Source organism: Stenotrophomonas sp. YJH_SMC_106-19 (assembly GCF_059368375.1).
On the sequence record NZ_JCAFRQ010000005.1, the window covers coordinates 1 to 56377 of the forward strand.

Annotated in this window: 49 protein-coding genes and 3 pseudogenes (1 of these 52 cut by a window edge); 17 read left to right on the forward strand and 35 right to left on the reverse strand. The window is 67.2% G+C overall.

The window, feature by feature from the left end; all coding sequences use genetic code 11:
• A pseudogene (locus AC5P5M_RS14245) lies at positions 1-238 on the forward strand (hypothetical protein); the annotation flags it as partial.
• Between the two features lie 473 nt (positions 239-711).
• Entirely contained in the window at positions 712-1113 is a 402-nt protein-coding gene (locus AC5P5M_RS14250; protein ID WP_495206051.1) for a hypothetical protein, read from the forward strand.
• A 118-nt stretch (positions 1114-1231) separates the two neighbouring features.
• Here the strand turns inward: AC5P5M_RS14250 and AC5P5M_RS14255 are convergent.
• From AC5P5M_RS14255 to AC5P5M_RS14275, 5 genes and pseudogenes are all read right to left on the reverse strand, one after another.
• Positions 1232-1447: pseudogene (locus AC5P5M_RS14255) on the reverse strand (transposase); the annotation flags it as partial.
• Between the two features lie 37 nt (positions 1448-1484).
• Positions 1485-1574 (reverse strand): annotated as a pseudogene (locus AC5P5M_RS14260) (transposase); the annotation flags it as partial.
• 573 nt (positions 1575-2147) lie between these two features.
• Positions 2148-2858 (reverse strand): 2OG-Fe(II) oxygenase, encoded by a 711-nt coding sequence (locus AC5P5M_RS14265; protein WP_074902476.1) that lies wholly within the window; start codon positions 2856-2858, stop codon positions 2148-2150.
• 107 nt (positions 2859-2965) lie between these two features.
• Positions 2966-3982, reverse strand: a complete 1017-nt coding sequence (locus AC5P5M_RS14270) for a class 1 fructose-bisphosphatase (RefSeq protein ID WP_053516088.1) — start codon at positions 3980-3982, stop codon at positions 2966-2968.
• 209 nt (positions 3983-4191) lie between these two features.
• Positions 4192-5394, reverse strand: a complete 1203-nt coding sequence (locus tag AC5P5M_RS14275) for an amino acid aminotransferase (protein WP_053516086.1) — start codon at positions 5392-5394, stop codon at positions 4192-4194.
• Between the two features lie 171 nt (positions 5395-5565).
• Between AC5P5M_RS14275 and AC5P5M_RS14280 the strand changes: the two genes are divergently transcribed.
• Positions 5566-7680, forward strand: coding sequence for a TonB-dependent receptor family protein (locus AC5P5M_RS14280; RefSeq protein WP_495206052.1), 2115 nt, complete (start codon positions 5566-5568; stop codon positions 7678-7680).
• Positions 7681-7705: 25 nt separating this feature from the next.
• On the opposite strand, the gene AC5P5M_RS14285 is transcribed toward AC5P5M_RS14280, so the two are convergent.
• Positions 7706-8050 carry a hypothetical protein gene (locus tag AC5P5M_RS14285; protein ID WP_065182172.1) on the reverse strand — a complete coding sequence of 115 codons (345 nt, stop codon included), beginning with the start codon at positions 8048-8050 and terminating at the stop codon, positions 7706-7708.
• A gap of 145 nt (positions 8051-8195) precedes the next feature.
• Here AC5P5M_RS14285 and AC5P5M_RS14290 point away from each other — a divergent pair, with 145 nt between their 5' ends.
• The 3 genes from AC5P5M_RS14290 to ligD all read left to right on the forward strand — a co-directional run bounded on the left by AC5P5M_RS14290 (position 8196) and on the right by ligD (position 12076).
• On the forward strand, positions 8196-8594 hold the full coding sequence (locus AC5P5M_RS14290; protein ID WP_053516083.1) for a hypothetical protein: 399 nt from the start codon (positions 8196-8198) through the stop codon (positions 8592-8594).
• 104 nt (positions 8595-8698) lie between these two features.
• A complete protein-coding gene (gene ku / locus AC5P5M_RS14295; protein ID WP_053516081.1) occupies positions 8699-9619 on the forward strand; it encodes a non-homologous end joining protein Ku in 921 nt (306 codons plus the stop codon).
• Positions 9620-9622: 3 nt separating this feature from the next.
• Positions 9623-12076: a DNA ligase D gene (ligD, locus tag AC5P5M_RS14300; protein ID WP_495206053.1), complete on the forward strand. Its 2454-nt coding sequence runs from the start codon at positions 9623-9625 to the stop codon at positions 12074-12076.
• A 36-nt stretch (positions 12077-12112) separates the two neighbouring features.
• On the opposite strand, the gene AC5P5M_RS14305 is transcribed toward ligD, so the two are convergent.
• From AC5P5M_RS14305 to ttcA, 5 genes are all read right to left on the reverse strand, one after another.
• Positions 12113-14914, reverse strand: a complete 2802-nt coding sequence (locus tag AC5P5M_RS14305) for a TonB-dependent receptor (RefSeq protein WP_495206054.1) — start codon at positions 14912-14914, stop codon at positions 12113-12115.
• A gap of 120 nt (positions 14915-15034) precedes the next feature.
• Positions 15035-15430, reverse strand: coding sequence for a hypothetical protein (locus tag AC5P5M_RS14310; protein ID WP_495206055.1), 396 nt, complete (start codon positions 15428-15430; stop codon positions 15035-15037).
• 36 nt (positions 15431-15466) lie between these two features.
• Entirely contained in the window at positions 15467-16246 is a 780-nt protein-coding gene (locus tag AC5P5M_RS14315) for a M48 family metallopeptidase (RefSeq protein ID WP_053516073.1), read from the reverse strand.
• 59 nt (positions 16247-16305) lie between these two features.
• Positions 16306-17211, reverse strand: a complete 906-nt coding sequence (locus tag AC5P5M_RS14320) for a recombination-associated protein RdgC (RefSeq protein WP_065174082.1) — start codon at positions 17209-17211, stop codon at positions 16306-16308.
• Positions 17212-17247: 36 nt separating this feature from the next.
• Positions 17248-18168, reverse strand: a complete 921-nt coding sequence (ttcA, locus tag AC5P5M_RS14325; protein WP_181452149.1) for a tRNA 2-thiocytidine(32) synthetase TtcA — start codon at positions 18166-18168, stop codon at positions 17248-17250.
• Between the two features lie 91 nt (positions 18169-18259).
• Between ttcA and AC5P5M_RS14330 the strand changes: the two genes are divergently transcribed.
• Positions 18260-18463, forward strand: coding sequence for a YdcH family protein (locus tag AC5P5M_RS14330; RefSeq protein ID WP_053516066.1), 204 nt, complete (start codon positions 18260-18262; stop codon positions 18461-18463).
• Between the two features lie 122 nt (positions 18464-18585).
• Here the strand turns inward: AC5P5M_RS14330 and plsB are convergent, their stop codons facing one another.
• The 5 genes from plsB to AC5P5M_RS14355 form a co-directional block, all read right to left on the reverse strand.
• Positions 18586-21222 carry a glycerol-3-phosphate 1-O-acyltransferase PlsB gene (plsB, locus tag AC5P5M_RS14335; RefSeq protein WP_495206056.1) on the reverse strand — a complete coding sequence of 879 codons (2637 nt, stop codon included), beginning with the start codon at positions 21220-21222 and terminating at the stop codon, positions 18586-18588.
• Positions 21222-22175 carry a hypothetical protein gene (locus AC5P5M_RS14340; RefSeq protein ID WP_495206057.1) on the reverse strand — a complete coding sequence of 318 codons (954 nt, stop codon included), beginning with the start codon at positions 22173-22175 and terminating at the stop codon, positions 21222-21224. The genes plsB and AC5P5M_RS14340 overlap by 1 nt, the downstream gene beginning before the upstream one ends.
• A gap of 314 nt (positions 22176-22489) precedes the next feature.
• Positions 22490-23311 (reverse strand): serine protease, encoded by an 822-nt coding sequence (locus AC5P5M_RS14345; RefSeq protein ID WP_065182122.1) that lies wholly within the window; start codon positions 23309-23311, stop codon positions 22490-22492.
• 219 nt (positions 23312-23530) lie between these two features.
• Positions 23531-24256 carry an orotidine-5'-phosphate decarboxylase gene (gene pyrF / locus AC5P5M_RS14350; RefSeq protein ID WP_053516059.1) on the reverse strand — a complete coding sequence of 242 codons (726 nt, stop codon included), beginning with the start codon at positions 24254-24256 and terminating at the stop codon, positions 23531-23533.
• The gene (locus AC5P5M_RS14355) at positions 24253-25170 is read right to left on the reverse strand and encodes a 5'-nucleotidase, lipoprotein e(P4) family (protein WP_053516102.1); all 918 of its coding nucleotides are present in this window, start codon (positions 25168-25170) and stop codon (positions 24253-24255) included. The genes pyrF and AC5P5M_RS14355 overlap by 4 nt, the downstream gene beginning before the upstream one ends.
• Positions 25171-25269: 99 nt before the next feature.
• On the opposite strand from AC5P5M_RS14355, the gene AC5P5M_RS14360 reads away from it, so the two are divergent.
• Positions 25270-25920 carry a YceH family protein gene (locus AC5P5M_RS14360; RefSeq protein ID WP_495206058.1) on the forward strand — a complete coding sequence of 217 codons (651 nt, stop codon included), beginning with the start codon at positions 25270-25272 and terminating at the stop codon, positions 25918-25920.
• Positions 25921-25968: 48 nt separating this feature from the next.
• On the opposite strand, the gene AC5P5M_RS14365 is transcribed toward AC5P5M_RS14360, so the two are convergent.
• Positions 25969-26496 (reverse strand): GNAT family N-acetyltransferase, encoded by a 528-nt coding sequence (locus AC5P5M_RS14365; protein ID WP_053516055.1) that lies wholly within the window; start codon positions 26494-26496, stop codon positions 25969-25971.
• 86 nt (positions 26497-26582) lie between these two features.
• The gene (locus AC5P5M_RS14370) at positions 26583-28559 is read right to left on the reverse strand and encodes a UvrD-helicase domain-containing protein (protein ID WP_053516100.1); all 1977 of its coding nucleotides are present in this window, start codon (positions 28557-28559) and stop codon (positions 26583-26585) included.
• A gap of 118 nt (positions 28560-28677) precedes the next feature.
• Here AC5P5M_RS14370 and AC5P5M_RS14375 point away from each other — a divergent pair, with 118 nt between their 5' ends.
• Both AC5P5M_RS14375 and AC5P5M_RS14380 read left to right on the forward strand, forming a co-directional pair.
• Positions 28678-29436: an SEL1-like repeat protein gene (locus tag AC5P5M_RS14375; protein ID WP_053516053.1), complete on the forward strand. Its 759-nt coding sequence runs from the start codon at positions 28678-28680 to the stop codon at positions 29434-29436.
• Positions 29437-29475: 39 nt separating this feature from the next.
• Entirely contained in the window at positions 29476-30096 is a 621-nt protein-coding gene (locus AC5P5M_RS14380; protein ID WP_495206059.1) for a thymidine kinase, read from the forward strand.
• A 221-nt stretch (positions 30097-30317) separates the two neighbouring features.
• Here the strand turns inward: AC5P5M_RS14380 and AC5P5M_RS14385 are convergent, their stop codons facing one another.
• The 4 genes from AC5P5M_RS14385 to AC5P5M_RS14400 form a co-directional block, all read right to left on the reverse strand.
• On the reverse strand, positions 30318-31922 hold the full coding sequence (locus tag AC5P5M_RS14385; protein WP_053516049.1) for an OpgD/OpgG family glucan biosynthesis protein: 1605 nt from the start codon (positions 31920-31922) through the stop codon (positions 30318-30320).
• 105 nt (positions 31923-32027) lie between these two features.
• Positions 32028-32840 carry a bifunctional DNA-formamidopyrimidine glycosylase/DNA-(apurinic or apyrimidinic site) lyase gene (gene mutM / locus AC5P5M_RS14390; RefSeq protein WP_053516047.1) on the reverse strand — a complete coding sequence of 271 codons (813 nt, stop codon included), beginning with the start codon at positions 32838-32840 and terminating at the stop codon, positions 32028-32030.
• A gap of 19 nt (positions 32841-32859) precedes the next feature.
• On the reverse strand, positions 32860-33189 hold the full coding sequence (locus AC5P5M_RS14395) for an EF-hand domain-containing protein (RefSeq protein ID WP_128987651.1): 330 nt from the start codon (positions 33187-33189) through the stop codon (positions 32860-32862).
• Positions 33186-34388: a DesA family fatty acid desaturase gene (locus tag AC5P5M_RS14400; protein WP_053516042.1), complete on the reverse strand. Its 1203-nt coding sequence runs from the start codon at positions 34386-34388 to the stop codon at positions 33186-33188. Before AC5P5M_RS14400 ends, AC5P5M_RS14395 begins: the two co-directional genes overlap by 4 nt.
• 130 nt (positions 34389-34518) lie before the next feature.
• Here AC5P5M_RS14400 and AC5P5M_RS14405 point away from each other — a divergent pair, with 130 nt between their 5' ends.
• Complete coding sequence (locus AC5P5M_RS14405) at positions 34519-35361, forward strand: ABC transporter ATP-binding protein (protein ID WP_322523088.1); 843 nt, start codon at positions 34519-34521, stop codon at positions 35359-35361.
• 88 nt (positions 35362-35449) lie between these two features.
• Here AC5P5M_RS14405 and AC5P5M_RS14410 read toward each other — a convergent pair whose 3' ends face one another.
• Complete coding sequence (locus AC5P5M_RS14410) at positions 35450-36649, reverse strand: DUF4785 domain-containing protein (protein ID WP_495206060.1); 1200 nt, start codon at positions 36647-36649, stop codon at positions 35450-35452.
• 17 nt (positions 36650-36666) lie between these two features.
• On the reverse strand, positions 36667-37545 hold the full coding sequence (locus tag AC5P5M_RS14415) for a hypothetical protein (RefSeq protein ID WP_065182116.1): 879 nt from the start codon (positions 37543-37545) through the stop codon (positions 36667-36669).
• A gap of 259 nt (positions 37546-37804) precedes the next feature.
• Between AC5P5M_RS14415 and AC5P5M_RS14420 the strand changes: the two genes are divergently transcribed.
• On the forward strand, positions 37805-38644 hold the full coding sequence (locus AC5P5M_RS14420) for an acid phosphatase (RefSeq protein WP_065182115.1): 840 nt from the start codon (positions 37805-37807) through the stop codon (positions 38642-38644).
• A 106-nt stretch (positions 38645-38750) separates the two neighbouring features.
• Here AC5P5M_RS14420 and AC5P5M_RS14425 read toward each other — a convergent pair whose 3' ends face one another.
• Positions 38751-41018 carry a TonB-dependent receptor gene (locus tag AC5P5M_RS14425; protein ID WP_495206061.1) on the reverse strand — a complete coding sequence of 756 codons (2268 nt, stop codon included), beginning with the start codon at positions 41016-41018 and terminating at the stop codon, positions 38751-38753.
• Positions 41019-41178: 160 nt separating this feature from the next.
• Between AC5P5M_RS14425 and AC5P5M_RS14430 the strand changes: the two genes are divergently transcribed.
• Both AC5P5M_RS14430 and AC5P5M_RS14435 read left to right on the forward strand, forming a co-directional pair.
• Complete coding sequence (locus AC5P5M_RS14430) at positions 41179-42201, forward strand: TIGR00266 family protein (RefSeq protein WP_495206062.1); 1023 nt, start codon at positions 41179-41181, stop codon at positions 42199-42201.
• 182 nt (positions 42202-42383) lie between these two features.
• A complete protein-coding gene (locus AC5P5M_RS14435; protein WP_065174096.1) occupies positions 42384-43376 on the forward strand; it encodes a patatin-like phospholipase family protein in 993 nt (330 codons plus the stop codon).
• Positions 43377-43400: 24 nt separating this feature from the next.
• Here AC5P5M_RS14435 and AC5P5M_RS14440 read toward each other — a convergent pair whose 3' ends face one another.
• The gene (locus AC5P5M_RS14440; protein ID WP_053516027.1) at positions 43401-43886 is read right to left on the reverse strand and encodes an Lrp/AsnC family transcriptional regulator; all 486 of its coding nucleotides are present in this window, start codon (positions 43884-43886) and stop codon (positions 43401-43403) included.
• A gap of 125 nt (positions 43887-44011) precedes the next feature.
• Here AC5P5M_RS14440 and phhA point away from each other — a divergent pair, with 125 nt between their 5' ends.
• The gene (gene phhA / locus AC5P5M_RS14445) at positions 44012-44905 is read left to right on the forward strand and encodes a phenylalanine 4-monooxygenase (protein ID WP_053516024.1); all 894 of its coding nucleotides are present in this window, start codon (positions 44012-44014) and stop codon (positions 44903-44905) included.
• A gap of 47 nt (positions 44906-44952) precedes the next feature.
• On the opposite strand, the gene AC5P5M_RS14450 is transcribed toward phhA, so the two are convergent.
• The 9 genes from AC5P5M_RS14450 to AC5P5M_RS14490 form a co-directional block, all read right to left on the reverse strand.
• Positions 44953-46053 (reverse strand): GDSL-type esterase/lipase family protein, encoded by a 1101-nt coding sequence (locus AC5P5M_RS14450; protein WP_495206063.1) that lies wholly within the window; start codon positions 46051-46053, stop codon positions 44953-44955.
• A gap of 93 nt (positions 46054-46146) precedes the next feature.
• Positions 46147-46902 (reverse strand): 2-dehydro-3-deoxy-D-gluconate 5-dehydrogenase KduD, encoded by a 756-nt coding sequence (gene kduD, locus AC5P5M_RS14455; RefSeq protein ID WP_346480065.1) that lies wholly within the window; start codon positions 46900-46902, stop codon positions 46147-46149.
• A gap of 80 nt (positions 46903-46982) precedes the next feature.
• Entirely contained in the window at positions 46983-47831 is an 849-nt protein-coding gene (gene kduI / locus AC5P5M_RS14460) for a 5-dehydro-4-deoxy-D-glucuronate isomerase (RefSeq protein ID WP_053516019.1), read from the reverse strand.
• Between the two features lie 184 nt (positions 47832-48015).
• Complete coding sequence (locus AC5P5M_RS14465; RefSeq protein ID WP_053516017.1) at positions 48016-49074, reverse strand: LacI family DNA-binding transcriptional regulator; 1059 nt, start codon at positions 49072-49074, stop codon at positions 48016-48018.
• Positions 49075-49114: 40 nt separating this feature from the next.
• The gene (locus AC5P5M_RS14470; protein WP_445393954.1) at positions 49115-50704 is read right to left on the reverse strand and encodes a family 43 glycosylhydrolase; all 1590 of its coding nucleotides are present in this window, start codon (positions 50702-50704) and stop codon (positions 49115-49117) included.
• A 16-nt stretch (positions 50705-50720) separates the two neighbouring features.
• Positions 50721-52004, reverse strand: a complete 1284-nt coding sequence (locus AC5P5M_RS14475; RefSeq protein ID WP_053516013.1) for a TRAP transporter large permease — start codon at positions 52002-52004, stop codon at positions 50721-50723.
• 3 nt (positions 52005-52007) lie between these two features.
• Positions 52008-52547 carry a TRAP transporter small permease gene (locus AC5P5M_RS14480; RefSeq protein WP_053516012.1) on the reverse strand — a complete coding sequence of 180 codons (540 nt, stop codon included), beginning with the start codon at positions 52545-52547 and terminating at the stop codon, positions 52008-52010.
• A 10-nt stretch (positions 52548-52557) separates the two neighbouring features.
• Positions 52558-53562 carry a TRAP transporter substrate-binding protein gene (locus AC5P5M_RS14485; RefSeq protein ID WP_065182105.1) on the reverse strand — a complete coding sequence of 335 codons (1005 nt, stop codon included), beginning with the start codon at positions 53560-53562 and terminating at the stop codon, positions 52558-52560.
• A gap of 40 nt (positions 53563-53602) precedes the next feature.
• On the reverse strand, positions 53603-54427 hold the full coding sequence (locus AC5P5M_RS14490; RefSeq protein WP_180876176.1) for a 2-keto-4-pentenoate hydratase: 825 nt from the start codon (positions 54425-54427) through the stop codon (positions 53603-53605).
• 155 nt (positions 54428-54582) lie between these two features.
• Between AC5P5M_RS14490 and AC5P5M_RS14495 the strand changes: the two genes are divergently transcribed.
• A complete protein-coding gene (locus AC5P5M_RS14495) occupies positions 54583-55566 on the forward strand; it encodes an alpha/beta hydrolase (RefSeq protein ID WP_206733951.1) in 984 nt (327 codons plus the stop codon).
• A protein-coding gene (locus tag AC5P5M_RS14500; protein ID WP_495206064.1) for a carboxylesterase/lipase family protein crosses the window boundary here: on the forward strand, positions 55563-56377 show its 5' portion. 823 nt of this gene lie beyond the right edge of the window; the window shows 815 of its 1638 coding nt (coding positions 1-815); its start codon is at positions 55563-55565; its stop codon lies beyond the right edge, outside the window. The genes AC5P5M_RS14495 and AC5P5M_RS14500 overlap by 4 nt, the downstream gene beginning before the upstream one ends.

Here is a 56377-nt window from a genome sequence, read left to right on the forward strand (position 1 = left end):
AGAGAACAAGTGGCAAGTGAAAATGGACAGACAGCAGACCGACTACCGCCTGATGGTGTTCTGCGATGGCCGCTTGGCACGCTCGGTGGAGCTGACCGTCAGGGGGCGGATCGTCAAGCTGTATGGCGGGATCTACTGGGAATCGAACAGGAACAGCGACATGTATTGCTCGACGGCTCTCCAGTTGGCGGGGGGATCAATACGTATGCCTATGTCGAGGGGAACCCGGTCAGCATGATCGATCCACTTGGCTTGATCGGGTACCTGTGTCAAAAGGGAAACAATGTTGGTATCTCGATTCCAATCAACTTCCAGGGTGCAAACTCCGCACAGATATCGCAGGCAACGAGGGCGATCGAAAGCGCCTGGAGTGGCAAGATCGGGGCCTACAACGTAAAGACAACAGTGAAGTCCATTCCGGTTTGGCACACCGCCACGACTAACGGAATCGCCATCCGATCCGGAACACGCGAGTCGTATGTGCAGATGCCTTGGGCCAACGAGGGAGTCTGGTATATGCCCGGCCAGTGGGGCGACGCGACATTGGCTCACGAGTCAGGTCACTTGTTGGGTTTGGCTGACTATGGGACCGGAATCATGGGCAGAGATCTCAGTGTCCCGTGTCCGAGCAGAACATACAGGATCTCCTCGACCCTTCAAATGAGGCCATAATCCGTGTCTGTCAATGTAGTAACTAGAATTTCATTCTCCATGGTTCTGCTGGCGATGCTCGGCTGTCAGGCGACCGAAGGTAACACCACACTCAGCCATCGATATGGGATATGCGCCAACCTCCCAGTTGGTGTTGAGTTTCGAAAGGTCGCACCCGGACCTGACTTTGATCTTGGGGTTCTGGAGTCTGAGGGGCATTACGCGGAAGTCTTCATCGGACGTCACCCAAAGTTCTCTCATCGCGTCATCAAGAGGGGCGTAACCGCTACAGATGGATTCGAGCTTTTGGGCCAGGAGTCCGGCGATGGCGTGAAAAGAATGCTGTACGCATATAATCGCGGTGACCTTGAAGGTCCGAGTTACGTCATGTTCATGGCCGTCGATATCCGGCCGATGAAGAAAATTCTGAATGCAAAGAATTTTCTCGTGAGTTGCAGATAAACAGAATTTCGCAGGCCTTGCCGCTACTGTACTCTTTGCCCGAGTTTCAAACCTTTCAGTTCGATCGAGAAAAAGATAACGGCCGAATGCAGAAAATACGGCACCGAAATCGGCGGTCTCAACTTGTAAGTGCGACACGTGATCTGAATGTCTGCAGTTCGGTATTAATGGCCTCTGCAGGTGTCTTCCAGCCCAGCGTCTGACGCGGTCGGGTATTCATCAACCACGCTACATGGTTGAGATACTCCTGGCTGGCCATGGAGAGATCCGCGCCCTTGGGCAGAGACTGGCGCAGCAAGCCATTGATGTTCTCGTTGCTTCCACGCTGCCATGGCGGCTGCAGTTGCGAGCAAGTACCCGTTACAGCTAGCTTCTCGGCACACCTCGCTAACCGCCATGCTCAGCTCGACCTGCTTGAGCGCGTACGCAATCTGCTCCTCGGTGAAACGGGACTTCTTCATCGCCTGATTCCTCGTGATCCACGGGGCCCATGCGGGGCGAAGTCTCTACTTTACGGTGGCCCTGTTTTCTGGGGGTGGGTCAAACTTCAACTCAGTCACAGGTCTGACTAAAGGAATCCGGAACATGCTACGAGGAAATGCTAAGTTGTCGGACGCGAACGAAGTCGCAAAAGGGATAAAAGATAACGTAACGGACCCTGCATCGCCCTGCGATTGTGGAGAGTAAAAATTATGAAAACACTTTTCTGGCTTGGCATGGCATTTCTATTGATGCTTCCGGTGAACTTCCTCGTGGTGACTATTGGCAGAATTCTGTCAGGCGAGGCCTGGGGAGAGAAGGACATGGTAGGTCTTGGCATGGCGATATTCGGAGTAGCGGCGGCCGTCATTCTGTATAGACGGCGCTCGCTCGGAAGCTCTCGACGACAAGGCAATCGTTGACGCTGATGTCAGTCGTCCGCTGTGTCGCCTTTTCCTTACGCCGCGTACCGGATGTATTGCTCGACGGCTCTCCAGCAGGCGCTGGCAGGGCCACCGACCTGCGAGAACCTATCCGGCGATGTCCGTGATGCCTCAACCACCCCCAAACAACTTCTGCGCACTCTGGAACAGGATCCAGCTCGTCGCGATGAACTTGTCGCCGCCCTGCGGCCGATTGCCGCGATGGGTGTGGGTGAAGGCGGTCGGGGCGATCAGCAGGCTGCCGGTACGCGGTGCGATCTTGCGGCCCTGGAACAGGAACTCGGTTTCGCCTTCGTCGAATCCATCGTTGAGGTACAGCGTCCACAGTACATGCCGGTGCAGCGTTTCGGCCTGCGCATCCTTCGGGTACAGCTCGCAGTGCCAGTACGGGTAACCGCCCTCGCCTGCGGCATACCACTGCAGGTTGATCGCGCCCGGGCGCAGGCAGGTGCGCGCCAGGTCGGCCAGCTGCTGCTCCGGCATGTCGGGGAAGTCCTCGGCCGACAAGCGTCGCGGCTGACCGTCGCTGTCCTGGATCTGCAACATCAACGGTGCGATCAGCGCCTGTGGATAACGGCGTAGATAAGTCAGCAGGCCCTTGAACACGGCCTGCTGCAGCTGTACGTCGACGTCCTGCCAGCCCTCCAGGCCACTGATGCGCAGGTCCTTGCTGTGCTTGAGTTCCGGGAACACGCCGCTGCCGACGGCACCTGGCATCAGGCCGCGGGTGGCACGCAGGCGCTCGACGATGGCAGCACAGACCTCCGTGGGCACCGCGTTGTGGATGACTTCGATGAAATCGACCGGGCCCTGCTCGTGCATGCGTGCATTCCTTCGGCGGCAAGGGCTTGATGGTGCCGTTTGCCGCCGTCGGTGTCACCCCACGGTCATGTCATCGAACTGCCATGAGCGTGGCCGCAGTGCGCCGCTCAGGCCTGTGCGGCGTCGTGCTGGTGGTGGTAGCGCACCGCCTCGGCCACTTCCTCGCGCGAGCCGAGAAACACCGGCACGCGCTGGTGCAGCTGGTCGGGCTGGATGTCGAGGATACGCTCGCGGCCGGTCCAGGCGGCACCGCCGGCCTGCTCGACCAGCAGGCCCATCGGGTTGGCTTCGTACATCAGGCGCAGCTTGCCGGCCTTGGACGGATCCTTCCGGTCCCACGGATAGATGAAGATGCCACCGCGCGTCAGGATGCGATGCACATCGGCCACCATGCTGGCGATCCAGCGCATGTTGAAGTTCTTGCCACGCGCACCTTCCTTGCCGGCCAGCAGATCGCCGACATAGGCCTGCATCGGTGCTTCCCAGTGGCGCTGGTTGGACATGTTGATGGCGAATTCCTGGGTGGCCGCCGGAATCTGCATGTTCTCGGTGGTCAGCACGAACTCGCCCTTCTCGCGATCCAGGGTGAAGGCATGCGTTCCGTGGCCCACGGTGAGCACCAGCTGGGTGCTCGGCCCGTAGATGCAGTAGCCGGCCGCGATCTGCTTGCTGCCCGGCTGCAGGAACGCGTCATCGCCCGGCAGTTCGACGTTGGTCGGGCAGCGCAGCACCGAGAAGATGGTGCCGACGGAGACGTTGACGTCGATGTTGGAGCTGCCATCGAGGGGATCGAACAGCAGCAGGAAATCGCCGCGCGGGTAGATGTCCGGCACCGGCTGGCTGTGGTCCATTTCCTCCGAGGCGCAGGCGGCGAGGTGGCCACCCCAGGCGTTGGCTTCGAGCAGGATCTCGTTGCTGATGACATCCAGCTTCTTCTGCGCCTCGCCCTGCACGTTGCCGGTACCGGCGTCGCCGAGCACGCCGCCGAGGGCGCCCTTGCTGACGGCGATGGAGATGCTGGTGCAGGCGCGGGCGACGACCGCGATCAGCTGACGCAGGTCGGCATTGATGCGGCCGGCGTGCTGTTCCTGGATCAGGAAGCGGGTCAACGAGGTACGGGACATGGGCGGACAGGTCTCGGCAGCGGGAAAACGCCTATTGTCGCCCGTCTGGCCGCTGCGTGCGTGAGCGCGGGAAGGCGTAATCGTTTCCAGATGCGCTCGTAGCGCCTTCCTTTTGTCGAGGCTCGTGGGAAGGGGAGGCGATGCAGGACACGCTGCAAAAACAAAGGCGCCTTCCGGCGCCTTTGTCTTCAAGCCACTGGAGCGTGGGTTCAGCCCTTGGCCACGGTGGCCACGGCCTTGGCGACATACTCCAGGTTGTTCTGGTTCAGCGCAGCCACGCAGATGCGGCCAGTGCCGACGGCGTAGATGCCGAACTCGTCGCGCAGGCGCTCGACCTGCTCGCGGCTCAGGCCGGAGTAGGAGAACATGCCCGCCTGCTCGTTGATGAAACCGAACTGCGGGGCGCCGGCGGCCGCCAGCTTCTCGACCAGGCCCTGACGCAGCGCGTGGATGCGTTCGCGCATCTCGGTCAGCTCCTGCTCCCACATCGCACGCAGTTCCGGGTTGGTCAGTACACCGGCCACCAGCGCTGCACCGTGGGTGGAGGGGCTGGAGTAGATGGTGCGGATCACGCGCTTGACCTGCGACTGCACGGCCTTGGCGTCGGCGGCGGTCGGCGCCACCATCGACAGTGCACCCACGCGCTCGCCGTACAGCGAGAACGACTTGGAGTACGAGTTGGCGACGATGAAGCTGTCGATGCCGGCTTCGGCGATGATGCGCACGGCGGCGCCATCCTGCTCGATGCCCTTGTCGAAGCCCTGGTAGGCCATGTCGATGAAGGGGAACAGCTGGCGGTCCTTGAGCAGCTGCGCGACCTGCGTCCACTGCGTGACCGTGAGGTCGGCACCGGTCGGGTTGTGGCAGCAGGCGTGCAGCAGCACCACGCTGCCCGGCTGCAGCTTCTGCAGGTCGGCCAGCATGCCGTCGAAGTCGACACCGTGGGTCGCGGGATCGAAATAGGTGTAATCCACTACCTCGAAGCCGGCGGCACTGAACACCGCGCGGTGGTTTTCCCAGCTCGGGTTGCTCAGCGCGACGGTGGCGTGCGGCAGCAGCTTCTTGAGCACGTCGGCGCCGACGCGCAGCGCACCGCTGCCACCGACGGTCTGTGCGGTGGTGACGCGACCTGCGGCCAGCAGCGGCGAATCCTTGCCGAACACCAGCTCACGCGTCGCCTGCGTGTACGCCGGAAGGCCGTCGATCGGCAGGTAGCCGCGCGGTTTGGCTTCGGCGGCGAGCTGCTGCTCGATCTGCTTGACGGCGCGCAGCAGCGGAATGCGGCCGCTCTCGTCGTAGTAGATGCCCACACCCAGGTTGACCTTGGTCGGGCGGCTGTCGGCGTTGTATGCCTCGGTCAGGCCCAGGATCGGGTCGCCTGGGACCAGTTCCACGTTTGCAAAGAAGGACACGGCGGTACTCGTTCGGTAGACGGAAAGGGGGAGGAATTGCGCCACGCGGCTTGCGGCATTTCGGCCGAAAACGGCCCATCGTAACAAAGCCTGCCGGGGCTGGCCGCCACCATCGTCATCCGCGGCCCCGTACCATGGCGTGCGTTGCCGACCGATCCATCAAGCTGAATCATGAATCCTCCCGCACGCCGCAATCGCCTGCCCCTGTCTGCCCTGCTGCTGTCGCCGCTGGTCGCGATGGCGGAGCCGTCCACGACCGCCCTGCCCCCGGTGCAGGTGCAGGCAGCCCGTGTGCAGGGGATCGATCCGTTCGCCCTGGCCGCCAGCCAGGACACGGTCTGGATCGATGCTGACCGCGCCGGCACCGGGGCGCAGCTGTCCGAAGCATTGGGCGGGGTGCCGGGCCTGCTGGCCCGCGACCGGCAGAACTTCGCGCAGGACACCCAGCTGTCGATCCGGGGCTTTGGCGCCCGCTCGACGTTCGGCGTACGCGGGGTACGCGTGCTGATCGACGGTGTGCCGGCAACCATGCCCGATGGGCAGGGCCAGCTGTCGCACGCCAGCCTGCTGGGTGCCGAACGCGTGGAGGTGCTGCGTGGACCGTTCTCGGCGCTGTACGGCAATTCCTCCGGTGGCGTGCTGCAGGTGTGGAGCGCGCAGGGCCGGGCGGGCGACCCGTGGCGGCTGCGGCTCAGCGCGGGCGCGGACACGACCCTGAGCGTGGGTGCGCAGCTGCGCGGCGCGGGTCAGGTGCTGGACTACAACATCGCGGCCAACCACTTCTGTACCGATGGCTGGCGCGACCACAGCCGTGCCCGGCGCGAATCGCTCAACGCCCGCGTCGGCGGCGAACTGGCAGGCGGGCGGCTGGAGCTGCTGCTCAACGCGCTGGATGCGCCCGATGCGCAGGATCCGCTGGGTCTGACCCGCGCGCAGGTCGCGGCCGACCCGCGCCAGGCCACCGCCGTCGCTCATCAGTACAACACCCGCAAATCAGTGCGCCAGCAGCAGGCCGGCCTGCGCTGGAGCCGCGAGGCCGGCGCGCAGCGGTGGCAGCTGATGGGCTATGCCGGCCAGCGCTCGGTCACCCAGTATCTGGCGATCCCGCCGACGGCCCAGGCCAACCCGTTGCATGCCGGCGGTGTGATCGACCTGGACAGTGGTTATGGCGGCCTGGACGCGCGCTGGAGCTGGCAGGGCGAGGTGGCCGGCCGACCGCTGGACCTGGTCGCCGGGCTCAGTGCGGACCGCCAGCGCCAGCAGCGCACCGGCTACGAGAACTTCGTCGGCAGCACGCTGGGCGTGCGCGGGCGCCTGCGCCGCGACCAGATCGACATCGTGCAGAACGTAGACCAGTTCGCCCAGGCCTGGTGGCAGTGGAGCCCGCGCTGGTCGCTGCTGGCCGGCGTGCGGCACAGTGCCGTGCGCTTCGAATCGGACGACCGCTACATCACCGACCGCAACCCGGACGACAGCGGCCACCGCCGCTACCGGGCCACCACACCCGTGGCCGGGATCAGCTTTGAAGCCCACCCGCAGTGGCGCCTGCATGCCGCCGTGGGCCGTGGCTTCGAGACACCGACCTTCAATGAACTGGGCTATCGCGCCGACGGCCAGGCCGGGCTGGCGCTGGATCTGGCGGCGGCGCGCAGCCGCACGCTGGAGATCGGCAGCAAATGGCATGCACAGGATGGAATGCAGCTGGATGCAAGCCTGTTCCGTGCAGATACCGACGACGAGCTGGCCGTCGCCAGCAATATCGGTGGCCGCAGCACCTACCGCAACATCGGCCGTACGCGGCGCCAGGGCATCGAACTGCAGTACCGGCAGCCGCTGGCCGAGCAGCTGGAACTGCAGCTGGCCTGGACCTGGCTGCAGGCACAGGTGCGGTCGCCCTATCTGACCTGTGCCGGCAGCGGCTGCCGTGTGCCCGATACCCGCGTGGATGCCGGTAGCCGCCTGCCGGGTGTTCCACGCCAGCAGGCCTTCGCCCGCCTGCAGTGGACGCCTGCGGACTGGCAGTGGGCGGTGGAGGCCACCGCGAGCAGCGATACCGTGGTGAATGACCTCGCCGACGAACGCGCGCCGGGTTACGCCCTGCTGCATCTGGAAGGGGGCCGCCAGTGGCGGCTGCCCGGAGGCGAGCTGCGTGCCTTCGCCCGGCTGGAGAACGTGCTTGACCAGGCCTACATCGGCTCGGTCATCGTCAACGATGGCAATGGCCGCTACTACGAGCCCGGCCCGGGCCGCCGTGCCAGTGTCGGCCTGCAGTGGTCATGGCGCTGACCTGACCGGCGGCGCCTGCGGGACGTCAGTCGGGCGCCTTGGCCGGCACGAACGGTGAGGTCGGGTCGCTGGCCGGGAACGTTTCCTCCAGCGCCTCGTCCTGGTTGTCGCTGGCGTGCTGCTTGCGTTCGCGTCGCTTGAGCGGGCTCTCCTGCCCTCCCCGATGGCGGTCGCCGCCGTCCTTGCGGTCCAGCGCGGCCTGTTCAGCCTCGCGCTTCACCGGCAGATGCTCGCCGGACTGTGCGGCGTCGAAGAAGGGCGCGCCCGTGCCACGGAAGTCGGCATCATCGTTGTCGTGCTTGCCGCGCTGCTCGCCGGGAATTGGCGCACGGTTCTCGCGGAGCGGGTCTCGGGAGGTCTCTCGGCTCATGATCAGGTACCTGCGCATGGGGAGGACCACTACACCGCCACCGAGGTAAAGGCACCGCGAACCCTGCGTCATGAACATCTCTGTCACGGCTGGATAACGCTGCCGCCGGTATTCCTGCCCACCCGACCCGCTGCAGGAGCCGGTCATGCCCCGCCTGGAACGCCCCGCCCCGTCCGTGTTCAACGCCCTGCTCGATCCGCTCGGCCAGCGCACCGCGCAGCGCCGGACGCGTCGCCACGAAGATCCGCAGGCCGTGGCCCAGGATTACCTCCAGTACATGCTCAGCGATTACGAGGAACGCCGTGGTCACGGTCATCGCAACTGGCGTGACCTGTGCCCGGTGTATGCCTTCGCACTGACCACACATGCGGCGGACTGGCCGCGTGGGGATGCGGCCGATACCTGCGAGGAGCTGGCCGAGCATTGGGAACAGATGCGAGGGCAGTCGCGACTGGGCTGGTCGCAGGCGCGGCCGGTGGTGGAAGACGCATGGCGCGCGCTGGATCATATTCCGGCAGCGGCGGTAAGACCCCTGCTGCAGTGACCTGGCCGGGATGCTGCGCGCCGACCCGGCGTGCACGGCATCGACACGGGTGGTTTACACCCGGCACCGGAAGCTGACGGTCCTGCTCAAGCACAGGTGCGCGCATGGCCCGCCCGATCTGGACCGGAACACTCTCCTTCGGCCTGCTCAACGTGCCGGTGTCGCTGATGTCCGGCGAACGCAAGGTCGATCTGCAGTTCCGCATGCTCGATTCGCGCGACCGCAAACCGATCCGCTTCGAACGGGTCAACGCCGATACCGGTGAGGAAGTTCCGTGGAAGGACATCGTCAAGGCCTACGAGTACGACAAGGGCAGTTACGTCGTGCTGGAGGAAGGCGACATCCGTTCGGCGGCGCCCGAAAGCCATGAGACCGTGGAGGTGGAGACCTTCGTGGACGCGGCGCAGATCGATCCGCGCTACTACGAAAAGCCCTATCTGCTGGTGCCGGGCAAGAAGGCCGAGAAGGGCTATGTACTGCTGCGCGAGACGCTGCGCAGCACCGGCAAGGTCGGCATTGCACGGGTGGTCGTGCGTACCCGCGAGTATCTTTGCGCGGTGATGCCGCACGAGCACGCCCTGGTGCTGATGATCCTCCGCTATCCGCAGGAGCTTGTCGATCCGGAGGACCTCAAGCTGCCCACCGGCACCCTGTCCGAGTACCGCATCACCGGCAAGGAAACGGCGATGGCCGAGCAGCTGATCGAGTCGATGGCTGGCGACTGGGATCCGTCGCAGTATCACGACGAGTTCCGCGAGCGCCTGCAGCAGGTGCTCAACAAACGGATCAAGGCCAAGGGGGGCACCACCCGGGTGGACGAAGAGCCTGCACCGCGCGAGGACGCCACCACCAACGTGGTCGATTTCATGGCCCTGTTGCAGAAGAGCCTGGATGCGAACAAGCGAACCCCCGCGAGCAAGACGACCGCGCGCAAGGCGCCGGCGAAGAAGGCGGCCGGCAAGACAGGCAGGAAGACCGCGAAGAAGGCAGCGAAGAAGGCCGCGCCACGGCGCAAGGCAGGGTGATCCATGTCGCTGCATCAGTACCGGCGCAAGCGTCGGCTCGGCGGCGGCAACGGGCAGACGCCGGAACCGGACGACCAGCCGGCGCCGGGTGATCCGAAGCGGCGGCCGATCTTCGTCATCCAGCTGCACCACGCCAGTTCGCGCCATTTCGATTTCCGCCTCGAAATGGACGGCGTGCTCAAGAGCTGGGCGGTGCCCAAAGGGCCATCGCTGCGCGTTGGCGAGAAGCGGCTGGCGGTGGAAGTGGAAGATCATCCCCTGTCCTATGCCGGCTTCCAGGGCGATATTCCCGAGGGCCACTACGGTGCCGGTCACGTGGAGGTCTTCGACCACGGCACCTGGGCATGCGCGGGTGATCCACTGCAGGCGCTGGCAGCGGGCAAGATCGATTTCGTCCTGCATGGCCAGCGGCTGGCCGGGGGATGGAAACTGGTGCGGACCGCGATGAAGGGACGCCAGGTGCAGTGGCTGCTGATCAAGCGCGAAGACAGCGAGGCCCGCGACGCAGAGGCCGACGACCTGCTGCACGCGCCATTGCGTGAACACCCCGGGAGCGCGAAGAAGATGACGGACAGGAAGACACGCAAGGCGGAGTCGCGCTGGCACGCGCGCGCGCTGAAACTGCAGGGCGCCCGCGACCGCCCGTATCCGCGTGCATTCAAACCACAACTGACCGACCACCGCGATGCCGCGCCCGATGGCGATCGCTGGCTGCACGAGATCAAGTGGGATGGCTATCGCCTGCTGGCCGATCTGCACGACGGTGAAGTGACGCTCCGCTCGCGAAACGGGCTGGACTGGACCGGGGACTTCCCTGAAGTCGTGCGGGCCGTGCAGGCGCTGCCGGTTGGTGACGCGCGCCTGGACGGTGAACTGGTAGTGCTCGACGAGAAGGGGCGCAGCGATTTCGCCGCCCTGCAGCGGGTCATCGATGGCAGCTCGAAGGCGCCGCTACGCTACCTTCTCTTCGACCTGCCCGGTGTGGCGGGAGTGGACATCAGCGCGGCACCGCTGATTGAGCGCAAGACGCTGCTCAAGGCGTTGATCGGCGATACGCTCGGAACGCTGGCGTTCAGCGATCACGTGCTCGGCCATGGGCCGCAGGTCTTCGCTGCCAGTGGTAAGGCCGGGTATGAGGGCATCGTCAGCAAGCAGGTGGACGCGCCCTACGTCAACGTGCGTGCGCGCAGCTGGGTAAAGGTCAAGCATGAGGACACCGATGAGTTCCTGATCGTCGGCCATACCGCGCCGAAGGGCTCGCGCGTGGGGTTTGGATCGTTGCTGCTGGCAACTCCCGACAAGGACGGCCTGCGCTACGTGGGTCGCGTCGGCACCGGCTTCGACGATGACAGCCTGCGCGCGCTGGCGCGGACGCTGAAGCCGTTGGCGGTGGAGGACGCTGCGGTGGCGCTGCCCGCGCACGTCCCGTTCCGCGCCGCCAGCGTGCACTGGGTGAAGCCAGTGAGGGTGGCCGAAGTGGCCTTCCGTGGCTGGGGCAAGGAGGGGCTGCTGCGCCAGGCCAGCTTCAAACGGCTGCGCAGCGACAAGAGCGGCGAGGATCTGGCCATGCCTGCAAAGACCACGAGCAGCAATGACGCGGTTGCCATCAGCCACCCTGAGCGTGTGGTCTTCGCGAAGAAGAAGATCCGCAAGGGCGACGTGGCCGACTACTACCGGCAGATGGCGCGCTGGATCCTGCCCGGGATCGTGGGCAGGCCCCTTTCGCTGCTGCGCTGCCCTGATGGCGCGGGCAAGGCCTGCTTCTTCCAGAAGCACCACGGCCCGGGCCTGGGCGACGCCGTGCATGCGGTCCCCCTGCAGCAGAAGAGCGGTCGCGAGGACTACGTCTACATCGACGATGTACGCGGCCTGCTGCAGCTGGTGCAGATGAACACGCTCGAGCTGCATCCCTGGGGCGCCACGGTTGCCGATCCCGAACATCCAGACCGGCTGGTATTCGATCTGGACCCCGGTGAGGGCGTCGGCTGGAACGAGGTCAAGGCCGGCGCGCGCGACGTGCGCGACCGGTTGCAGGAGATCGGCCTGCGCAGTTTCGTGCGGCTGTCCGGCGGCAAGGGCGTGCATGTGGTGGTCCCCCTGCAGCCCGCCGCCGACTGGGAACAGGCCAAGGCATTCTGCGAGGCCTTCGCGCAGGCGATGGCACAGCAGGCGCCCGAACGCTATGTGGCAACGATGAGCAAGGCCAAGCGCGGCGGTGTGATCTTCATCGATTGGTTGCGCAATACGCGTGGCGCGACCAGCGTCTGCTCCTGGTCGCTGCGCGCCCGCGAAAGTGCGGGCGTGGCGGTGCCGCTGCGCTGGGAAGAGCTTGCGCGGATCAAGGCGGCCGACGCCTTCCCGCTCGACAAGGCGCTGGCGCGGGCCAAGCGCCTGAAGGCCGATCCGTGGCAGGGCATCGATGCGGTGAAGCAGACCCTGCCGCCGCTCGATCTGTAGGGCCGGGGCATTGGCCACGGCCCTGCAGCGGCGGGCTCAGAAGTCCGCGCGGATGCCGAAGGTGATGCGACGGCCGGAGAACTCGTACTGGGTCGGGAAGGCCTTGTCGATGGTGTAGCCGGTGGTCTTCTCGTCGAGCAGATTGATCGCCTCCAGGTTCAGCTTCCAGGTGTCGGTGAGGCGGAACCCGATAGAGGCATCGAGCTGGCCATAGGCATCGCGGTAAACCGGATACATGTTCAGATGGATGTACTCGACGTATTTGTCCTTGTAGTTGTACGAGGCGCGCGCGCTGAAGCGATCGTTCTCGTAGTACAGGGTGAAGTTGTACGCCTTCTCGGCCAAGCCTTCCGGCGGCGTCGGGATATCCAGGTCGGATGCACCGGTCAGCGAATTGTCGAGCTGGGTGTAGTTGGCATTGATGCCCCAGCCTTCCAGCGCCGGGTGCAGCATCGACAGCGGCAGCTGCGCGACCAGCTCCACGCCGGTGACCTTGTACGAGCCATCGGCGTTGACCGGCTGGTAGACCTCGAAGTCGTAGTAGCCGTCCAGCGAACCGTTGGCGTTGAGTTTCTCCACGTTCGGCACGATGCCGGTCAACGACTGCCGCACTACGCCGTCGATCTTCTTGGAGAAGTACGACGCGGCCAGCAGGCCACCGTTCTGCAGGTACTTTTCCAGGCCCACTTCCCACTGCCTGGCGGTGGTCGGCTTCAGTGCCGGGTTGCCGTCCATGAAGCGGAAGCTGCTCCAGCTGACGGTGCGGCGGTAGGCAATGTCGGTCAGCGACGGACGCATCAGCGTTTCCGAGGCAGCACCGCGCAGCACCAGGCCGTCGGCGATCTCGGCGGTCATGTTGAAGCTGGGCAGGATCCTGCTGTAGTCGCCGCTGCTCGAAATCGGCGTCGGCGTGTAGCCGTTGCTGCCATCGGCGTTCTGCACCGGATGGAAGCCTGACGAATCGACGTCGGTGTCGATCGAACGCACGCCGAGGTTGGCGTACACCGGTACCTGTCCGATATCGAAGTAGAGATCGGCCATGGCGTACAGCGCCAGGGTCTTCTCCTTCACCTCGTAGTACTGGCCCGGATCGATCGGGGTTTCATAGCCGGGGTAGCGGAACGTAGCGCGCGCATAGGCGTTGGAAACCTGCTGCCAGTCCAGGTCGCTCGGGCGATACGCACCACCCGGTGCCAGCTGGCTGATCCACACCGGGTTGCTGTCGGCCAGCGTGCGCGTATTGACCCACGCGGCGCTGCCGGCGGCCGGGCCCTGGATCTTGCCGCTGCCGAACGCGCGTTCCTTGGTCTTGTCGGTGTAGCGCGCGCCGAACTGCACGCCGCTCAGTGCCGGGAAGAAGGCCAGGTTCATCTGCCGCCTCAGGTCGAGCTGCGCGGCGTACTTGTCATCCTTCACCTTCTCCAGCTCGGTTTCGTACGCTTCGAACAGGTACTTGTCCGCGGCGTTGTACATGTCGAAACCGCCGGTTGTGCTCGGCACGGTCTCGCCGCCGTTGCGGGTCCAGCGCGTGCGCGACGGCGCGTAGGCCACGTGCTTGAGGTTGGCGTAGTCCGAGTCCTTGCGCGCGCCGGAGTAGCCGACCAGCGCGTCGATGTCCCAGTTGCCCACCTTCCAGTCCAGTGTGCTGCTGAACTGACGGTAGTCGGTATCGGCGTTGCGTTCCTTGCTCAGGATTTCGTGCTGGGTGGCGGTGTAGGACACGTCCTTCAGCACGGTGATGCCGTAGGCCGACAGCGTGTCACGGTCGTAATCGTGGATGGTGTCCAGCGTGCTGCGGCTGGAGGCCGAGTACGCTGCGGCATCGTACTCGTCCTCGTGCGTGTCGTAGCCGCCGAGCATGGCGTCGAAGCTGAGCGAGAACGTGTCGCTGGGCTTGAACTGCAGCGAGGCGGTGGCGCCCCACTGGTCCTGCTCGTTGAGGTAGACGCGGTCGCCGACCTTGTCCTGGAAGACAATCCGGCTGGTTTCATCCTTGTCCATCCGGTTGCTGACGACGATGCCGGCATCGCGCGCCAGCACCGCGGCGGCCTGCGAACCGCGCGTACCCGACGCCTCCAAGAAGCGGCCCATGGGACGGAAGTTGATGCCTGAGTTGGAGTCGGTGCGGTTGCTGCGCTTGGCCTTGGAGAACGACACCAGGCCGCCCCAGTCGCCCCAGGTGTCACTGGCAAGGAAGGAGATCTTCGGATCGATCTTGCCGTTGATCGAGTTGTGCGAAGCTTCGGCCGACGCACTGAACTTCGGCTCGGGGAAGTCGAATGGCTTGGCCGTTTCGATGTAGACCGAGCCGGCGATGCCGCCTTCCTCATCGGCGGCGGTCGGCGACTTCTGCACGGTCACCGTCTGCACGACGTCCGAGGCGAAGATGTCGAACTGCACGTCGCGTCCGCCACTGCCGGAGGCCGTCGCCAGGTTGTTGATCGAGACCAGGGTGAACTCGCTGGGCAGGCCGCGCACGCTGACCCTGCCGCCCAGGCCCTTCTTGCGTTCGATGGTGACGCCCGGCATGCGCTGCAGCGCTTCGGCGAGATTCTGATCGGGAAAATCGGCCACGTCGGTGGCGACGATCGAGTCGGAGAAGCCGATGTTGGCGCGCTTCAGGTCGACGGCGCGCTCCAGGCTCCGTGCATAGCTGCCGGTCACGGTGACCGTGTCCAGCTGCTGCAGCTGTTGGCGGGTATCGCCTTCGATCGCCTCCTCGGCCATCGCTTCGACGGGCAGCACGGCCAGGCCGCCGATCAGCACCGCATGCACGGCGCGGGACAACAGCTTCGCTTGGGAGGCCGCGGCGGCGGCCTCCCGGGTCTGGTAACGCATCGGATGATTCCCCGGTTCCCTGTGGTGTCTTACGCCGCGCCTGTTCCCGGGGTTCCGTGGGTACAGGCCCCTGCGCCGCGTTGCCGACGTTCGGCGGGCACCGAGCCTAGGGGGAGATTGTTAAGCCCGTGTTGCGCTGCGTGAGGGCCGGCGTCCGAACCCCCATCCCAGCAGCAGCTGCACCGGCAGTGATACCAGCAGGCCGATGACGAACCAGCGTGGGAAATCCGCGCCGAGCGTCCACAGGCCGTAGCCTGCGCCCAGCACCAGCAGCGACCAGATCGAGGTGCCGTGCGCGCGCGTCCAGCAGGGCGCGTAGTAGGTGGCGAAGGCGATCGCGGCGATGCCGCCGAGCACGGTGAACGCCAGGTCCCAGCCCAGCTGCGCTTCGCTGCCGGGATGCAGGCCGAGCAGTGCAGGCAGCCAGCCACCGGCACTGGTGACCAGGGCAAGCGCGAGCAGCGCGCCAGCCAGGGCGACGACGGAAAGAAAGACAGTCTTGAGCATGCCGGGCATGGCCGCATTGTACGGCCGGACCGGCAGGGTGATGGCTTACAGCAGCTGCCTCAGCATCGCCTTCAGGCGTCGCCCTTCCTGCTGGAAGTAGTCGCGCTGCTCACGCCAGGCCGGGAACCGTTGCTCGACCTCCTGCCAGAACGCCGGCGAGTGGTTGGGCTGGATGAGGTGGCAGAGCTCATGCACCAGCACATACTCGAATGCCTGCGGACGCCCCAGGACCAGCGCAAGATCCAATGCCATGCTGCCATCGGGAGCCAGCGAACCCCACTGCGAGGACATCACCTTCAAGCGCAGGCGGCTGGGTGCCCGTGGCAGGCCGGGCAGGTAGCGCGGCAGCCAGCGGCCCACGTCGGCGCGGGTCTGCGCCTCGAAGAACTCGCGCAGCAGACGGCGCAGGGTCGCGTCACCGGCACGGGTCGGCCACTGCAGGCAGGCGCCGTGCTCGTCGATGTCCAGGCGTGCGTAGCGGCCTTCCTGCCAGCGCAGCGGCAGCAGCTCCCCGCGCAGGGGCAGCACTCCGTCCACGCCGGGCTGCAGCGGTGCGGGCAGGCCCTGGCCCTGGTACTGGCGCAGCTGCAGTGCCAACCAGTCGCGATGCTGCTCCAGGAAACGTTCGCCCATCACCAAGCTGGCGCGCGGCGGCAGGGTCAGGCGCGCGCCGCGTTCGTCGACGCTGAGCTTGATGCGGCGCGCGCGCGGATCGCGTACGCGCAGCACGTCGATCTCGGCATCCTCCAGGCGCAGGCGAACGGTATCGCGCTGCACGGTGGCGGGCGGTGTGGGCGAGATCAGGCGGCGCAGCAGGCGGCTCATGCAGCCAGCATAGCGCCGCTTCGGGCCGCTGGATGACCGGCGGCCCACGCGGTGCCTGTTCAGTCAGCCTTGCTGAGCTTGAACGCCTCTTCCAGCAGCAGGAACAAGCGGCGGATCTCGGCGCTCTGCAGGGCGAACCGTGCGTCGAACTCGGCGCGCCGGCCCTCCTCGTCGGCATGCTCGAGCTGGTCCAGGGCGCCGTCGAGGAACTTCAGCTTGCGCACGATCAGGTCGTCGCCGATGACGAAGGACAGGTTGTCTTCGAAGATCAGCGCCAGCTTGGTCACCTGCTTGCCGGCGTCCAGGTGCTTGTCGATCTCGTCGCAGCGCAGCTCCTGGTGCTGGCACTTGACCACCGCACCGCCCTCCACCGGATCCTTCATCTCGCACTCCTCGCCCAGGCTGAGCCCGGTCGGCAGCGGTTCGCCGGCGATCCAGCCGGTCAGGATCGAACGCGGCGCGACTTCGGCGTTCAGCGGCATTGCCGGGAAGCTGCCGAGCAGGCCACGGATGTCGGACATGAAGTACTCGCCGGTCTTGCGGCTGGACGTATCCACCGCGACGTAGCCGTGCTGCAGGTCGATGAAGGCGTCGTTGCGCGAGGACTTCACGAAGGCGCGCGGCAGCAGTTCATGCAGCAGGTCGTCCTTCATGCGCTTGCGTTCGCGGCCGCCGGGGCGCCGGCCTTCCTTCTCCTCGATCTCCTCCAGCTTGCGCTCGAGCAGGTCGTTGACCACGGCTGCCGGCAGGATCTTGTCCTCGCCGCCAACCGTCAGCCACAGGTGCTCGGCGATGCGGTGCGAGAGCAGTTCCTTCTCCTCGCGGCCGAACGGTGAAATGAAGCCGCGCGAATTCATCTCCAGCGCGCCGACCGGCTTGAGCACGGCGTGCGGCAGCAGCGTATCGATTTCAGAAAAATCAGTGGCGGTCGGGAAACGGAAGAACGTCAGGTTGCGAAAGAACATGGATTTCCGGATGGCAAAGAGAAAGGGCGACCGACCTTATGCGGTGGGCGTCTCGGGATCTGCGTCGGCGTCGACCGGGGTACCGGCCAGCCAGGCATGGGCATCGGGCAGCGGTGCGTCATCGCGACGGCCCAGCGCCATGAAGTCGAACAGGGACGTGTCGGCCAGCTGCGAGGGCCGGACCTGGCCCATGGCGCGCGCGATCTGCTCGATGCGGCCGGGGTGGTCCCTGTCCCATTGCTTGAGCATCAGGCCGACCTGGCGGCGCTGCAGGTTTTCCTGGCTGCCGCACAGGTTGCAGGGAATGATCGGGAACCGGCGTGCCTGCGCGTACGCGACGATGTCGCTTTCGCGCACGTAGGCCAGCGGCCGGATCACCACGTGCCGGCCGTCATCGCTGCGCAGCTTCGGCGGCATGCCCGACAGCTTGGCGTGGTGGAACAGGTTCATGAAGAACGTGGCCACCATGTCGTCGCGGTGGTGGCCGAGCGCGATCTTGGTGAAGCCATGGGTCTCGGCATGGTGGTACAGCGCGCCGCGGCGCAGGCGCGAGCACAGCGAACACATCGTCTTGCCTTCCGGAATCACCCGGCTGACCACCGAATAGGTGTCCTGCTCGATGATGTGGTACGGCACGCCGAGCCCGGCCAGGTACTCCGGCAGCACATGCTCGGGGAAGCCCGGCTGCTTCTGGTCCAGGTTCACCGCCACCAGTTCGAACGGCACCGGTGCCTTCTTCTGCAGCTGCACCAGCATGTCCAGCAGGGTATAGCTGTCCTTGCCGCCGGACAGGCAGACCATGATCCTGTCGCCGGCCTCGATCATGCCGAAGTCGGCGATCGCCTCGCCCACCTGGCGGCGCAGGCGCTTGGCCAGCTTGTGCTGCTCGCGCTCGGCCACGCGCGGATCGCGGGGCGCGCGCGGCAGGGGATCGGGAAGGGAGATCACGGCACTCATGCCTGCCATTCTACCGGCTTGGAGCGGCCCCGGCCGGGGAACGGTCCGGCCCTCTCCCGGTGGTCATCATCGCTGTGTATGCTCGGAGGCCGTGGACACCTACAGCCCCGCCGAGATCGCCGAACGCCTCGCCGCCCTGCGCGCCGAGCACCGCCTGCTGGATGAACAGATCACCCGCATGGCGGCCAATGGCGAGGACGAGCTCGAGTCCAAACGCCTGAAGCGGCGCAAGCTGCAGCTGAAGGACTGCATCACCCGGCTGGAAAGCCTGCAGATTCCCGACGAGCCGGCGTGAGCCGGGTTCAGGTGGGTGCCCACCTTGGTTGGCCTCTGCCCTGGTAGGTGCCAACCTGGGTTGGCACGACTGGAAGGTGTGTGGACCAAGGTCCACACCCACCGTAGGACCCGGCGCGACCTTCAATCCTGCGGCGCTGGCTCGTCCGGGCGTGCGGCTTCCGGGCTGACCCGCTCGATGGTGTGGCGCAGTTCGCGACCGAGGATGAACTTGGCGTCCTTGGCCCAGGCATCCAGGCGCTGGTCGAACAGCAGCTTGCTGTTCTCGTCGGGCCATACCAGGCGCAGTTCGCGCAGCTTCTGGATGAAGCTGCGGAACAGGGCCTTGTCGAAGAACTCCGGTGCCGCCGGCGCGTAGAGCAGGCTCAGGCGCTGTGCGGCCTGCTGGCACAGGCTTTCCAGTTCGGCGGCGCCGAGCGTGCCCGGCCCGTTCTTCACCAGCACCGAAATGGCGATGTAGTAGCGCTCGAAGGCCTGCTGCAGCGAGTGGCCGATCGCACGCAGGCGGAACACTTCGTCGGTCTGCCCGGTGTTGCGGGCAAGAATGCCGCCATCGTCCTCGTTGACGTTCTGCAGCAGTCCCTCACGCACGAACACGTCGATGGTCTGGTCGATGCGCTGGGCGAACTCGTCCTCGGTCCACGGCAGGAACAGCTCGGCCTGCAGGAACGGGTAGACGGTGCGGCCCAGCTGGACCAGGCCGGTGCGGCTCATGCGGCGGTTGTTCTGGAAACAGCACGCCACCCACGAGGAGGCGGTGAACAGGTGCAGCACGTTGTTGCGGAAGTAGCTCAGCAGCACCGCGGTGTCGCCGCTCACACTGAGCACGTCGCCCAGCGGGTGCTTGATGCGGGTGAGGACGTTGATCTCCTCGGCGTGGGCGATGATCCGCTCCGGCGAATGCGGAGTCACCGTCACCCGGTCCGAATACGGCATCTCGACCAGCAGGGTCTTGCACAGTTCGATCTGCGCGATCAGGTCCGCCTCGCCCATTGCATGCTTGGGCGTGGACAGCAGGGCCAATGCCAGCAGATTGATCGGGTTGACGTCCGCCGCACCATTGATGCGTTCCTGGATGCGCTCGGCCAGTGTATCGACAGTGGTCGACAGCCATGCCGGCTTCTCGTCTTCCGGCACCGCCTCACCCTTCCACTCCGGCGCCTTCTCGGCCAGCACGTCGTTCAGCGCGATCGGCTCGCCGAAGTTGACCACCACCTGCCCGTAGTTCTGCTTGAGCACCTTGGGGATGCCCCACAGCAGCTGCCAGATCGATTCCTTTTCCTTCGGTCGGCCGGAGAGTTCGTCCAGGTAGCTGCCGCCTTCCATCAGCTTCTCGTAGCCGATGTAGACAGGCTGGAACAGCACCGGCTTGCGCGGCTGGCGCAGGAAGGCACGCAGGGTCATCGAGATCATGCCGCCCTTGGGCTGCAGCAGGCGGCCGGTACGCGAACGGCCGCCCTCGACGAAGTACTCGATGGAATAGCCACCGGCCACCAGCTGCGCGACGTACTCGCTGAGCACCGCCGAGTACAGCGCGTTGCCGCGGATCGAGCGGCGGATGAAGAACGCGCCGCCCTTGCGCAGCAGCGTGCCGACCACCGGCAGGTTGAGGTTGATGCCGGCCACGATGTGCGGCGGCACGATGCCGCGGTCGTACAGCAGGTAGGACAGCAGCAGATAGTCCATGTGGCTGCGGTGGCTGGGCACGTACACCACTTCATGGCCCGGCGCGGCCGCCTTGAACTTGTCCAGATGGTGAACCAGCACACCGGCATAGATCCGGTTCCAGACATGGCTGAGCATGAAGCTGGCCGAGCGCACCACCGGGCTGGAATAGTCCGCAGCGATTTCCCAGGCGTAGGCATGCGCCTTCTTCCAGGCATCGGCCGGCTTGGAATTGTCGCGCTTGGCCTGCGCGGCGATCGCTTCGCGTACCGGCTCGGCGGCCAGCACCTGGTCCACCAGCAGGCGGCGGGTGGAAAGGTCCGGGCCGATCACCGATTCGCGGATACGGCGGAAATGGGTGCGCAGCACGCGTTGCAGCTTGCGCACCGTACGTTCGGGCTCCAGGCCCTCGTCGACGGTGGAGCGCAGCGAAATCGGCGGAGCGAAGCGGACGATGGTGCTGCGGCCGTTGAGCAGGACCGCCAGCAGGCGGCGGAAACGGCCGACCAGCGCCCAGTTCTCCGAGAACAGTACGGCAAACCACCCGCTCTGCTTGTCCGGCGCGCGGCCGACGAAGATCGACACGGGCACCAGGTGCACGTCCAGATCCTCATGCACGCGATGCGCCTGCAGGACCTTGGCCAGCGAATCGGAATGGGTCTTGGCGCCACGCTGTTCCGGAATCAGCGAGTTGCTGGAACTGCGCCGCGACAGCGCCAGGTAGGCGCGTTTGCGACCGGTCGGGTCGCCGGCCAGCGGCACCAGCGGTGACGGCAGGCCCGCCTGGCGGCACGCCTTGTCCAGGATCAGCGCATTGGACAGCCCGTAGTCTTCCAGCACGTACATCACCGGACGGCCATCGTTGTACTGGCCCGGATCCTCAGGTTCGATCTTCAGCGACAGCCACGGCTCGACCAGGCGGCCGAGCAGCCGTGCCCACAGCGGGCGGCGGCCGGGAGGACGGGCGTGCAAGGGCGGCGGCACCGGATTCGGGCCGGTACTGGTCGAGGGGGACGCCAGCGCCGTTTCGGCGGGCGTCGACTGGGATTCTTCGCCGGGGAACGGCAGCGGGTTCTGTTTCGACATCGGCGCCATTATGGCTTAGGCGGCGGCATTGCCGCTTCTTCGCCTGCATCGGCGGGTTCGGCCGGGGCGGGCGCGGCTGCCGCACCGGCCGCGTCGGCCTGGCGCAGTATCGCGTCGGTATCGGCCAGAGTGCGGGTCAGGTACCAGTGACCTTCGCGCCGGCTCAGCGGCAGCTGCAGGGCCAGCTCGCGCCCGGCCAGGTCGTATTGCAGGCGGACCAGCGCGTTGTCGCCCTCCAGTGACAGCACTTCGCCGCGGATGCTGCGCAGGGCTTCGTCCACCCCCAGCCCGTAGCTGGCCAGCACGGCCTTGAGCGTGTGGATGAACGGCGCCAGCTGCTGCAGGCTGCCCTCCATCCCCGCGGCCTGCAGGCCGGCATCATCCTCGAAGCCGACCTGGGTGGCGGCGCCGACGAGCGCGGCGATGCTGCTGCGCGCCCGTGCGCGATCGCTGATCGGTGCGCCCTGCGCCCAGCCGGACAGGGCCTCCACCAGGGCGATGTAGTGGGCCTGCTGGCTGGGCGTGTATCCCTTCTGATGGCGCAGGTACTGCACCCCGAAGTTGCCCATCGACTGCGCGGCCTGGCGCACCGCGCCGGACTGCCCGGCCAGCTGGCGGTCGAAACTGCGCTGCAGTTCGGCGCTGGCGCCGGGCCTGCGCAGGGCGGCCAGCATCGGCAGCAGCTGGTCACCCAGCGGCAGTTCGGTCAGCGGCCATTGGCTGTGTCCGTCCGCCCAGGCCTGCTGCAGCCGCTGGTACTGGCTGGGGGGCACCGACAGCTTCGCGTAGCCGAGCAGATCGTCCTCGGCCAGACGCTGCGCCATCGCCTGCACGGCGGCCACCGGTTCGGCTGCCGGTCGGGCCGGATCACTGCCTGGCTCGCGGCACGCGGCCACGGCCAGCAGCACCATGGCCGCCAGCCCCCACCCTCGTGCAGACTTCGTTCGCACTACCGTGCTCATGCCTTCGGACTCCCCGGACCGGTCCGCATCTTGCGGCCTGCAAGGTGACAGCGGCAAGCCGGGACGTCACGGTTTCCAGCCAAGGGGGTCAGATCCCCTCTGCTGCGGCAGAAGGGATCTGACCCCAGCGCCGCCACCGGGATAAAAAAAGAGCCCGGATCACGGGGATCACAGGCTCCTCAAGCCGGCTCGAGGCCGGAGGACAGTGTTGTGGCGCAGGCCCGGTCCGAAGACCGGATGGCGCGATCCTACGCCGCCGCACAACTTAAGGCAACACATGATGTAATGTTATTCAACTTATTGATTTTATTGAATCAATCGCGTTGCCACACGGATTCGATGAAATCCACGGCATGTTTTTCGGCGATTCGGGCATAAACCCCCGGGTAGCCGGCCAGGGCACAGCCTTCGCCCCAGCTGACGATGCCGAACTGGGTCCAGCCCTCCCGCAGGCGCAACAGCAGGGGCCCGCCCGAATCGCCCTGGCAGCTGTCGATGCCCTCGCGACCGGCACAGATCACCTTGCCGCGGGCCAGCTCACCGGCGTACGCCTGCTGGCATTGCGTGAAGGGCACGAAGGGCGTCCGCACCGCCTGCAGCTCGGTCGGGTAGATCACGTCGTCATCGATGCCGGTGTCACCCCAGCCGATCACGGTGAAATCACGACCCGGCTTGAGATAGCTGGCGTCCGGACGCAGGCGCAGGGCAACCGGCTGCACGTCGGCCAGCGGCGCGCTGAGGTGGATCAGGGCCACGTCGTGCTCCAGGGTGTTGCCGCTGTTGAAGGCCGGGTGCACGTGGATCGCCCTGATGTTGGACGCTCGAGGCGATGGCGCGGTGGCCAGCGTGGTGCTGCCGGCCAGCACCGCCAGCCGCGCGGGCGAGTTGCCCTGTACGCAGTGCGCGGCGGTCAGGATCCAGGACGGCGAGATCACCGTGCCGCCGCAGACGTGGCGGTCGAAGTCACTGTCCCCCAGCTCCAGGCCCTGCAGGCTGACCATGAACGGATACTCGCCGGGCACGGCCGGGGCGCCGCCGATGATGTGGGGCGACCCGGTCGCCGGTGCTGCTGCGGTGGCAGGAAAGATGGCAGCGGCCAGCAGGCCACCGAACAGCAAAGAGGTGCTGCGATACATATCCTTGTACTCCCTCTATCGATGATTGGAACCGGCGAAGCCGCGGTCCACGCCGGTGCATCGATTGGAAGGGCGACCACCCCCGCGCACTGCGAGCGGGCTCACAGTTCATCGGTGTGGGGACGGTCGCGTCATTACGGGAGCCACAATTGCGAACGCCATCCCGCATGCAGCGCGATGGCGTTCATGATGTCACCGTGATCGCTGTTGGTGCGGGACTCAGCGTGCAGCCAAAGCCGACGCGATTTCCTGCTGGATCGACCGCGCCGCTGCCTGCGGATCGGCCGCCAGGCGGATCGGTCGACCGACCACGATGGCGTCGGCGCCATCGGCAAACGCCTGGGCGACGCCGACGGTACGCTTCTGGTCGTCGCCGACCGGACCCCCGGGGCGGATGCCCGGGCAGACGATCGAGAAGCCGGCACCGGTCGCGGCACGGATCGGCGCGGCTTCCTGGCCTGATGCGATCACTCCGTCGATACCGGCGGCCTGCGCGGCCAGCGCGCGCTCGACCACCACGTCCACCGGCTCGCGGTCGATCCCCATCTGCGCCAGGTCCGGACGCCCCATCGAGGTCAGCACGGTGACCGCCAGCAGGCGCATGTCGCCGGTGCTGGCCGCGGCGCAGGCTTCCATCATTGCCGGATGCCAGCCGTGGATGGTGGCGTAACTGACCGGCCACTGCGACAGCCGCCGGATCACCGCCGCCGCGGTAGCGGGGATGTCGAAGAACTTCAGATCGACGAACACGCGCTTGTCGCGGCGCGCCAGCTCATCCAGCACCTGGAAGTAGTCACCGGACGCCAGCAGTTCCATGCCGATCTTGTAGAAAGCCACGCTCTCGCCGAGGCGGTCGACCCACTCCAGTGCCTGTACGCGGTCAGGGACATCCAGCGCGAAGATCAGGCGCTCATCGTCGCGCAGCGGCAGCGGTGCGCGGCTCACGGCGCGTAGTCCAGGGCAGCGCGCTTGGCATCATGGCGTGCCTGGCGCGACTGGCTGTAGTCATTGTTGAACTGCGCCGGCTCGAAGCCGCCGTAGGTCGGGTTCGGCAGCATCCACCAGCGCTCGCCGAACCAGTCGTGGTATTGCTGCAGCAGTGCGTCACGCCCTTCATTGGTGTTGGCGGTCACTTCCACGAAGTCGCCCAGCTGGTCGCCGAACTGCATCAGCACGCGGTACTTCTGCCCGGCCAGGCGCCGGCGGCAGTTCTTCTCGCTGCCGGCCTGCTCGCAGCCTTCGACCACGGTGCCCAGGCCCAGGAACACGCTGTCATCGGCGACCGGCAGGCCCTGCTCGCGCAGGTTGGCCAGGGTCGCTTCCTTCAGGTGCACGGCGCGGTTGGAGATGTACAGAAGGGTCACGCCGCGGGCATTGGCCGCCTTGGCGAAATCGACTACGCCGGGAATCGCCTTGGCCTTCTTCTCCGCGACCCACTGGTCCCAGCTCAGCTCGTCGTATTCCTTGCCATCGCGCACCAGGCGCGCCTGGTAGGGCGAGTTGTCCAGCACGGTTTCGTCCACGTCCAGCACCACCGCGGGCTTCAGGCCCTTGGCTTCGTTGCCGCGCTCTTCCGGCACCAGCGCGTCCCAGTGGGCTTCCTTCAGCGCGCCGTCCAGGCGGTCGGCGGCGGCACGGTAGGTCTGCTCGGTGATCGCGCGGTACTCCTGCGCGCGCTGCATCCACAGCACCGCGTTGAGGTTGTCGTTGGCGGTCGCTTCGCCGGCCGCCCCGGTCTTGGCAGCCGGGGCCACCGGAGCGGCCGCGTCGGTGGCCGGGGTCTCGACGCGCTTGCAGGCGGACAGACCCAGCAGCGCCGTGGCGAGCAGGGTGAGGGACAGGGAAACAGGACGACGCATGGCATTCACCGGCAACAGATATCGGCTCATTTTACCGGCAAAGGCGCCATCGGGACGGCTATGCTTGGCGGTTGACCCGATGCCTTCCCGGAGGCCGCCATGACCGATGCCATCCAGACCCCCGACCGTCCCCTGCTCGATCCCGTGCAGGCCCGCCTGCTGGGCTGCCTGGTGGAGAAGGAGGCGACCACGCCGGACACCTACCCGCTGACGGTCAACGCCGCCCAGTCGGCCGCCAACCAGAAGACCGCGCGCGAGCCGGTGATGAACGTCGACGCCGGCAGTGTCCAGCACGCGCTGCGCCAGCTGGAGTCGATGGGCCTGGCGCGCCAGCACTTCTCCTCGCGTGCAGACCGCTACGAGCATCGCCTGCAGGCCGCGCTGGACCTGACCCGGCAGCAGACCGTGCTGCTGGCGATGCTGCTGCTGCGCGGGCCGCAGACACTGGGCGAGCTGGTCACGCGCAGCGAGCGCCTGTACCGCTTCGCCGACACCGACGAAGCCCGCCACGCCATCGAGCGCCTGCAGCAGCGCGCGCTGCTCATCGTGCTGCCGCGCGCCCGCGGCCAGCGCGAGGACCGCTATATGCACCTGCTGTGCGGCGAGGTGGACGCGGCGGCACTGGCGGCACGGTACGCAGGCGGTGCCGGTGGCAGCGAGCCGGCCGACCCGGGCCTGGCTGAACGGGTGGCCCAGCTGGAAGCGGCAGTGGCCGAACTGCAGGCGCAGCTGGCGGACCTGCGCGGCTGAGGCGGCCCGCCGGGCCTGGCCCAACGCTGTCGATGCGGTACAGGCGGACTAGCCGACCGGCGCCGCTCCCGGCGTGGCATACAGACGGCTGGGCGTGGCGATGCCCGGCAGCTGGATGACCCCCTGTTCGCACATGCCCAGGCCCAGCAGGATTTTCCCGGACACGACGTTGTCCAGGTCGGTGATGCCATAGAGGTCCTGCAAGCCAAGGGCGCCGCGCGCGTGGGTGAAGACCGCCCGCGCTGCTTCCCCCGCGTAGCCGTGCCCCGTGTACTCCGACAATAAGGCATAGCCGATGTCCGGTCCCGGCAGGCCGTCGCGCCGGACCAGCCCGGCATTGCCCAGCCAGGCACCATCGGACAGACGCTCGATGGCATACATGCCGAACCCGTTCAACGCATAGCTGTGCAGCACGCGCAGGGCGATGTACTCGCGGGCCTGCGCTTCGCTGTGCACGTTGCGGTCACCAATGAAGCGCACGAAACCAGGATCGTTGAGCAGCGCCAGCATCGGCGCCGCATCACGATCAGGCTCGATGCGGCGGAGCCGCAGGCGTTCGCTTTCGATGGGATGCATGCGCAGACCTGTGGGTGGAGAGGCCCGATTGTAGGGCGATGTGCTGGGGTCAGAGCCCTTCCCTGCGGGAAGGGATCCGACCCCGGTCAGTCGAACAGGGCCTCGATCGCCGCCAGTCCCGCCGTTGCCCGCTCCTTCTTGCGCGCGGCATCGGCCACCGGATCGGCGCCGTCGCGCTGGATCTCCTCGGCCGGGATCTCGTCGAAGAAGCGGCTGGGCTTGAGCCGCACATGCTCGCCGAACTTGCGGGTGAGCTTGCTGTAGCTCATCCACAGCTGGATCTTGGCGCGGGTGATACCCACGTACAGCAGCCGCCGCTCCTCCTGCAGGTTGCCTTCGTCGAGGCTGACCTGGTGCGGCAGCACGCCGTCCTCGCAGCCGACGATGAAGACATACGGGAACTCCAGGCCCTTGGAGGCATGCAGGGTCATCATCCGCACCTGGTTGCCGCCCTCATCCTTGTCGCTGCGCGACAACAGTGCCAGCTGGCCGGCCAGATCGGCGGCGGTGGCACCGCGCGGACCGCCTTCAAACCACTGCGCAAGTTCCTCGATGTTGTTGGCGCGGCGCTGGTAGCTGGCCTCTTCCTTGGCCTGCTGGCGCAGCTCGCTGAGCAGGCCCGATTCCTTGGCGACCTTGCGGATCATGTCACCGGAGCTGACCTGCCGCATCTGTGCGCGCAGGTCGCGCAGGATGTCGGTGAAACGCGCCAGGCTGTTGGCAGCGCGCGGCGGCAGCTGTGACAGCGCGCCGATCGCCTCGGCCGCCTGGGCCATCGGCATGTCTTTTTCCGATGCCAGTTCGGCCAGCCTGGCCAGCGTTCCGGCACCCACGTCACGCTTGGGCGCCTGCACGGCACGCATGAATGCGGTGTCGTCGTCCGGGTTCACCAGCAGCCGCAGCCAGGCCAGCGTGTCCTTCACTTCCTGGCGCTCCAGGAACATGGTGCCGCCGGTCAGGTGATAGGGAATACGCAGCAGCTGCATCGCCTTCTCCAGCGGCCGCGACTGGAAGTTGCCGCGGAACAGGATGCAGAAGTCACTCCACGGCACGTTGCGCGACTGCGCCACGAAGGCGATCTCGGCGGCCACCTTCTCTGCCTCGTGCTCGCTGTTGCGGCATTCCCATACGCGGATGCGCTCACCGTCGGCCTGATCGCTCCACAGCTTCTTCAGGTGCTCGTGCGGGTTGTTGGCGATCAACGCATTGGCCGCGCGCAGCACGCGGTTGGAGCAGCGGTAGTTCTGCTCCAGCTTGATGATCTCCAGCGTGGGGTAGTCGCGCCCCATCTGCTGCAGGTTCTCGGGGTTGGCGCCACGCCAGGCGTAGATGGACTGGTCATCGTCACCCACGCAGGTGAAGTTGCCCTTGTCCCCGGCCAGCTGCTTGAGCAGGCGGTACTGCGCGTCGTTGGTGTCCTGGCATTCGTCCACCAGCAGGTAGCCGATGCGTTCGCGCCAGGCCAGGGCGATCTCCGGGTTCTCCTCCAGGATCTGCACCGGCAGGCGGATCAGGTCGTCGAAGTCGACCGCGTTGAACGCGGTCAGGCGCAGCTGGTAGCGCTCGTAGACGCTGGCTGCTTCCTTCTCGCGGTTGCTGCGCGCGGCAGCCATCGCCTGCTCGGGCGAGAGACCGGCATTCTTCGCCCGCGACACCAGGTTCTTCATGTCCTCGATATCGTCGGGCTTGGCGCCATGCATCAGGTCCTTGATCTGCGCGGCGGCGTCGTCGGCATCGAAGATCGAGAAGCCGCGCTTCAGGCCCACCGCCGCATGCTCGATCTGCAGGAACTTCAGGCCCAGGGCGTGGAAGGTGCAGATGGTCACCTCGTCGGCGTCCTGCTCGCGCAGACGCTTGGCCACACGTTCGCGCATCTCCTTGGCCGACTTGTTGGTGAAGGTGATCGCGGCGATGCGGCGGGCCGGGTAGCGGCCGCAGCCGATCAGGTGGGCGATCTTCTCCACGATCACGCGCGTCTTGCCGCTGCCGGCACCGGCCAGCACCAGCAACGGGCCTTCGATGTGCAGGACGGCGGCGGCTTGGGGAGGATTGAGACCGTGCATGATGGGCGGATTGTACCGGGCGGCCGGGCACCACCACAGAGTCGCCATCGCCCGGCCCGGCTTGCGATGGGCGCCGTCCGGTGCTATCAGTGGGCAGACGCATCAATGGAGTGATGTCATGAACACGCACACGCGCTTGTTCTGCCTGGTCATACTCGCGATGGCTGCGCCAGGCTTGGCGGTGGCCGCCGCGCCGGCGCTGGAGTGCAGGTTGCAACCGGCCAAGCCCATTCCCCGCGATGTACTCACCAACGGCTTCTTTGAGGCCCATCCTGACCTGCGATGGCGGGGTCATGCCCTGGGGCTGTATCGCGAGGGCAAGTACGCGCAGGCGCTGCGCAGCTTCCGCACTGCCGCGCTGTATGCCGACAAGTTCTCGCAGTCGATGGTGGCGCGGATGTACTGGCAGGGCGTCGGGACCGCCGTCGACCGGCCGTTGGCCTATGCCTGGATGGATCTGGCCGCCGAGCGGATGTACCACGATTTCCTGCGCCAGCGCGAACTCTACTGGGAGCAGCTGGACGAGACCGAACGCGCACAGGCCGTGCACCGGGGCCAGGCCGTGTATGCACGCTTCGGCGATGCCCAGGCCAAGCCGCGCATGGAGAGGAAGCTGCGCCAGGGCCTTGGCCAGATCACCGGCTCGCGTACGGGCCATATCTCGCCCGGGCTGATGGTGGCGTCGCGTTCGGGGCCCGACGCTATGCCCGGCCTGGTTACCCCTCAGGTGCCGGCGCAGCTGGTCTACGACAAGGCCTGGTGGGATCCCCAGCGGTACTGGTGCAACCAGGATGCGTTCTGGGCCCGCCCACTGGATGCCTCCGTCGAAGTGGGCGAACTGGAGCAGCTGCCGAACGTGCCACCGGCAGCGAAGTAGCCTGCGGCCGGCTGCGCAGCGGATGCGTACAATTGGCCGATGGCCAAGCTCTACTTCTACTACTCGGCGATGAACGCCGGCAAGACCACCACCCTGCTGCAGAGCGCGCACAATTACCGCGAGCGCGGCATGCGGGTGGCGATCCTGACCCCGCGCCTGGATGATCGCGCGGGCGCAGGCGTAGTGGCCTCGCGCATCGGGCTGCGCGCCGAAGGCATGGCGTTCGACCGCGACACCGACCTGCAGCGCTGGGCCGAACAGGACCTGGCATCGAACGGGCCGATGGGCTGCCTGCTGGTGGACGAAGCACAGTTCCTGACCCGCGCGCAGGTCTGGCAGCTCAGCGAAGTGGTCGACCAACTGCGCATCCCGGTGCTGTGCTACGGGTTGCGCACCGATTTCCGCGGTGAACTGTTCGAAGGCAGCCAGTACCTGCTGGCATGGGCCGACGAGATGCAGGAGATCAAGACCATCTGCCACAGCGCCAAGAAGGCGATCATGACCGTCCGCGTGGATGAGCATGGGCATGCCGTGCAGGACGGCCCGCAGGTGGAGATCGGCGGCAACGACCGCTATGTGTCGGTGAGCCGGGCCGAGTTCAAGAAGATCACCCGCGGTGAAGGCCGCATCGAGCCGATGCAGGCACCCTTGCCGCTGTAGGCGGTGTTTGGCAGGGCTGCGCTCACCTGCGGAAGCTTCAAGCAACGTCAACGTCGAGTGAAACTGTGGGGTCAGATCCGTTCTCCTTCGGGAAAACGGATCTGACCCCATCGGCATGTCCAACTCATCCCGGGAAATTGCCTATCCACAGGGAGCCAGCTTCTGATGTTGCTCCGGCGTCTGCGGATGGGGGGCTGCAAGCCCTGCAAACCGACACCCACTCAGTACAGCGTCCGCTCCGGTGCACCGGCCGGCGGCGGCGTGTACTGGTACAGCCAGGTTTCGGTCAGCGGCTTGCCACCGCTGCGCAGGTACAGGCGGATGTCGATCTGTTCGGTGCTGCCCTCCGGCGGCACCAGGTCGAACATCGCGCGGTAACCGTCGATCTCGCGCAGCGGACGCGCCGATACGATCTCGACACGGCCCCGGCTGGTTTCCACCACTGCCTCGACCTCGGCCTTGTCGATCAGCTTTGCCAGTTCGCCGCCTTCGAAGTCCACGGCGAAGCGCCACGAGAAGTACTCGCGCTTCTTGCCGACCACACCGCCCAGCCCCGTGCGGCTGGCCACGCAATGCGCCAGCGGTGGCCGTGCCGGCGGCTCGGCGCCCCAGTACAGGCGGTAGCCGACCAGCAGCTCCTGTCCCGGCTGCGGCTTCTCCTTCGGATTCCAGAAGGCGACGATGTTGTCGAAGGTCTCATCGACCGTGGGGATCTCCACCAGCTGCACCGAGCCCTCGCCCCATTCGCCCTTCGGCTCGATCCACAGGCAGGGCCGCTTCTCATAGAAGACGCCGTCGTCCTGGTAGTGATCGAAGTTGCGGTCGCGCTGCAGAAGGCCGAAGCCACGCGGATTGCGGTCGACAAACATGTTGAAGCGCAGGTTGCGCGGGTTGCACAGCGGCCGCCAGATCCACTCACCGGCCCCGGTCCACATCGACAGGCCATCGGTATCGTGGATCTCCGGGCGCCAGTCCCAGTCCATGCGGCGGTCGTTCTCACCCACCTGGTACATGCTGGTGCACGGCGCGATGCCCAGGCGCTCGATCGCCTTGCGCGGATAGAGCGCACTGTCGATGTCCATCAGCAGCACATCGCCGTTGGTGATGGCGAAGCGGTAGGCGCCGGCTACGCTGGGCGAGTCCAGCAATGCATAGACGATGATGGTGTCCGAATCGGCGGCAGGCTGTTCGAGGTAATAGGCGATGAAGTCGGGAAACTCCTCCGGCCTGCCCATGCCGGTATCGATCGCCAGGCCGCGTGCGGACTGCCCGTACTGGCCTTCCTTGCCGACCGCGCGGAAATAGCTGGCGCCAAGGAACGCGGCGAAATCGCGGTCGGTATCCTTGCGGGTGTTCAGGCGGAAGCCGGCGAAGCCCAGGTCCGCCGGCAGTTCGCCGTTGCGGATCCCGCTCTTGCCGTAGTTGAACGCTGCACCGTCATACGCCAGTTCCTGCGCCTGGCCGTCGACCACGTCGAACATGCGCACCGGCGAATGGAAGTACAGGCCCAGGTGGAAGAACTTGGCCTGGAACTTGCCCGGCTGGTCGGCCCACAGCGCGTGGTCCTGGCGATAGCTGATGGACTGGTACTGGTCCCAGTCCAGCGCTTCAAGCCGGCCCGGCAGCACCCGCTTGTGGCTCTGGTAGGGGGCCTGTGCCAGTGCGCGTGCCTGCCCCTTCAGGGTGGCGAAGCTGAACGGCTGCGGCTGGCCGAGGCGGCGCAGGCCGACCTGGCCGTTCCTGCTGGCGGCGCAGGCGGGCAGGGACGGCAGGCCGAAGGCTGCCAGGGCCAGGGAGGCGTTGCGGATGAAGTCGCGTCGTTGCATGCAGGCGCGTCAGGCACAGGGAAGGGTCGGCCATCATAGGCAGACAAACGTTAACGGGCAGCGGAGAGCGCAACCTCCCATTCAGCTGCCGCTGGCTGGACCGCCTCAGCGCTGGCAGTGGCTGCACCACACGCTGGCACGCTGGCCGATCATGGCGTGCTTGAGCGGGCGTCCGCAGGTCGGGCAGGGCAGCCCGTCGCGGCCATAGACCAGCAGTTCCTGCTCGAAGTAGCCCGGTGCGCCATCGGGGCTGATGAAATCACGCAGTGTGGTGCCACCGCGGGTGATCGCGTAGCCCAGCGTTTCCTTCACCGCGGTGGCCAGCCGCTGGTAGCGCTCGCGTGAGACCTTGCCGGCCTCGCGCAGCGGGCTGATGCCGGCCTTGAACAGGCTCTCGGCGGCATAGATGTTACCGACGCCCACGACCACCGCCTGGTCCATGAGGAAGGTCTTGACCGGGGCGCTGCGGCCGCGGCTGCGGGCGAACAGGTAATCGCCATGGAAGGCCTCGTCCAGCGGTTCAGGCCCCAGCCCCTGCAGCAGCGGATGGACCTGCCCGGCCGGTTGCCAGAGCAGGCTGCCGAAGCGGCGCGGATCGTTGAAGCGCAGCAGGCGCCCGTTGTCCAGGCTGATATCCACGTGGTCATGTGGCCGCAGTGGGGTATCTCCGGGCAGTACACGCAGGCTGCCGGACATGCCCAGATGCAGTACGGCGCTGCCGATGGCCGTGTCCAGCAGCAGGTACTTCGCGCGCCGGCGGATGCCTTCGATGCGCTGTCCCGGCAGCAGCTGCGCAATCTCCGGCGGAATCGGCCAGCGCAGGTCGGCGCGGCGCAGGATCACGCCGTGGACGCGGCGGTCCTGCAGATGCGGGGCCAGGCCGCGGCGGGTGGTTTCGACTTCGGGCAGTTCAGGCATGCCCCGATTCTACGCCCGCTCAACGCGGGGGCGCGGACAGCTCACGGGCGTCGAGAAACCCGTCACCGTTGGCATCCTGCTTGTGGAAGCGCTGCACGATGACCTGCCGCTGCTGCTCGCGGGTGATCGCCCTGCCCTTGCCCCCGGGCAGTTCATCGGTAGTCAGCACGCCATCGCCATTGCGGTCCATGCGGTCGAAGGCATACAGCATCCACTGCACGTACTCGGTCTCGCTGACCCGGCCGTCGCCGTCGCTGTCCATCTTCTGCAGGTAGCTGCGGGTGTCGCTGACCTGGGCCGGGGCGGCGGCCGGCAGCAGCGCGGCCAGCAGCAGCGCCCCTGCCCTCATGCGCCCACCAGCGTGTAGCCCTTCAGCCGTTCGGCATAGGCCTGCAGCGCGGCGATTCCGCTCCCCTCGGCCTCGCGGCACCACGCCTGCAGGTGTCGCAGGCGCTCGGCGGCATCGTGCCCGCGCGCCTCCAGCAGCGCAGCCAGCCGCGCGCGGTATTCGACCAGCACACGGATGCGCGGGCGTTGCGCCACCCATTCGCTGAGCTGGGCACGGTTGTCCGGCTTCAGCCAGCGCCCATCGTTGACCAGGCCGCGGCGCAGCCGCCGCGGCAGCAGCCGGCGCAGCTTGGCGCCCGCCTGGGCGGCTTCCTCGCGCAGGGCCGGCATGAAGACGTTGCGCTGGTAATCGGTCATCGCCTGGAAGCGATGCGACAGCAGTGCCTTCAGGGTCTCGGCGTCGGGCACGGCGATGTTCGGGCGCACATCCATCGCCGGTGCGACGCGCAGCACCCTGGCCAGGCGCAGGGCCTGCAGCAGGCGGATCGCGCACCAGCCGATGTCGACTTCCCAGCGCCGCATGGCAAAGCGTGCCGAACTGGGGAAGGCATGGTGGTTGTTGTGCAGTTCCTCGCCACCGATCCAGACGCCCCACGGTGTCAGGTTGGTGGAGGTGTCGGCCGATTCGTAGTTGCGGTAACCCCACCAGTGCCCCAGGCCATTGACCACGCCGGCCGCCCAGAACGGAATCCACGCCATCTGGATCGCCCACAGTGCTACGCCCGGCAGGCCGAACAGTACGCTGTTGATGGCCAGCAGCAGCACCGGGCCGAGGGTCGCATGCGGGGTATACAGGTGGCGCTCGATGGCATCGTCGGGCGTGCCGCGTCCGTACTGCTCGATATCCGCGCGCATGCCGCGTGCTTCCCGATACAGCTCCACTCCCCGCCAGAACACCGTGCCGATGCCGCGCGTGACCGGGCTGTGCGGGTCGTCCTCGGTCTCCACCTTGGCGTGGTGCTTGCGATGGATGGCCACCCACTCGCGGGTGATCATCGAGGTGGTCAGCCACAGCCAGAAGCGGAACACGTGGGCCAGTGCCGGATGGAAATCGACGCCGCGATGGGCCTGGCTGCGATGCAGGTAGAGCGTCACCGAGAAGATGGTGATCTGGGTGAAGACCAGCAGCACCGCCAGCATGGCCCACCCTCCCAGGCCGAGCACGCCACCGGTCAACAGGGATATCAGGGCATCGGACATGGAGGCTCTCCGGATCGCACGGGGATGGCAGACATCATGGCCGCTTGCGTTGCAAACTGCACCTCTGACCGCGGTGCGCCAGCACCGCTTCCGTGGCACCGTTCACAGTTGGGGACCTGAGTTGTCGAGCCTGGATCCGCGCGCCCGCGCCGTTGTCGCCGTCCCGTCCGCCGGGGAGCGGCCGCCGTTGATCGAACTGGACCGCGCCAGCGTGATGCGCGGCCAGGTGAAGGTCCTGCATGGGCTGAGCCTGCGCATCGCGCAGGGCCAGCACACCGCCCTGCTCGGCCCGAATGGCTGCGGCAAATCGACCTTCATCAAGCTGATCACCCGCGAGCTCTACCCGCTGGCGCAGGGCGACGGCGCGGTCGCGGTGAAGGTACTGGGCCAGAACCGCTGGCAGGTGGACCGGCTGCGCTCGCAGCTGGGCATCGTCACCGGTGACCTCAGCAGCACGCTGTCCGAGATGCCGGGGCTCACCGTCGAGCAGGCCGTGCTGTCCGGTTTCTTCGCCAGCTGCGTGGTGCCGGCTTTCCGTGAGGTGACCGCCGAGATGCGTGCCCGCGCCGGCGAGACACTGGCGATGACCGGTGCGCTGGCCCTGCGCGAGCGCGCCTATGCAGAGCTCTCTGCCGGCGAGACGCGCCGGGTGCTGATCGCGCGCGCGCTGGTGAACCGGCCGCAGGCGCTGCTGCTGGACGAACCCTCCACCGGCCTGGATCTGGTCGCCCGCCAGCAGCTGATCGCGACCATGCGGGCACTGGCGCAGCAGGGCATCACCCTGGTGCTGGTGACCCATCACATTGAAGAGGTCATTCCCGAGATCGAGCGGGTGGTGCTGCTGCGCGACGGCCGCGTGCTGGCCGACGGCAGTCGGGCAGCGCTGCTGTGCGACGGGCCTCTGTCGGCGGTGTTCGGCGGGCCGATCCGGGTGGTCGAACAGGACGGCCGGCTGACGGCGTACGCGGGGTGAGCAGTACGCCTGCGCAGTGCCGGCGTCGGCTTGGCGCCGCAGGCGGCGCAGGGTAGCGGGCCGGCATTCCGGCCCGCCACGTCACGCCTCAGAACCGCAACGCGACTGCGCGTGACTCGATCGGTGCCATCCGGCTCTGGTCATGCAACTGCAGCTCGCGCAGTTCGAAGGGGGCACCGAAGCCGGCCGGCAGCGCTGCCTGGTCGAACGGCAGCACCAGTTGGCCGCGACCGGGACCGTCGAACCACGCGGCGGCGTGCGCCTGCGCGACCGGACGCAGTTGGCCATCCGGGCCCGTGGCGTGCAGGGTGCCGCGCGCTTCGTAGCGCCCGGCGGCGGCGACCTGCAACGGTAGCGCCACGCGCCGGCTGGCCTGGTCCGGTGTGGCCTGCCCGACGAAGCGGGCGGTCGGCCGGGCTACGGCGAAGGCGACCTTGCCGTCGCGCAGTACGCCATCGGCCTGGGCGAACACCTGCAGCTCCCACAGGCCCTGCGTGTTGCTGGCCTCGGCGGGAATCCGTACCTGCGCGTGCAGGCTGCCGTCGGTCGTACGCAGCAACCGCTGCGGCCAGCTGCGGCCATCGGGTGCGACCAGCAAGGCTTCGCCGCCCAGTCCCCCGCGACGCGCCTGCAGCTGGGCGGGACTGGCTCCGTCTTCAAGCAGGCGTGCCCGCAGCTGTACGCTGCCGCCGGCCAGGACCTGCGCCTGGCTGGCCTGCACCTCCAGCCGCAACGGGCTGTTGGGTTCAAGCACCTGTACGACGTAGCGGCCCTGCGCCTGCGCGCTCTGCAGGCGGTAATTTCCCGCAGCACTGCCCGTGCCGGTACGCAGCATGCTGCTGCCATCGCCCACGGGCATGCCGGCGTCCTGCAGCTGGCGCGCGTCGACGGCGCGGGCGACGCTGCTGCGGCCGGCCGGATCCCGGACCTGCAGTGACTGCGCCGGAACCGCGCGCGCACCGGCTGCCGGGCTCAGCTGGATCACCGCATCGGGGGCGGTCAGCGGCAGCTCCAGGCCACGTTGCAGCTGCGCGCCATCGACCTGCTGCCAGTAGCTGCGGCTGACCGAGGCGTAGGGCGTGGAGGCCTGCAGGGCCTGCGCCGGGTCCAGTGCCCAGGCAAACGCCAGGGGCGCGTGTTCGCTGTCGTCAGGCGGCAGCGGTGCGGCCACCAGCGTGGCCACCACCTGGTCGCCGGGGAGGGCGCGCAGTGGCTGCGCAGCGTGCACCGTGGCGGAGGCCGTGGCCAGGGCTGCCAGCACGGCGATGGTCAGCGGAAGGGAATTCATCGTCATCGTCGTCGTCCTCACTGGGCCAGGTCGTTGCGCAGGATGGCGCCCAGGCCGAAGCACTCGCGGCGGCTCTGGTTGTGGCTCAACGGCTCGGCGCCCTGCGTGCGCGCGGTGTCGGTGAACCAGGTACTGCCCGCCGCCTTCTGGCTGCTGCACTCCAGGAAACCGTCCGAGCACGAGGACAGCCAGTTCTGGGTGAACTCCAGGCCGACGTTGGCCGCGTAGCCGCCGCAGTAGCTGTTGCTGTCCCACACGGCCGATTCGACATCGCTGCCGACCACCGCGCGGAACGGCTTGGGCAGTGCCGGCCGACCGGCCGTCCCGTACAGGTTCTGCGCGTTGTAGGTGGCCATGCTGGCGACCTGCTGCATACGCACGGCATCGTTCTTGTAACCGAGCAGCCAGCCCAGGGAGGTTTCGAAGGTGTTGCCGTTGAGCACGGCATCGGCCAGCGGCGTACCCGCCGATGAGGGTGCCAGCGCGTTGACCTTGCGCACCGTGCGGATGATGTTCGGGTAGCGGCTGTCGTAGGTCGGGTTGGAGAGGATCCAGCGCATCACGTTGCCGCCGTTGGAATGGGTGATGACCACCAGCTGGGTGATGCCGCGGCTGTTGATGAATCCGGTGAGCTGGTCGGCCAGGCAGCCGGCGGCTTCCGGCTTCCACATGTACTGGGTGAAATCGCAGTTGATGACCACATAGTTGCTGCTGTTCGGCAGCCCCTGGCGGACGGTGTCGATGATCGCCGGTTGCCAGTAGTCCTGGGTGGCGTTGGTCTGCGCGCCGGTGCCGTGCACGAAGGCCACGCCGACCACATCGGCGGCGGTGGCCGGCGTGACGGCCATGGTGGCGAGCAGGACCAGGACGGTACTTCCTGTTGCGGTGCTGCGCATCGCTTCTCTCCCTCTGTCAGCGGATCCCCCCGACCCGGCTGGAATGGAATGGCATGCATGCCATCGTTGCGCCGATGCTCAATGCCCCGGCGCGTGAAAGTCCGTGCGCTGCGCCCGGATTCGGGAGAATGGCGGAGCGCGATGACGCATTTGCCCCGTTTTGATGACCATGCCGGGTCTGGCCGTATGACCGACGGCCACTGCGACGCCGGCTGCGGGCTGCGATCATGGCGTGGTGTTTCCTCTGCTGAGCCTGACCATGTCTGTGATCTTCCGCCCTGCCCGTCCCCTGCTTGGCCTGGCCATCGTGCTGGCGCTGGCCGGCTGTGCCGCGTCTGCTGCCCGGCCGACCGCCGTCGAAGCCAACGTCACCACCAAGGCCGTGGGCTATCTGGACGCGCGCGCCGTACCGGCCAGCCTGGCCCTGGTTCCGGCGCCACCCGCCGCGGGCTCGGCGGGCTTCGCCCTGGATGAACAGGTCAGCCGCGAAGCGCGTGCACTGCGCGGCAGCCCACGCTTCGCCCAGGCCACACTGGATGCCGAACTGGGCTTTCCGGAAGGTGCCAACCAGTTTTCCTGCGCGGTCGACATCGATGTGGACGCGGTGAAGACGCCCGCGCTGTACCGCCTGCTGGAGCGCAGCCGGATCGACGCCAGCGCTGCCACCAAGGTCGCCAAGAACCACTACCAGCGCCCGCGCCCGTTCATGGTCAACGGCGAGCCGACCTGCACGCCGGATGATGAAGCGGGCCTGCGCAGCAACGGGTCCTATCCGTCCGGCCACACCTCGATCGGCTGGGCATGGGCCCTGATCCTGTCGGAGATCGCGCCGGATCGTGCCGATGCCATCCAGGCCCGTGGCCGCAACTATGGCGAGAGCCGCCTGGTGTGCAACGTGCACTGGCAGAGCGACATCCTCGAAGGCCGTTTCATGGGGGCTGCCGCCGTTGCCCGGCTGCATGACAATGCCGCGTTCCAGCGCGACCTGCTGGCGGCACGCAGCGAGATCGCCGCCGCGCGCAAGGCCGGCCTGCACTCCAGCCGCAACTGCACCGCCGAAGAGGCAGTGTTGAAGGTACGCCCGCAGAGCGCGCTGTAAGCGCTCGCGGCGCACAGGTGGCACCGGGCCACGCCCGGCGGACACCGAACGCGGAAGGGCCGGCATTGCGCCGGCCCTTCTGCATTGCCTCGCTACAGCGACCGCATCAGAACTTCGCGGTGAACTCCACGCCCCAGGTCCGCGGCTCGTTGAGGAAGCCGGTCAGGTTGTTGAAGTCGATCGCACCGACCACGCGGGTCTGGTTGGTGAGGTTGCGGCCGAACACCGCCACGTCGTACTGGCCGTACTCCCAGTTGTAGCCCAGGCGCAGGCCGCCTTCCAGCGAACTGCGGCTGTGGAACTCCGGCGACTCGTAGATGAAGAAGTTCACCGGGCTGCGGTAGGCCCAGTCGGTGTAGGCGTACAGCTCGCTTCCATCGGTGAGCGGGAAGCCCACGCGCAGGGTCATGTTGTGGATCCACTTCGGCGCCTGCGGCAGCGGATTGCCGTTGACCAGGGCGTAGGTGCCGCCGTTGATCACCGTGGTCGGATCGGTGATGGTGCAGCCACCGCCGCAGATCGCCACGGCCAGGTTTTCGTCCTTGATCTCGGTGTCGTTGTAGCTGCTGCCCAGGGTCAGCAGGACGTTGTCGGCCAGGTAGGCTTCCAGGTCCAGCTCCACACCCTGGCCGATGGTCTTGTCGGCGTTGAGCAGGGTGGCGGTATTGTTGCTGCCGCCGACCGCGATCAGCTGCTGGCCGTCGACGTCGTAGCGGAACACGCTGAAGCCCAGGCGGGCGCGGCGATCGAACAGGTCGGCCTTGATGCCGGCTTCGTACGAGATCACCTTCTCGGAATCGGCCTGCGACACGCCACCGAAGGCCAGACGGCCCTGGATCGACGGCGCGCGGAAGCCCTTGGCCACGCGCGCATACGCATTGACGTTGTCGGTCAGCTTGTACACACCGCTGACATCCCAGCTGACGTCATCGACGTCGGTGTTGGCCAGGTACGGCCCGCTCACCGGGGTGCCGCCCTGCACGGCCTGCAGCACGCGCGCGGTGAAGTCCTTCTTGTCCTGCGTGTAGCGCACGCCGGCGCGCAGCTTGAAGCGGTCGGTGACATCGAAGTCGCCCGATGCGAACACCGCCCACGCCTTGTTGCGCTGGCTCTGCACGGCATGGCCGGTCTGCGGATTGCCCGGCGTCAGCGAGTCGTAGTTGAAGCTGTCGATGGTGACGTCTTCATCGAAGTAGAAGACACCGGCCTGCCAGTCGAAGCGGCCCCACTCATTGGATTCCACGCGGAATTCCTGGGTCCACTGGCGGTGGTGCGGCAGGCCATCGGCCGATTCGGACGGGAACGGAATGAAGCCCGGGCCATAATTGCCGGCGCCGAGGAACGAAGCACCGTAGCCACCGTCGATATCGCCGCGGTTGAGCGATTCGGCAGTCTCGTAGCCGGTGATGGAGTGCAAGGTCACCGAGCCGAGGTTCCACTGCAGGCGCGCGCTGCCGCCCCAGGTTTCCAGGTCGGAGAAGTTCACGCCGTCGTTGGCCACCTTGTCGCGGTCGAAGTTCTCGACCAGCGCGTTGCTGCCCTTCTGGATGATGTTGGCGCGGAACAGGCGGGCGGTGCCGTTGAGCTTGCGCTTGTGCAGGTTGAACAGGGCCTCGAAATCGTCGCCCTCGTACAGGAACTGCACGCGGCCGGCAGCCTCATCATAGCCTTCAAAACCACTGTTGGGCGCGCCGACGCGGGTGTTGTCGACCCAGTCGTCGCGGCGCTGGTAGATCGCCGAAACGCGTGCCGACCAGCGGTCGGTCAGCGGGCCGCCGTAGGCGCCCTGCACGTTCCAGCTGTTGTAGCTGCCGTAGCCGACGCGGACGTAGCCATCGGCATCCTGCGACGGACGCGCCGAATCGAACTTGACCACGCCGGCCGGCGTGTTGCGGCCGAACAGGGTGCCCTGCGGCCCACGCAGCACTTCCACGTTGGCCAGGTCGAACAACGGGAAGCCCTTCAGCAGCGGGCTTTCCTGCACCACGTCGTCGTACACCAGCGAGACCGGCTGCGAGGCATTGAGGTCGAAGTCGGTGTTGCCGAGGCCGCGCATGTAGAAGCGCGGGAAGGCACGGCCATAGGACGATTCGATGTTGAGGCTGGGTACGCGCGCGGCCAGGAAGCGGATGTCGTCGCCGGCCGAGCCGAGCACATCAAGTTTCTCGCCCTGGATCGCGGTGATCGCGACCGGCACGTCCTTGGCATTCTCGACGCGGCGCTGGGCCGTCACCTGCAGGGTATCGAGCGCGACCGGATCCTTGGCGGCGGGGGTTTCCTGGGCGGCTGCAACCAGCGGCAGCAGGGCGGAGAGAGCGGCAACGAGGGGGCGCGCGACCGGAATACGGCCGCGGGAAGTGCGGGTCGGGGACATGGCGGTAGGCTGTGTTTGGAGGGGTGGTAAAACGGCGCTACCAGATAATTGTTGCAATACAGCACCTGCGCCGCAAATGGCCGCTGTTCATGGCGCGGTCGCGGGCCACCGGGGAGGGTCGCTAGACTCGGGCTTTCCCACCCCGACCCGGCGCACCGCCATGACCCAGTGGTACTTCCATTCCTCCGCCCAGGCCGACCGCATCGGGCCGCTTGATGACGAAGCCGCGCGCCGCTACGCGCAGGCCAACCCCCGCGCGCTGGCCTGGTGCCAGGGTATGAGCGGCTGGACCGCGATCGCCGAGGTGCCCGAGCTGCAGGCGCCGGCCCCGGGCATGCCCAACACGCCGCCACCCGTGCCGGGCGGGCCTGTGCGGGGCCGGGCCGACGACATCGACTTCCGCATCGTCGGCCATGAGATGCAGTTCGTGGAGATCGAGCTGGATCCCGGCGAGAGCGCCATCGCCGAAGCCGGCGCGCTGATGTTCAAGGACGCCTCGGTGCAGATGGATACGGTGTTCGGCGACGGCACGCACAGCGGCCAGGGCGGCGGCATCATGGACAAGCTGATGTCGGCCGGCAAACGCGTGCTGACCGGCGAGAGCCTGTTCGCCACGCTCTATACGCATACCGGGCAGGGCAAGGCCAAGGTCGCGTTCGCCGCGCCCTACCCCGGCACCGTGCTGGCCATGAAGCTGGACCAGCACGGCGGCCGCCTGGTCTGCCAGAAGGACAGCTTCCTGGCCGGGGCGCGCGGCGTGCAGATCGGCGTGCAGTTCCAGCGCAAGATCATGACCGGCCTGTTCGGCGGCGAAGGCTTCATCATGCAGAAGCTGGAAGGCGATGGCTGGGTGTTCATCCACGCCGGAGGCTGTGTGGTCGAGCGCGAGCTGGCCGCCGGCGAGCGCCTGGACGTCGATACCGGCTGCGTGGTCGCCTACCACCCGACGGTGGACATGGACGTGCGCCGGGTCAGTGGCATCAAGAGCATGGTGTTCGGTGGCGAGGGCGTGTTCCTGGCAACCCTGACCGGACCGGGCAAGGTCTGGCTGCAATCGCTGCCGTTCTCGCGCCTGGCCGGCCGGATGTGGATGGCCGCGCCGCAGGGAGGTGGGCAGAACCGCGGCGAAGGCTCGGTGCTGGGCGGCATCGGCCGCATCCTCGACGGCGACAGCCGGTTCTGATCGCCCACGGGTAGCGCCGGGCCATGCCCGGCGAGCGCAGCGGCCCCGAACTGCCCGCCAGGCCATGCCCGGCGCTACCCATGGCGGTCCATGAATAGGGCGTCGTCCTGCCCTGCCCGGCCCGCCGTGGCTTCGGTATGCTGGCGCCCTTCCCTGAATCCGGCGCCGCGAGCGCATTGCCGATGAGCCTGTTCCGTCCCCGCGTGCTGCTGTCCGTTGCCCTGCTTGGCCTGCTGGCCGGTTGCGGTGGCGATCCGGTGCGTCCGGCGCCGCCGCCGGCGCCGACCGTGGTGCCGCAGGCCAAGCCGGTGAAGATCGGCATCGCGCTGGGCGGCGGCGCGGCCAAGGGCTTTGCCCACATCGGCGTGATCAAGATGCTCGAGGCTAATGGCTTCGAGCCGGTGGTGGTGTCCGGCACCAGCGCCGGCAGTGTGGTCGGCGCGTTGTACGCCAGCGGCATGGATGCGTTCCAGATGCAGAGCCGGGCCGTCGCGCTGGATGAAGCCAGCATCCGCGACGTGCGCCTGTTCTCCGGCGGGCTGGTGCAGGGCCAGAAGCTGCAGGACTACGTCAACGAGCAGGTCGCCAACCGTCCGGCAGAGCGCCTGAAGAAACCGTTCGCCGCCGTCGCCACCCAGCTCGAAACCGGCGAACGCGCGATCTTCGTGCGCGGCAACGTGGGCCAGGCCGTCCGTGCGTCCAGCAGCATCCCCGGCGTGTTCGAGCCGGTGAAGATCGGCGGACGCAACTACGTCGATGGCGGCGTGGTGAGCCCGGTGCCGGTCGATGCCGCGCGCCAGCTCGGTGCCGACTTCGTGATCGCCGTGGACATCTCCAGCAAGGCCAGTGGCAAGGCACCGACTGACATGCTCGGCATCGTCAACCAGTCGATCGCGATCATGGGCCAGCGCCTGGGCGAGCAGGAACTGGCCCGCGCCGACATCGTGATCCGCCCGCGCGTGCTGGATATCGGTGCGGCTGATTTCAGCCAGCGCGGGACCGCGATCCTGGAGGGAGAAAAGGCGGCGATGGCCGCGATGCCGCAGATCCGCGCGAAGATCCAGCAGCTGCAGAAGGCGCGCGCCGCCGCGCTGGCACCGCCGCCGGTAGCCGCGCCGAAGTGCGAGGAGACCTCGCGGCTGGGCAGGCTGATGGGGCGCAAGGACAAGTGCTGAGCCCTCGCCCGCGCTGAGCGGTGCTCAGGGTTCCAGCTGCGACAGTGGCAACGCCTGGAAGCCCTTCACCGTGCGCAGCACGAAGCTGGAATTGGCATCGGCCACGCCACCGGCATTGAGCAGGCGGTCCAGCAGGAAGCGCGAGAAGTGCTCGAGGTCGCGCACGTAGACGTGCAACAGGTAATCCATGTCGCCGGTGAGCGCATGGCAGGCCACCACTTCATCCCAGCCCTGCACGCTGTCCACGAAATGCGCGATGGCCGCCTGGTCGTGCTTTTCCAGTTGCACCCGCACGAACGCCTGCAGGCCCAGCCGCAGCTGCCGGGGTTCCAGGCGCGCGCCATAGCCGACGATCACACCCTCGCTCTCCAGCCGCTGCAGGCGGCGCAGGCAGGCGGAGGGGGAGAGGTTCACCCGGGCCGCGAGCTCGGCATTGGTGGCGCGACCATCCCGCTGGATTTCGGCCAGCAGGCGTATATCCGTGCGATCGAACTGGACTTCTCCGGCCATTGTTGCCCCGCAACATGGTGAGTACGCAAGGATATTGCGCCAGCAAGGTTATTCCGCGCAACTTTTGCAACCCTGTTGCGCCCGCCCTGCCCTAGCATCGTGGACATCCCTTCAAGGAGCGTCCCATGGATCCCGCCCAGCCCCGCCGCGTCGAACACCAGCAGACCGACAAGGGCTACGTGCCGGTGTACACCACCGCGCTCGTCGAGCAGCCGTGGGATACCTACAGCGCCGATGACCATGCGACGTGGAGCACGCTGTACCAGCGCCAGCGCGAACTGCTGGTCGGCCGTGCGTGCCGGGAGTTCCTGGACGCGCAGGACGAGATGGGCATGAGCGCGCACATGATTCCGCGCTTCGACCAGCTGAATGAAGTACTCGGCGCAGCCACCGGCTGGACGCTGGTGGGCGTGGAGGGGCTGCTGCCGGAGCTGGACTTCTTCGACCACCTGGCCAACCGCCGCTTCCCGGTCACGTGGTGGATCCGTCGCCCCGACCAGATCGACTACATCGCCGAGCCGGACCTGTTCCACGATCTGTTCGGCCATGTGCCGCTGCTGATGAATCCGGTGTTTGCCGATTACATGGAGGCCTACGGCCGTGGCGGTGTCAAAGCCCACGCCATCGGCCCGGAGGCGCTGCAGAACCTCACGCGCCTGTACTGGTACACGGTGGAGTTCGGCCTGATCGATACCCCGGATGGCCTGCGCATCTACGGCGCCGGTATCGTCTCGTCAAAGGGCGAATCGCTGTACTCGCTGGAATCGGCCGCGCCCAACCGCATCGGCTTCGACCTGCAGCGCATCATGCGCACGCGCTACCGCATCGATACCTTCCAGAAGACCTACTTCGTCATCGACAGCTTCGAGCAGCTGATGCAGGCGACGTCGCCGGACTTCACCCCGATCTATGCCTCGCTGGCCGAGCAGCAGCACCTGCCGGCCGGTGACGTGCAGGCCGACGACCGTGTGTTCCAGAAGGGAACCGGCGAAGGCTGGGCCGACGGCGGCGACGTGTGATGCGGCAGGGGCATCCGTAAGGCCGGCTCCACGCCCGGCTCCACGGGTCAGCGCGGGTATGCCAGCAGCAGCACCAGATCCTCGTCACCCACCTGCTGCAGTGCATGCGAACTGCCTTTGCGCGTCAGCAGGGCATCGCCTGCGCTGACGTCGTACTGCGTTCCGTCCAGCACGTAGCTGCCCTTCCCGCTGACGATGTAGTAGATCTCGTCCTTGTGCTGCGGATGCAGGCCGATGCCTGCACCCTTGTGCAGCACGCGCTTGCGCAGCACGAACGGCAGGTCCTTCTCTCCGGCGAAGAACGGATAGGCCGTGGTCGGCCCGGCGCCACCATGCGGGCCGGGCTGGAGGATGGCGATGTCATGCTCATGGACCACGCGCGATGCCTGCGCCGGTTGCCCGCCCTGCTCCGCCGCCGCGCCCACGTCACAGTCGATGTCGCGCACGAGTGCATCTTCCAGCCCCGGCTGCAGCACCCTCCACTCGCGCAGCACCAGGCAGGCAACGGCGTTGGCGCCGGCCACGCTGAAGTGGGTGCCGTCGGCCTTGCCCTGCTCGGGCACGAACAGGAAGTAGGGTCGTGCACCCTGCTCGCCCAGCGCGCGTATCCAGCGCGTGCTGCGGTCGTTGAGTTCGATCAGGGCAACGCGCTCGCGCGCGGCCAGCTGCTGCATCGCCCGCGTGTAACGCGCATGTGTGTCCAGCAGCGAACCGAAGTCATACAGCAGCCGCGCCACCGGCGTGACCAGCACCGGCGTGGCGCCCTTGTCACGCGCCACCTGCACGTAACGCATCAGCAGGCGCGGATAGTCGCTGTCCGGATCGGTATAGCGCGTGGGATCTTCGAACTTGGCGTCGTTATGGCCGAACTGGATCAGCAGCACGTCGCCACGGCGCAGCTCGGTGGCGATCGCATCCAGGCGGCCTTCATCGATGAAGCTGCGCGTGCTGCGGCCTCCCCGGGCGTGGTTGCGCACTTCGAACCGCGCCGGATCGAGGTAGCTCTGCAGGGCCTGGCCCCAGCCCGCCTGCGGCGCGCGCTCGGGGCCGTACTCGGCCGCGGTGGAGTCACCTGCGATGAACACCCGCACCGGCGCCGCCTGCGCGGTGGTGCACGACAGCAGCAACAACAGCAACAGCCTTCGCATCGCGGCACTCCTGTAGAGCCGAGCCATGCTCGGCTGTTTTTCGATCAGAGCGCGACAGCCGAGCATGGGCTCGGCTCTACAGACCGGTGTGCCTCAGCGCGCCAACCAGCCACCATCGACCGGCAGCACGGCGCCGTTGATGTAATCCGATGCGCTGGATGCCAGGAATACCGCCGCGCCGGCCAGATCCTCCGGCGTGCCCCAACGGCCGGCCGGAATGCGATCCAGGATCGCCTTGTTGCGGTCGGCATCGGCACGTAGGGCCGCCGTGTTGTCCGTGGCCATGTAGCCCGGCGCGATCGCGTTGATGTTGACGCCCTTGCCGGCCCATTCGTTGGCCAGCAGGCGGGTGATGCCGGCGATGCCGCTCTTGCTGGCGGTGTACGACGGCACCCGGATGCCGCCCTGGAACGACAGCATCGAGGCGATGTTGATGATCTTGCCGCTGCCCTGGGCGATGAAATGACGGCCCGCCGCCTGCGAGATGAAGAACGCCGACTTGAGGTTGACGTTCATCACGTCATCCCAGTCCTGTTCGCTGAACTCCACCGCGTCGGCGCGGCGGATCAGGCCGGCATTATTGACCAGGATATCCAGGCCACCCAGTCCCTCGATGGTTTCGCGCACCACGCGCTCGACCGGCTCGATGCTGATCAGGTTGGCTTCCACCGCCAGGCAGCGTCGGCCGAGCGCGGTGATCTTCTCGATGGTTTCGGTGGGCGGCGCGATGCCGGCCACGGCGACATCGGCGCCGGCGGTGGCCAGCGCAACCGCGATACCTTGGCCCAGACCGGTATTACCACCGGTTACCAGAGCGACTTTGCCTTCCAGGCTGAAGGGATTGGCCATTGCGTGTGCGTTCCTTGGTAGAGGTGTGCGTGATGCAGGCGAACGGCCACCGGCACGCGTGCGCGGCGGCCAGGCAGGACTTACTTGAGCTGGCAGATGTCCAGCACGTGCATGTCGGTGTAATCCAGGTTCTCGCCGCCCATCGCCCAGATGAAGGCGTAATTGCTGGTACCGGCACCCATGTGGATCGACCACGGCGGCGATACCACGGCTTCGTTGTTCTGGATGACGATGTGGCGCTGCGCGTCCGGTTCGCCCATGAAGTGGTACACGCGGTCGTTGTCGCCCAGGTCGAAGTAGAAATAGACCTCGCTGCGGCGGTCATGCAGGTGCGGCGGCATGGTGTTCCACACGCTGCCGGGCTTGAGCACGGTCAGGCCCAGCAGCAGCTGCGAGGACTGGCAGGTGGCCGGCACGATGTACTGGTAGATGGTGCGCTCGTTGCTGGTCTCCAGCGCGCCGCGGTCCAGCGCTACCGCGTCCTTGATCGACAGCTGCTTGGTTTCAAAGCGCGCATGGGCCGGGGTCGAGGCCAGGTAGAACTGAGCGGGGTTGGCGGCGTCCTGCGAGGCGAACACGACGTCCTTGCTGCCCATCGCCACGTACAGGCCATCCTTCGGGCCCAGCGTGTAGACGGTGCCGTCGACGGTGACCGTACCGGTACCGCTGCCGACGTTGATCACGCCCAGCTCGCGACGCTCCAGGAACGGATGGCCGGCGGCCGACGCCGGTTCGGTCTGCACCGGCAGCGCCAGCGGCGCATCCAGGGGCGCCGCGCCACCGAGTACGAAGCGCTCGTAGTGGGTGTACTTCAGCGTCACCTGGCCGGGGTTGAACAGGCCGTCGAGCAGGTACAGCTCGCGCAGCTGGTCGTTGCTGGCGCCCTTGATGGCGTCGGGATGGGTGGCGTAGTGGGTCTTGCAGTACATGGCATCTCCAGAGCAGGGGGCGGGCCGATCATTCGGCCCCGGCACGGTTCAGGGGGATTCTAGCTACGTTGGTAACCGGTGTCATTTTGCGCCGCACGATAGCGCTCAACGGTCGCGGCAAGGTGAGGCGGCTTCAACGGAGTCGCAGGCAGGCCTGCGGGCTACCGGACTGATCCCCGCCGGATCAGTCCTCCGGCGGCTGGCAGGAGTCGCGTACGATCAGGTGCGGGCGCACGCTGGCGATCTGCAGCGCTGGCTGGCCGTCGGGCTGGATCAGCATCGCCGCAGCGGTGCGGCCGGTATCGCGGGTATGGCGCCGTACCGAGGTCAGCGACGGCCACAGGCGCGAGGCCAGCGGGCTGTCGTCGTAGCCGATGATGGACAGCTGGCGCGGGATGTTGATGCCTGCACGCAGCGCCACCTTGTAGATGCCCGCCGCCATTTCATCGTTCCCGGTGAAGATCGCGGTCGGCCGGCGCTTGCCCAGCAGCAGCTTCTCGGCGGCGGCCACGCCCGATTCAAAGGTGTAGCCCGCCTCGATGATGCGGTCCTTGGGCAGCTCGATGCCACGCTGCGACAGCGCATCAATGAAGCCGGCGGTACGCTCGTGCGCCGAACGATAGGCGCTGGGCCCGGTCACCAGGGCGATGTCGCGGTGGCCCAGCGAGAGCAGGTAGTCGGCCGCTTCGGCGGCGCCGTCACGATCGTGGGTGACCACCATCTGCGAACTCTCGTCCAGCGGCAGCGCGGCCACGCGGGTGAAGCGGCAGCCGATCTCATCCAGCATGTCCGCCAGCGCCTGGTCCTCGGAGGCACGCGGCACCAGGATCACCCCATGCAGCTTCTGCTGCTGCACGAAGCGGCGCACGCCGTCGATGTAGCCCGGGCTGCGGCTGTCGCAGGGATGCACGACCAGCTCGAAGCTGGAACCGCGCAGCGCGTCGAGTGCACCGTACTGCATGTCCACGATGTACTGCGCGGTGGGGTTGTCGTAGACCATGCCGATCAGGAAGGATCGACGGAAGGCCAGGCCGCGCGCCAGCGGATCGGGCGTATAGCCCACCTCGCGCATCAGGGCCTCTACCTTGTCGCGCGTGTCCTTGCGCACCAGCGGTGAGTTGTTGATGATCCTTGAAACCGTTTTCTTGGACACTCCGGACAGTCGCGCGATGTCGTTGATCGTGGCTGCCTTGCCTTTGGCCAATGCCGGCGTGGCGGCATCATTCTTGTTGCGCACTGACATGTAATGGACCAGGTAAGTCGGGGGATTTCCGGCCGCGCACTCAGTCCAGCGCGCGGTAGCGGAAGCTGCGGAAGGTCACCGCACCGTCACCGGCAGCGTACAGCGCCGGCTTCAGGGCGAGAAACTTACCAGCCACATTGTGATGGTAACCCGAGGTTTCCATCTGAACCGGGTACTTCTGCCAGGTCCGGCCGTCGCTGCTGGTATGGAAGGTGACGATATGGCGGTTGTTGGTGACGCGCAGCCAGAGCCGCCCGCCGCGCTCGCTGGGCGCAAGCCGGGCAGGGCGTTCCTCGCCGTAACGGTGCATGATGAACTGCTCGCCGTTGCTGCCCACGCCCACATAAAGACGGTCGCTGTAGAACAGCAGCGCGCCCCCGACTGCGCCCGGCGCTACCTCCAGCTCCACCTCGAACTGGTAGGCCGGATCGCCGGCGATGGTGGTCAGCGGAGACGCATCGCGCGGCGCACTGCCCTTGCCCTGCATCACCAGCCCATCGCCGCTGAAGCGCAGGCGCTGGTATTCGTCACTGCCCGGGTTGAAGAACGCCCACTGTGGCCCGAGCCTGCCGCCGCGGAAATCATCCGAAAGCGCCATGCCGTGCGGTGCCAGGGCGCTTCCGGAAGGCTTGCGCAGCGGTTGGCCGAGGTCACCGCCCCTGGCAACGAACCAGCCATCGTCCGTCCACTCGATCGGGTCCAGCAGGGTCTGCCGGCCCAGGGTCCAGAAGCCGTTCTCATACCCGTGATACATCATCCACCAGCGACCGTCGGTGCCTTCGATCACTGTCGCGTGGCCTCGTGACCACCACGGCTCGGACGCCGACTGCGTGCGCGTGATCGGATTGTTCGGTGCGTTCTGCCAGGGCCCATGGATGGAACGCGAGCGCGCAGTGATCACCATGTGCCCGGTGGGTGGGCCGGCGGTGCCTCCCACGGCGGTGGTCATGTAGTACCAGCCCTCGCGGAAGTGGATCTTCGGTCCTTCCTGCGCATAGGCTTCCACATCCCAGCTCTGCGGATAGCGCCAGCCGTCGTAGACATGCTTCGGTGTGCCGACCACGCTCAGCCCGTCATCGGCCAGCTGCACATAGTCGCCTCCGCTGAGGAACAAGTAGCGCTTGCCGTCCTCGCCCACCGCATGGCCGGGGTCGATGTAGCCGCCCAGACCGATGTCGATCGGATCGCTCCACGGCCCGCGGATGTCATCGGCCCACACCACGAAGTTGCTGCGGTGTTCGCCGGTCCGGGCCGGGAAGTAGATGAAGTAGCGACCCTGGTGCTTGACGATGTCCGGTGCCCAGATCGCACCCACGTTGCGGGTGATGGCATGACCCAGCGGCTGCCAGTTGACCAGGTCCCGCGAATGCCAGATCGGCAGGCCGGGATAGGCGTCGAAGGAGGACAGGGTCAGGTAGTAGTCCTGTCCGTCCTTCAGTACCGACGGATCGGGGCGGTCGCCGGCCAGCACCGGGTTCAGGTAGGTGCCGTCGCCGAGATCGGCCTGGCGCTGGTTCTCCAGCCCACGTGCCCAGGTTGGTGAGGCCGGGCCGGAGGCCAGCGCCGGAAGCGCGGCCAGCAGCAGGCTGGCCAGGGCCACGGCAGGGATGCGGCGAAGCGGACGGTGCATGGCAGCGGTCTCCGGCTCAGCTGCGCAGCGTGGCCGGCAGCCACAGCGACAGGGCAGGGAAGAAGGTGACCACCAGCAGCACGCCCAGCGCAGCGAACCAGAACGGCCAGATGGTACGCATGCTCTGGCCCACGCTGATCTTGCCGATGGCGGTACCGATGAACAGCACCGAGCCCACCGGCGGTGTCACCAGGCCCAGGCCGCCGGTCAGCACCAGCACCAGCCCGAAGTGGATCGGATCGATGCCGTACGCGCGCGCCACCGGCAGGAAGATCGGCGTGCAGATCAGGATCATCGGTGCCAGGTCCATGAAGGTTCCCAGCAGCAACAGCATCACCACGATCATCAGCAGCACCATGAACTGGCTGTGCGCGAAGGACTGCAGGAAATCCACCGCCGCCGCCGGCACCTGCAGGTAGGCCAGCAGCCAGCCGAATACCGCAGCGGTGGCGATCACGAACAGGATCACGCCGGTGCTGCGTGCGGCGTGGACGACCGTGGCGAAGAACTCGCGCCAGCGCAGTTGCCGGTACAGCACCGTGGTCACCAGCAGTGCGTACACCACGGCGATCGCCGCGCTTTCCACCGCAGTGAAGATGCCAGCGCGGATGCCGACGAAGATCAGCGCGACCAGACCGAGGCCGGGCAGGGCGGAGATCATCCGCAGCATCACCGCGCGCCAGCCCGGGAACACCTCCACGCCATAGCCGCGGCGGCGCGCGACGACGTAGCCGGTGATCATCAATGCCAGCGTCATCAGCAATGCCGGAACGATGCCGGCCGCGAACAGATCGGCGATCGAGAGGCCGCCACCGGCTGCGGCCGAGAACAGGATCAGGTTGTGCGAGGGCGGAACCAGCAGCGCGACCAGGGCGGCGGTGATGCTGACATTGACGGCGAAATCGCGGTCATAGCCGCGCTTGACCATCTGCGGAATCATCGTGCCACCCACCGCCGAGACATCCGCGATGGCCGAGCCGGAGACGCCGCCGAAGAACAGCGAAGACAGGATCGAAACCTGGCCCAGGCCACCACGCAAGCGCCCCACCAGCGAGGACGCCAGCGCGATCAGGCGCTCGGAGATGCCGCCGCGCATCATGATCTCGCCAGCGAAGATGAACAGTGGAATGGCGATCAGCGATGCAGACCCGGTACCTGCCGAAATCTGCTGGACCAGAACGATGGACGGGATGTCCAGGTAGAGCAGGGTGGCAAGGGCGGCCGCAGCCAGCGCGTAGGCCACCGGCACGCCCAGCAGCAGGAACACTGCGAACACCGAGAACAGAATGGCGATACCCATGGATCAACGATCTCCTTCAGCGTCATCGGCGGCAGCGTCTGCCGGCGTGGACTGCGTGGCCTTCCACGCACGGTTCAGCGCGAACACCACCATCAGCACGCCGCCCAGCGCCAGCGGCAGGTAGTTGATGCTCTGCGGAAGCTCGGCACCGGCGGTCTTGATGTCCAGGCCGTCGAGAAGAAGCTCGGCCGACCACACTGCGATGAACGCGCCCAGCACGGCCACCACCAGTTGCACCAGCACGTCCACAGCGCGGCGCAGCGCCGGCGCCATGTAGGCATGCAGCAGGAAGAAGCCGAAGTGGCGGTTGGTGTGCACGCCACAGGCCGCGCCCAGGCTCATCGCGGTGCTGAGCAGCAGCAGGGTCACCGGTTCGGTCCAGCTCGGGGAATCGTTGATCACATAGCGCGCGAAGACCTGCCAGCCCTGCACCACCACCAGCCCCAGCAGGGCCGCCACGGCGGTGTAGATGGCAATGTCGGCGACGCGGTCCAGCAGGCGCTGCCCGGGGCCGGGTGGGGAAAATGTCGTCGTTTCGGTCATGGCTGTGTCCTCAGGCTGCACCGCGGATGCGATCGACCAGCGCGGCGATTTCCGCGTGCTGCAGGTACTGCTGCAGCAGGGGCTGCGCGGCGGCGCGGAACGCCGGCATGTCGACCTCGTTGGCCTTCACGCCGTACGCCAGCACCGCGCGTCGTGCCGCATCCTCGGAGGCATCCCACTGGTCGCGCATCACCTTCACCGACGCACGTGCGGTCTCCAGCAGCAGCTGGCGGTCATCCGGCTGCAGCCGCTCGAAACTGGCGCGTGACATCAGCAGCACGTCCGGTGCATAGGAGTGATCGCTCTGCGACCAGTAGTGCGCAGCCTCGAAGTGACGGCTGGAGTGGAAGCTGCGCATGTTGTTCTCGGCACCGTCGATCATGTGCGTCTCCATGCCGGAGAACGTATCGCCCAGCGACATCGGCGTCGGGTTGGCGCCGAGCAGCCGCATCAGCTGGATGAAGATGTCCGATGATGCGACGCGCAGCTTCAGCCCGTGCAGGTCACCGGGCTGCGTGATCGGATGCCGGGTGTTGTAGAAGCAGCGCGCACCGGAATCGTAGATGGCCAGGCCGACCAGGTCGCGGCGTTCGAAGCCGCGCAGCACGGCATCGGCCACGCCGCCATCAAGCGCTGCCCGCTGATGCGCCACCGATTCGAACACGTAGGGCAGGCACAGCGCCTGGGTCAGCGGAAACGCGTTGTTCAGCGCGCCCGCATAGACACGGGTGATGTCGATGGCGCCGAAGCGGGCCATGTCGATCGCTTCGGACTCGCGGCCGAGCTGGCCCGAGTGGTACTGGCGCAGACGCAGGCGTCCCTGGGTCTCACGCTGCAGGGTCTCCCCGATCCACTTCACCGCTGTCACGGTGGGGTAATCGGCCACGTGCACATCGGTCGCCGTCAGCAGTTGGCCGCCGGCTGCGTCAGGGCCCGGCCCGCGGCCACAGGCGGCGAGCAGGGGAGTGGCAAGTGCAGTGGCGCCACCGGCCAGGAAATGTCGTCGTGTGATCATCTGCGCCCTCCCGCGCGTGTTCACTGGATCGTGCCGCGGCTTACCCGGCCGGCACGGCCCTGCAGGCAATCTCGCCGAAGCCGGCGAAGCGCACCAGCGCCGTTTGTCCTGCCTGGATGTCGTGGATGCCGGTCGCATTGCCGGTGGCGATCAGGTCGCCACGCCGCAGGGGCCGGCCGCGAAGCGCGGAACGGGACAACGCGAACGCGTACGCCGCGCGCAGGCCACCGGGCAGGCGGCTCGCGCCGCCGACCCCGACCACCTCACCCTCGATCAGGGTCTCGGCGCGCAACGCCGACTCATCGAGGGACGTCCAGTTGCCGATCTCCGGCCCCAGCACGAGGCCGTTGTTGTTGCCGAAGTCGGATACCACCACGCGCGGGCCCAGCTCGTTGATCGTTGCCAGCGGGCTGCTGGCAACTTCGACACCCAGGTACAGGCGGGCCGGCAACGCTTCAGCCTGTTCCGGCGACCAGTGCAGCTGGTCGGCGGGGGCATCCTCCAGCAGTTCCAGCACGTACTCGGCCTCGATCGCGGCGAAACCACCGACGAACACCGGGACATCCGTTGTTCCACCGGTAGCATTTTTGAGCTGAGGCTTGAAGATCGGGCCCAGCAGCCGTTCGTCCCCGGACGCATCGCGGCGTTCGGCAGCGATGTAGCCGACCTTCCAGCCGACCACCGGCTGGTTCCAGCGGGCGATGGCCAGGTCCTGGACCAGGTAGGCCGCGACCAGGTCCGCCGGGATGTCGCCCGGGAACGCCTTCAGTGCCTGGCCCGCAAGGCGTGCGGTGGTGAAGGCCTGGGCAATCGCGGCCGCATCGGCCGGCGGCGTGTGCCCATGTGTGCCGTGTTCGTTGCTCAAGAACGTCTCCCTCTGGCGTTGTTGCGCTGCCTATCGACAGCGTCTGCAGGACGTGTATATGGTAAACCGGTGTCATCACGCAAGCGGCAGCGCATCACGCCGTCTTTGCCGACGCCGCCAGCGCCCTGTCCTGTCCTGTTGGAGCCCCGTCAGTCATGCGTCTGCCCATCGTGTTGCTGTGCCTGTCCCTGCTGCTGCCGGCGGCACCCGCTTGCGCGGTCGACACGTCGTTGCGCGAAGGCGAGCGTGTGGCCCAGGCGTTGCCCGGCGAGCAGCTGCCGTTGTGGCCGGCAGGCGCAGTGCCGGGCGAAACCGGCCCCGCACGTCCGACGCGGGTGGTCGAGCGCAGTGCGGACCCTGCACGCCCGGACCGCTACGCCGACCAGATCGACGCGCCCTCTCTGCAGGTGTACACACCCGCCCGGCCGAACGGCCGGGCCCTGCTGGTGATCCCCGGCGGCGGCTACCAGCGGGTGGTGATCGACAAGGAGGGCAGCGCGCTGGTTCCGTTCTGGGTGGACGGCGCCGGCTACACCCTGTTCGTCCTGCGCTACCGCCTGCCGCAGCCGGGGCGCGACCGACAGGCCGCGCTCGCCGACGCGCAGCGCGCGCTGCGGGTGGTGCGCGACCAGGCGCGACGGCGCGGGCTGGACGCGAACGACGTGGCGGTGATGGGCTTCTCGGCGGGCGGCCACGTCGCGGCGCGGCTGGCCACCGGCTTCGACATCGCCGTCCATCCCGCACGGGATGACCTCGACCGGCTGAGCGCCCGCCCGAGCCGTGCCGTGCTGGTCTACCCGGTGATCGACATGGGCGCGCATGCGCACAGCGGCTCGCGTGCCCGCCTGCTGGGCGAGCATCCGGGTACCTCGCTGCAGGCAGACTATTCGATGCAGCAGCGGGTACGCGGCGACATGCCGCCGACGCTGCTGGTCCACGCCGCCGACGACGCCGTGGTGTCGGTGCGCAACAGTGAACTCATGGCGCAGGCACTGGCGGGTGCGGGTGTCGAGCACGAACTGCACGTCTTCGCCCATGGCGGCCACGGCTTTGGCATGGACATCCCCGCGCGGTCGACGCTGGCACTCTGGCCGCTGCTCGCACAACGCTGGCTTGGCCCTGCGGAGGACGCGCGATGAACGATGCGCCGGCCGACCTGCAGCGCCGGCGGTTCCTGCGCGACAGCGCCCGCTGGGCGCTGGCCACCGCGTCCGCTACGGCTGCCTTCACCGCATTGCCAACGCTGGCCAGCGTGCCGGGTGTCCGCGACGACCGCCTGCCATTGGCCCGGGTCCGTGGCGGGCGTGTGCGTGGCCAGCGCGAGCACGGGGTACTGGTGTTCCGTGGGCTTCGCTATGGTGCCGACACCGCTCAACACCGCTTCCAGCCGCCGCGGCATGAAGCTGCCTGGCGCGGCATCGCCGATGCACTGGAGTACGGTCCGGCCGCACCGCAGGGCGGCAGCGAAGGGCCCGGCAGCGAGGACTGCCTGTTCCTCAATGTGTGGACACCCGCGCTCGGCGACGGTGGACGCAGGCCGGTGCTGGTGTACGTGCACGGCGGTGGATTCAACAACGGGTCCGGCAGTGATCCGCTGTACGACGGCGCTGCGCTGTGCCGCCGCGGCGATGTGGTGGTGGTCACCCTCAATCATCGCCTGAACACGTTCGGCTATCTCTACCTGGGGGCGTTGGGCGATCCGCGCTACGCCGCCTCGGGCAACGTCGGCCAGCTCGACCTGGTACAGGCGCTGCAGTGGGTGCGGCAGCACGCGGCGGTCTTCGGTGGCGACGCGGCGAACGTCACGGTATTCGGGCAGTCCGGCGGGGGCGCCAAGATCGCCACGCTGATGGCGATGCCTGCGGCCCGAGGGCTGTTCCACCGCGCGTGGACGATGAGTGGCCAGCAGGTCACCGCTGCCGGACCGCGCGCGGCCGCGCAGCGGGCTGC

Coding starts and splice junctions, on each gene's coding strand:
- AC5P5M_RS14440 (WP_053516027.1), bottom strand. CDS start 43,886: ATGGCCGGAGAAGTCCAGTTCGATCGCACGGATATACGCCTGCTGGCC.
- AC5P5M_RS14430 (WP_495206062.1), top strand. CDS start 41,179: ATGACCCAGTGGTACTTCCATTCCTCCGCCCAGGCCGACCGCATCGGG.
- AC5P5M_RS14355 (WP_053516102.1), bottom strand. CDS start 25,170: ATGCGTCGTCCTGTTTCCCTGTCCCTCACCCTGCTCGCCACGGCGCTG.
- AC5P5M_RS14310 (WP_495206055.1), bottom strand. CDS start 15,430: ATGCCCGGCATGCTCAAGACTGTCTTTCTTTCCGTCGTCGCCCTGGCT.
- AC5P5M_RS14375 (WP_053516053.1), top strand. CDS start 28,678: ATGAACACGCACACGCGCTTGTTCTGCCTGGTCATACTCGCGATGGCT.
- ttcA (WP_181452149.1), bottom strand. CDS start 18,168: ATGAGTGCCGTGATCTCCCTTCCCGATCCCCTGCCGCGCGCGCCCCGC.
- AC5P5M_RS14305 (WP_495206054.1), bottom strand. CDS start 14,914: ATGCGTTACCAGACCCGGGAGGCCGCCGCCGCGGCCTCCCAAGCGAAG.
- AC5P5M_RS14410 (WP_495206060.1), bottom strand. CDS start 36,649: ATGAATTCCCTTCCGCTGACCATCGCCGTGCTGGCAGCCCTGGCCACG.
- AC5P5M_RS14385 (WP_053516049.1), bottom strand. CDS start 31,922: ATGCAACGACGCGACTTCATCCGCAACGCCTCCCTGGCCCTGGCAGCC.
- AC5P5M_RS14475 (WP_053516013.1), bottom strand. CDS start 52,004: ATGGGTATCGCCATTCTGTTCTCGGTGTTCGCAGTGTTCCTGCTGCTG.
- AC5P5M_RS14465 (WP_053516017.1), bottom strand. CDS start 49,074: ATGTCAGTGCGCAACAAGAATGATGCCGCCACGCCGGCATTGGCCAAA.
- AC5P5M_RS14360 (WP_495206058.1), top strand. CDS start 25,270: ATGACCGATGCCATCCAGACCCCCGACCGTCCCCTGCTCGATCCCGTG.
- AC5P5M_RS14425 (WP_495206061.1), bottom strand. CDS start 41,018: ATGTCCCCGACCCGCACTTCCCGCGGCCGTATTCCGGTCGCGCGCCCC.
- AC5P5M_RS14365 (WP_053516055.1), bottom strand. CDS start 26,496: ATGCATCCCATCGAAAGCGAACGCCTGCGGCTCCGCCGCATCGAGCCT.
- AC5P5M_RS14265 (WP_074902476.1), bottom strand. CDS start 2,858: ATGCACGAGCAGGGCCCGGTCGATTTCATCGAAGTCATCCACAACGCG.
- AC5P5M_RS14470 (WP_445393954.1), bottom strand. CDS start 50,704: ATGCACCGTCCGCTTCGCCGCATCCCTGCCGTGGCCCTGGCCAGCCTG.
- AC5P5M_RS14485 (WP_065182105.1), bottom strand. CDS start 53,562: ATGATCACACGACGACATTTCCTGGCCGGTGGCGCCACTGCACTTGCC.
- AC5P5M_RS14340 (WP_495206057.1), bottom strand. CDS start 22,175: ATGAGCACGGTAGTGCGAACGAAGTCTGCACGAGGGTGGGGGCTGGCG.
- ku (WP_053516081.1), top strand. CDS start 8,699: ATGGCCCGCCCGATCTGGACCGGAACACTCTCCTTCGGCCTGCTCAAC.
- ligD (WP_495206053.1), top strand. CDS start 9,623: ATGTCGCTGCATCAGTACCGGCGCAAGCGTCGGCTCGGCGGCGGCAAC.
- AC5P5M_RS14320 (WP_065174082.1), bottom strand. CDS start 17,211: ATGTTCTTTCGCAACCTGACGTTCTTCCGTTTCCCGACCGCCACTGAT.
- AC5P5M_RS14270 (WP_053516088.1), bottom strand. CDS start 3,982: ATGTCCCGTACCTCGTTGACCCGCTTCCTGATCCAGGAACAGCACGCC.
- AC5P5M_RS14345 (WP_065182122.1), bottom strand. CDS start 23,311: ATGTATCGCAGCACCTCTTTGCTGTTCGGTGGCCTGCTGGCCGCTGCC.
- AC5P5M_RS14395 (WP_128987651.1), bottom strand. CDS start 33,189: ATGAGGGCAGGGGCGCTGCTGCTGGCCGCGCTGCTGCCGGCCGCCGCC.
- AC5P5M_RS14380 (WP_495206059.1), top strand. CDS start 29,476: ATGGCCAAGCTCTACTTCTACTACTCGGCGATGAACGCCGGCAAGACC.
- mutM (WP_053516047.1), bottom strand. CDS start 32,840: ATGCCTGAACTGCCCGAAGTCGAAACCACCCGCCGCGGCCTGGCCCCG.
- AC5P5M_RS14290 (WP_053516083.1), top strand. CDS start 8,196: ATGCCCCGCCTGGAACGCCCCGCCCCGTCCGTGTTCAACGCCCTGCTC.
- AC5P5M_RS14450 (WP_495206063.1), bottom strand. CDS start 46,053: ATGCGAAGGCTGTTGCTGTTGTTGCTGCTGTCGTGCACCACCGCGCAG.
- AC5P5M_RS14250 (WP_495206051.1), top strand. CDS start 712: ATGGTTCTGCTGGCGATGCTCGGCTGTCAGGCGACCGAAGGTAACACC.
- AC5P5M_RS14420 (WP_065182115.1), top strand. CDS start 37,805: ATGTCTGTGATCTTCCGCCCTGCCCGTCCCCTGCTTGGCCTGGCCATC.
- AC5P5M_RS14280 (WP_495206052.1), top strand. CDS start 5,566: ATGAATCCTCCCGCACGCCGCAATCGCCTGCCCCTGTCTGCCCTGCTG.
- AC5P5M_RS14400 (WP_053516042.1), bottom strand. CDS start 34,388: ATGTCCGATGCCCTGATATCCCTGTTGACCGGTGGCGTGCTCGGCCTG.
- AC5P5M_RS14285 (WP_065182172.1), bottom strand. CDS start 8,050: ATGAGCCGAGAGACCTCCCGAGACCCGCTCCGCGAGAACCGTGCGCCA.
- AC5P5M_RS14315 (WP_053516073.1), bottom strand. CDS start 16,246: ATGAGCCGCCTGCTGCGCCGCCTGATCTCGCCCACACCGCCCGCCACC.
- phhA (WP_053516024.1), top strand. CDS start 44,012: ATGGATCCCGCCCAGCCCCGCCGCGTCGAACACCAGCAGACCGACAAG.
- AC5P5M_RS14415 (WP_065182116.1), bottom strand. CDS start 37,545: ATGCGCAGCACCGCAACAGGAAGTACCGTCCTGGTCCTGCTCGCCACC.
- AC5P5M_RS14495 (WP_206733951.1), top strand. CDS start 54,583: ATGCGTCTGCCCATCGTGTTGCTGTGCCTGTCCCTGCTGCTGCCGGCG.
- kduD (WP_346480065.1), bottom strand. CDS start 46,902: ATGGCCAATCCCTTCAGCCTGGAAGGCAAAGTCGCTCTGGTAACCGGT.
- AC5P5M_RS14370 (WP_053516100.1), bottom strand. CDS start 28,559: ATGCACGGTCTCAATCCTCCCCAAGCCGCCGCCGTCCTGCACATCGAA.
- kduI (WP_053516019.1), bottom strand. CDS start 47,831: ATGTACTGCAAGACCCACTACGCCACCCATCCCGACGCCATCAAGGGC.
- plsB (WP_495206056.1), bottom strand. CDS start 21,222: ATGGCGCCGATGTCGAAACAGAACCCGCTGCCGTTCCCCGGCGAAGAA.
- AC5P5M_RS14435 (WP_065174096.1), top strand. CDS start 42,384: ATGAGCCTGTTCCGTCCCCGCGTGCTGCTGTCCGTTGCCCTGCTTGGC.
- AC5P5M_RS14480 (WP_053516012.1), bottom strand. CDS start 52,547: ATGACCGAAACGACGACATTTTCCCCACCCGGCCCCGGGCAGCGCCTG.